The 57215-nt window shown below is 71.5% G+C and carries 50 protein-coding genes and 1 riboswitch (1 of these 51 cut by a window edge); of the genes, 26 read left to right on the top strand and 24 right to left on the bottom strand.

Annotated features, from left to right (window positions below):
• Positions 1-150: 150 nt before the first annotated feature.
• Positions 151-2973 carry an aminomethyl-transferring glycine dehydrogenase gene (gcvP, locus tag OP04_RS05275; RefSeq protein WP_033338316.1) on the bottom strand — a complete coding sequence of 941 codons (2823 nt, stop codon included), beginning with the start codon at positions 2971-2973 and terminating at the stop codon, positions 151-153.
• An 80-nt stretch (positions 2974-3053) separates the two neighbouring features.
• Positions 3054-3145, bottom strand: a riboswitch (glycine riboswitch).
• Positions 3146-3326: 181 nt separating this feature from the next.
• Here gcvP and OP04_RS05270 point away from each other — a divergent pair.
• The 4 genes from OP04_RS05270 to OP04_RS05255 are packed head-to-tail and all read left to right on the top strand — an operon-like array spanning position 3327 to position 6268.
• Positions 3327-4151, top strand: a complete 825-nt coding sequence (locus OP04_RS05270) for an ABC transporter ATP-binding protein (RefSeq protein ID WP_033338315.1) — start codon at positions 3327-3329, stop codon at positions 4149-4151.
• A gap of 13 nt (positions 4152-4164) precedes the next feature.
• Positions 4165-5127 carry an L-glyceraldehyde 3-phosphate reductase gene (gene mgrA / locus OP04_RS05265; protein ID WP_232323489.1) on the top strand — a complete coding sequence of 321 codons (963 nt, stop codon included), beginning with the start codon at positions 4165-4167 and terminating at the stop codon, positions 5125-5127.
• Complete coding sequence (locus OP04_RS05260) at positions 5127-5675, top strand: GNAT family N-acetyltransferase (protein ID WP_033338313.1); 549 nt, start codon at positions 5127-5129, stop codon at positions 5673-5675. Before mgrA ends, OP04_RS05260 begins: the two co-directional genes overlap by 1 nt.
• Complete coding sequence (locus OP04_RS05255; RefSeq protein WP_033338312.1) at positions 5672-6268, top strand: SMI1/KNR4 family protein; 597 nt, start codon at positions 5672-5674, stop codon at positions 6266-6268. Before OP04_RS05260 ends, OP04_RS05255 begins: the two co-directional genes overlap by 4 nt.
• A 311-nt stretch (positions 6269-6579) precedes the next feature.
• Here the strand turns inward: OP04_RS05255 and OP04_RS05250 are convergent, their stop codons facing one another.
• The 3 genes from OP04_RS05250 to OP04_RS05240 form a co-directional block, all read right to left on the bottom strand.
• A complete protein-coding gene (locus OP04_RS05250; protein ID WP_157239308.1) occupies positions 6580-7293 on the bottom strand; it encodes a hypothetical protein in 714 nt (237 codons plus the stop codon).
• 649 nt (positions 7294-7942) lie between these two features.
• Positions 7943-9589: a phosphoglucomutase (alpha-D-glucose-1,6-bisphosphate-dependent) gene (gene pgm, locus OP04_RS05245; protein WP_033338310.1), complete on the bottom strand. Its 1647-nt coding sequence runs from the start codon at positions 9587-9589 to the stop codon at positions 7943-7945.
• Positions 9590-9738: 149 nt separating this feature from the next.
• A complete protein-coding gene (locus tag OP04_RS05240) occupies positions 9739-11166 on the bottom strand; it encodes a family 43 glycosylhydrolase (protein WP_033338309.1) in 1428 nt (475 codons plus the stop codon).
• Positions 11167-11244: 78 nt separating this feature from the next.
• Between OP04_RS05240 and OP04_RS05235 the strand changes: the two genes are divergently transcribed.
• Positions 11245-11778 (top strand): GNAT family N-acetyltransferase, encoded by a 534-nt coding sequence (locus OP04_RS05235; protein WP_198153723.1) that lies wholly within the window; start codon positions 11245-11247, stop codon positions 11776-11778.
• Between the two features lie 44 nt (positions 11779-11822).
• Here OP04_RS05235 and OP04_RS05230 read toward each other — a convergent pair whose 3' ends face one another.
• The 5 genes from OP04_RS05230 to OP04_RS05210 all read right to left on the bottom strand — a co-directional run bounded on the left by OP04_RS05230 (position 11823) and on the right by OP04_RS05210 (position 16118).
• A complete protein-coding gene (locus OP04_RS05230) occupies positions 11823-12083 on the bottom strand; it encodes a hypothetical protein (protein ID WP_033338308.1) in 261 nt (86 codons plus the stop codon).
• A 145-nt stretch (positions 12084-12228) separates the two neighbouring features.
• The gene (locus tag OP04_RS05225) at positions 12229-12789 is read right to left on the bottom strand and encodes a GIY-YIG nuclease family protein (RefSeq protein ID WP_085066250.1); all 561 of its coding nucleotides are present in this window, start codon (positions 12787-12789) and stop codon (positions 12229-12231) included.
• 313 nt (positions 12790-13102) lie between these two features.
• On the bottom strand, positions 13103-14008 hold the full coding sequence (locus tag OP04_RS05220; RefSeq protein ID WP_033338455.1) for a DUF559 domain-containing protein: 906 nt from the start codon (positions 14006-14008) through the stop codon (positions 13103-13105).
• Positions 14009-14389: 381 nt separating this feature from the next.
• Positions 14390-14812, bottom strand: a complete 423-nt coding sequence (locus tag OP04_RS05215) for a hypothetical protein (protein WP_157239304.1) — start codon at positions 14810-14812, stop codon at positions 14390-14392.
• 16 nt (positions 14813-14828) lie between these two features.
• Entirely contained in the window at positions 14829-16118 is a 1290-nt protein-coding gene (locus OP04_RS05210; RefSeq protein ID WP_033338306.1) for a glycosyltransferase, read from the bottom strand.
• Between the two features lie 80 nt (positions 16119-16198).
• Here OP04_RS05210 and OP04_RS05205 point away from each other — a divergent pair, with 80 nt between their 5' ends.
• Positions 16199-16540, top strand: coding sequence for a hypothetical protein (locus OP04_RS05205; protein ID WP_033338305.1), 342 nt, complete (start codon positions 16199-16201; stop codon positions 16538-16540).
• On the opposite strand, the gene OP04_RS05200 is transcribed toward OP04_RS05205, so the two are convergent.
• The 3 genes from OP04_RS05200 to OP04_RS05185 all read right to left on the bottom strand — a co-directional run bounded on the left by OP04_RS05200 (position 16537) and on the right by OP04_RS05185 (position 22039).
• Complete coding sequence (locus OP04_RS05200) at positions 16537-19059, bottom strand: DEAD/DEAH box helicase (protein ID WP_232323485.1); 2523 nt, start codon at positions 19057-19059, stop codon at positions 16537-16539. The two genes, OP04_RS05205 and OP04_RS05200, sit on opposite strands and share 4 nt — an antisense overlap.
• Before the next feature lie 320 nt (positions 19060-19379).
• A complete protein-coding gene (locus tag OP04_RS48345; RefSeq protein WP_035085955.1) occupies positions 19380-20831 on the bottom strand; it encodes an MFS transporter in 1452 nt (483 codons plus the stop codon).
• Positions 20832-21049: 218 nt separating this feature from the next.
• Positions 21050-22039 carry a LacI family DNA-binding transcriptional regulator gene (locus OP04_RS05185; RefSeq protein WP_033338304.1) on the bottom strand — a complete coding sequence of 330 codons (990 nt, stop codon included), beginning with the start codon at positions 22037-22039 and terminating at the stop codon, positions 21050-21052.
• Positions 22040-22199: 160 nt separating this feature from the next.
• Between OP04_RS05185 and OP04_RS05180 the strand changes: the two genes are divergently transcribed.
• The 16 genes from OP04_RS05180 to OP04_RS05100 all read left to right on the top strand — a co-directional run bounded on the left by OP04_RS05180 (position 22200) and on the right by OP04_RS05100 (position 43381).
• A complete protein-coding gene (locus tag OP04_RS05180; RefSeq protein ID WP_033338303.1) occupies positions 22200-23555 on the top strand; it encodes a hypothetical protein in 1356 nt (451 codons plus the stop codon).
• On the top strand, positions 23552-24532 hold the full coding sequence (locus OP04_RS05175) for a glutamate ABC transporter substrate-binding protein (RefSeq protein WP_033338302.1): 981 nt from the start codon (positions 23552-23554) through the stop codon (positions 24530-24532). The genes OP04_RS05180 and OP04_RS05175 overlap by 4 nt, the downstream gene beginning before the upstream one ends.
• A gap of 3 nt (positions 24533-24535) precedes the next feature.
• The gene (locus tag OP04_RS49170) at positions 24536-25789 is read left to right on the top strand and encodes a hypothetical protein (RefSeq protein ID WP_051797113.1); all 1254 of its coding nucleotides are present in this window, start codon (positions 24536-24538) and stop codon (positions 25787-25789) included.
• Entirely contained in the window at positions 25789-28047 is a 2259-nt protein-coding gene (locus OP04_RS05165; protein ID WP_051797112.1) for a serine/threonine-protein kinase, read from the top strand. Before OP04_RS49170 ends, OP04_RS05165 begins: the two co-directional genes overlap by 1 nt.
• On the top strand, positions 28044-29192 hold the full coding sequence (locus OP04_RS05160; protein ID WP_033338301.1) for a PP2C family protein-serine/threonine phosphatase: 1149 nt from the start codon (positions 28044-28046) through the stop codon (positions 29190-29192). Before OP04_RS05165 ends, OP04_RS05160 begins: the two co-directional genes overlap by 4 nt.
• Before the next feature lie 13 nt (positions 29193-29205).
• Positions 29206-30513 (top strand): VWA domain-containing protein, encoded by a 1308-nt coding sequence (locus OP04_RS05155; RefSeq protein WP_033338300.1) that lies wholly within the window; start codon positions 29206-29208, stop codon positions 30511-30513.
• A 2-nt stretch (positions 30514-30515) separates the two neighbouring features.
• Positions 30516-31406 carry an FHA domain-containing protein gene (locus OP04_RS52975; RefSeq protein ID WP_157239302.1) on the top strand — a complete coding sequence of 297 codons (891 nt, stop codon included), beginning with the start codon at positions 30516-30518 and terminating at the stop codon, positions 31404-31406.
• Between the two features lie 752 nt (positions 31407-32158).
• A complete protein-coding gene (locus OP04_RS05140) occupies positions 32159-34303 on the top strand; it encodes an Agd3-related carbohydrate-binding protein (RefSeq protein WP_232323484.1) in 2145 nt (714 codons plus the stop codon).
• 28 nt (positions 34304-34331) lie between these two features.
• Positions 34332-36128, top strand: a complete 1797-nt coding sequence (gene pelF, locus OP04_RS05135) for a GT4 family glycosyltransferase PelF (RefSeq protein ID WP_232323483.1) — start codon at positions 34332-34334, stop codon at positions 36126-36128.
• Entirely contained in the window at positions 36125-37660 is a 1536-nt protein-coding gene (locus tag OP04_RS05130; RefSeq protein WP_033338298.1) for a hypothetical protein, read from the top strand. Before pelF ends, OP04_RS05130 begins: the two co-directional genes overlap by 4 nt.
• 32 nt (positions 37661-37692) lie before the next feature.
• Positions 37693-38430 (top strand): sugar phosphate nucleotidyltransferase, encoded by a 738-nt coding sequence (locus OP04_RS05125; protein ID WP_033338297.1) that lies wholly within the window; start codon positions 37693-37695, stop codon positions 38428-38430.
• On the top strand, positions 38427-39314 hold the full coding sequence (locus OP04_RS05120; RefSeq protein ID WP_033338296.1) for an NAD-dependent epimerase/dehydratase family protein: 888 nt from the start codon (positions 38427-38429) through the stop codon (positions 39312-39314). Before OP04_RS05125 ends, OP04_RS05120 begins: the two co-directional genes overlap by 4 nt.
• Positions 39311-40384: an endo alpha-1,4 polygalactosaminidase gene (locus OP04_RS05115; RefSeq protein WP_232323482.1), complete on the top strand. Its 1074-nt coding sequence runs from the start codon at positions 39311-39313 to the stop codon at positions 40382-40384. Before OP04_RS05120 ends, OP04_RS05115 begins: the two co-directional genes overlap by 4 nt.
• A gap of 29 nt (positions 40385-40413) precedes the next feature.
• On the top strand, positions 40414-41724 hold the full coding sequence (locus OP04_RS05110) for a nucleotide sugar dehydrogenase (protein ID WP_033338295.1): 1311 nt from the start codon (positions 40414-40416) through the stop codon (positions 41722-41724).
• Complete coding sequence (locus OP04_RS05105) at positions 41721-42692, top strand: NAD-dependent epimerase/dehydratase family protein (protein ID WP_033338294.1); 972 nt, start codon at positions 41721-41723, stop codon at positions 42690-42692. Before OP04_RS05110 ends, OP04_RS05105 begins: the two co-directional genes overlap by 4 nt.
• The gene (locus tag OP04_RS05100) at positions 42689-43381 is read left to right on the top strand and encodes a hypothetical protein (protein ID WP_033338445.1); all 693 of its coding nucleotides are present in this window, start codon (positions 42689-42691) and stop codon (positions 43379-43381) included. Before OP04_RS05105 ends, OP04_RS05100 begins: the two co-directional genes overlap by 4 nt.
• On the opposite strand, the gene OP04_RS05095 is transcribed toward OP04_RS05100, so the two are convergent.
• Positions 43353-44201, bottom strand: coding sequence for a hypothetical protein (locus tag OP04_RS05095; protein ID WP_157239300.1), 849 nt, complete (start codon positions 44199-44201; stop codon positions 43353-43355). The genes OP04_RS05100 and OP04_RS05095 overlap by 29 nt on opposite strands.
• Positions 44198-44863 carry a hypothetical protein gene (locus OP04_RS05090; RefSeq protein WP_033338292.1) on the bottom strand — a complete coding sequence of 222 codons (666 nt, stop codon included), beginning with the start codon at positions 44861-44863 and terminating at the stop codon, positions 44198-44200. The genes OP04_RS05095 and OP04_RS05090 overlap by 4 nt, the downstream gene beginning before the upstream one ends.
• A 317-nt stretch (positions 44864-45180) precedes the next feature.
• Between OP04_RS05090 and OP04_RS05085 the strand changes: the two genes are divergently transcribed.
• Positions 45181-45867, top strand: coding sequence for a DUF6082 family protein (locus OP04_RS05085; RefSeq protein WP_033338291.1), 687 nt, complete (start codon positions 45181-45183; stop codon positions 45865-45867).
• On the opposite strand, the gene OP04_RS51405 is transcribed toward OP04_RS05085, so the two are convergent.
• From OP04_RS51405 to OP04_RS05045, 9 genes are all read right to left on the bottom strand, one after another.
• The gene (locus OP04_RS51405) at positions 45824-46027 is read right to left on the bottom strand and encodes a DUF397 domain-containing protein (RefSeq protein WP_085066232.1); all 204 of its coding nucleotides are present in this window, start codon (positions 46025-46027) and stop codon (positions 45824-45826) included. The two genes, OP04_RS05085 and OP04_RS51405, sit on opposite strands and share 44 nt — an antisense overlap.
• 112 nt (positions 46028-46139) lie before the next feature.
• A complete protein-coding gene (locus OP04_RS05080) occupies positions 46140-48257 on the bottom strand; it encodes a chemotaxis protein CheA (protein WP_051797109.1) in 2118 nt (705 codons plus the stop codon).
• On the bottom strand, positions 48254-48526 hold the full coding sequence (locus tag OP04_RS05075; protein WP_033338290.1) for an STAS domain-containing protein: 273 nt from the start codon (positions 48524-48526) through the stop codon (positions 48254-48256). The genes OP04_RS05080 and OP04_RS05075 overlap by 4 nt, the downstream gene beginning before the upstream one ends.
• A complete protein-coding gene (locus OP04_RS05070; RefSeq protein WP_033338289.1) occupies positions 48523-48891 on the bottom strand; it encodes a response regulator in 369 nt (122 codons plus the stop codon). The genes OP04_RS05075 and OP04_RS05070 overlap by 4 nt, the downstream gene beginning before the upstream one ends.
• Positions 48892-48900: 9 nt before the next feature.
• Positions 48901-49947, bottom strand: coding sequence for a methyl-accepting chemotaxis protein (locus tag OP04_RS54510; RefSeq protein WP_051797108.1), 1047 nt, complete (start codon positions 49945-49947; stop codon positions 48901-48903).
• The gene (locus tag OP04_RS05060) at positions 49940-51055 is read right to left on the bottom strand and encodes a protein-glutamate methylesterase/protein-glutamine glutaminase (RefSeq protein WP_033338288.1); all 1116 of its coding nucleotides are present in this window, start codon (positions 51053-51055) and stop codon (positions 49940-49942) included. Before OP04_RS05060 ends, OP04_RS54510 begins: the two co-directional genes overlap by 8 nt.
• Positions 51052-51522 carry a chemotaxis protein CheD gene (locus OP04_RS05055; RefSeq protein WP_198153722.1) on the bottom strand — a complete coding sequence of 157 codons (471 nt, stop codon included), beginning with the start codon at positions 51520-51522 and terminating at the stop codon, positions 51052-51054. The genes OP04_RS05060 and OP04_RS05055 overlap by 4 nt, the downstream gene beginning before the upstream one ends.
• Positions 51523-51532: 10 nt before the next feature.
• Complete coding sequence (locus OP04_RS05050; protein ID WP_033338286.1) at positions 51533-52369, bottom strand: CheR family methyltransferase; 837 nt, start codon at positions 52367-52369, stop codon at positions 51533-51535.
• Complete coding sequence (locus OP04_RS05045; RefSeq protein WP_232323481.1) at positions 52369-52947, bottom strand: chemotaxis protein CheW; 579 nt, start codon at positions 52945-52947, stop codon at positions 52369-52371. The genes OP04_RS05050 and OP04_RS05045 overlap by 1 nt, the downstream gene beginning before the upstream one ends.
• A gap of 154 nt (positions 52948-53101) precedes the next feature.
• On the opposite strand from OP04_RS05045, the gene OP04_RS05040 reads away from it, so the two are divergent.
• From OP04_RS05040 to OP04_RS05030, 3 genes are all read left to right on the top strand, one after another.
• Complete coding sequence (locus tag OP04_RS05040; RefSeq protein ID WP_051797107.1) at positions 53102-54841, top strand: methyl-accepting chemotaxis protein; 1740 nt, start codon at positions 53102-53104, stop codon at positions 54839-54841.
• Positions 54842-54986: 145 nt separating this feature from the next.
• The gene (locus OP04_RS05035; RefSeq protein ID WP_033338284.1) at positions 54987-55442 is read left to right on the top strand and encodes a BP74-related protein; all 456 of its coding nucleotides are present in this window, start codon (positions 54987-54989) and stop codon (positions 55440-55442) included.
• Positions 55443-55559: 117 nt separating this feature from the next.
• Complete coding sequence (locus tag OP04_RS05030; RefSeq protein ID WP_033338283.1) at positions 55560-56408, top strand: DUF4394 domain-containing protein; 849 nt, start codon at positions 55560-55562, stop codon at positions 56406-56408.
• Positions 56409-56481: 73 nt separating this feature from the next.
• Here the strand turns inward: OP04_RS05030 and OP04_RS05025 are convergent, their stop codons facing one another.
• Positions 56482-57215, bottom strand: the 3' portion of a protein-coding gene (locus OP04_RS05025; RefSeq protein WP_033338282.1) for a sigma-70 family RNA polymerase sigma factor. The gene runs 145 nt beyond the window's last position; only the last 734 of its 879 coding nucleotides appear in the window; its start codon lies beyond the right edge, outside the window; its stop codon occupies positions 56482-56484.

The following is a 57215-nucleotide window of genomic DNA, read 5'->3' as shown; positions in this document are numbered from 1 at the left end:
TGCCGGACCGGCGTCGCGCGCCGGAGACCGCCGTGCCAGACGGACACACCCCGGGGCCGGGCTGAATCGCCGCCCGCGCCGGGTGGGAGAGCACAAAAAAGTACGCCGGGCGCATCCAACGACGCCCGGCGTACCCCCGAATGCTCTTCCTCAGTCCTCGAACGCCTCCGGCGACGGGCAGGAGCAGACCAGGTTGCGGTCGCCGAACGCGCCGTCGATGCGGCGGACCGGCGGCCAGTACTTCGCGGTCCGGTCCACGCCCGGCGGGTAGGCGGCGATCGAGCGCGGGTAGGCGTGCTCCCACACGTCCGCGGTCACGGACGACGCCGTGTGCGGCGCGTTGGACAGCGGGCTGTCGGCCAGCGGCCACTCCCCCGCCTCGACGCGCGCGATCTCCTCGCGGATGGCGATCATCGCGTCACAGAACCGGTCCAGCTCGGCCAGGTCCTCGGACTCGGTCGGCTCGACCATCAGCGTGCCCGCCACCGGGAACGACATGGTCGGCGCGTGGAAGCCGTAGTCGATCAGGCGCTTGGCCACGTCGTCCACGGTCACGCCGGTCGCCTTGGTCAGCGGCCGCAGGTCGAGGATGCACTCGTGCGCGACCAGGCCCTTGTTGCCCGCGTAGAGCACCGGGTAGTGGTTGCGTAGCCGCACCGCCACGTAGTTGGCCGCGAGCACGGCCGCGCCGGTCGCCGCGACCAGGCCGTCCGGGCCCATCATCCGCAGGTACGCCCACGGGATCGGCAGGATGCCGGCGGAACCGTGACGGGCGGCGGAGACGGCGTTGGCGCCCGGCTCCAGCGGGTCGCCCGGCAGGTACGGTGCCAGGTGCGCGCGCACCGCGACCGGGCCCACACCCGGGCCGCCACCACCGTGCGGGATGCAGAACGTCTTGTGCAGGTTCAGGTGCGACACGTCCGCGCCGAACCGGCCCGGCTTCGCGAAGCCGACCAGCGCGTTCAGGTTCGCGCCGTCCACGTAGACCTGGCCGCCCGCGTCGTGCACCTTGGCGCAGAGCGACGCGATGCCGGTCTCGTAGACGCCGTGCGTGGACGGGTAGGTCACCATGATCGCGGCGAGCGCGTCCCGGTGCTGCTCGATCTTGCGGTCCAGGTCGGCCATGTCCACGGTGCCGTCGTCCTGGCCGGCGACGACCACGACCTTCATGCCGGCCATCACGGCCGACGCCGCGTTCGTGCCGTGCGCGGACGACGGGATCAGGCAGACCGTGCGGCCGCTGTCGCCGTTCGCCTGGTGGTAGGCGCGGATGGCCAGCAGACCGGCCAGCTCACCCTGCGACCCGGCGTTCGGCTGCACGCTGACCCTGTCGTAGCCGGTGACCTCGGCCAGCCAGCCCTCCAACTGCTCGATGAGCTGGGTGTAGCCGGCCGCCTGCGAATCCGGGGCGAACGGGTGCAGCTGGGAGAACTCGGGCCAGGTGATGGCCTCCATCTCCGCGGTCGCGTTCAGCTTCATGGTGCAGGAGCCGAGCGGGATCATGCCGCGGTCCAGCGCGTAGTCCATGTCGCTCAGGCGGCGCAGGTAGCGCAGCATGGCGGTCTCGGAGTGATGACTGGAGAAGACCGGGTGCGTGAGGTAGGCGGTCTCACGGACCAGCGCGGCCGGGAAAGCCGCGGCCTCGCCGCCGTCGAATGCGGCGCCGAACACCGACAGGACCGTCTCGAGGTGCGCCACCGTCGTCGTCTCGTCACACGAGATGCCGAGGTGGTCCGCATCCACCCGCCGCAGGTTGATGCCCGACTTCTCCGCCTCAAGGGCGATGTCAACGGCCTTCGCGGGTACGCGTACGAGCAGCGTGTCGAAGAAGTCCTCGTGCACGACCGTCACGCCGTCGATCTTCCGCAGCGCGGAGGCCAGCTGCGACGCCCGCAGGTGCACCCGGCGCGCGATCGACTGCAGCCCGGCCGGCCCGTGGTAGACCGCGTACATGCTGGCCATGACCGCGAGCAGCACCTGCGCCGTGCAGATGTTGCTGGTCGCCTTCTCGCGCCGGATGTGCTGCTCACGCGTCTGCAGCGCCAGCCGGTACGCCGGCGCGCCGTCCGCGTCCTTGGACACGCCGACCAGCCGGCCCGGCAGCGACCGCTCCAGCCCGGCCCGGACCGCGAGGTAGCCGGCGTGCGGGCCGCCGAAGCCCATCGGCACGCCGAAGCGCTGCGTGGTGCCGGCCGCGATGTCCGCGCCGATCTCGCCCGGCGCGCGCAGCAGCGTCAGCGCCAGCAGGTCGGCCGCGACCGTGACCAGCGCACCCTTCGCGTGTGCGGCCTCGATCAGTGCCGCGTCGTCGCGGATCACGCCGGACGCGCCCGGGTACTGCAGGTGCAGCCCGAAGAACTCGTCCGGGAGCTGCTCATTCGCAAGATCGACCACGACCACGGAGAGACCCAGCGGCTCGGCCCGGGTGAGGATCACGTTGAGCGACTGCGGCAGCGTCTCGGAGTCCACCACGTACACGCTGCTCTTGCTCTTGGAGGCGCGGCGGGCGAGCGTCATGGCCTCGGCGACCGCGGTGCCCTCGTCGAGCATCGACGCGTTCGCCGTGGTCATGCCGGTGAGGTCGGAGACCACGGTCTGGAAGTTGAGCAGTGCCTCGAGGCGGCCCTGGGAGATCTCCGGCTGGTACGGCGTGTACGCCGTGTACCAGGCGGGATTCTCCAGCACGTTGCGGAGGATCACGCCGGGCGTGTGCGTGCCGTGGTAGCCGAGGCCGATCATCGAGACCGCGACCGTGTTCTGCGAGGCGAGCGCGCGCAGCTCGGCGAGCGCCTCCGCCTCGGTGGACGCGGCGGGCAGGTCGAGCGTGCCGTGCCAGCGGATGACCTCGGGGATGGCGACGTCCATCAGCTCCTCGACGGAGCCGTACCCGATGGCCTGGACCATGCGGCGCTGGTCATCGGCGGACGGGCCGATATGGCGCGCGGAGAAGAGGTCGGGGTCGAACGGGGGCATGGGGCGGCTCCTCGGGCGGAGAGGTCGACAGGTTCCAACCTCCCCCTCTGTCACACGGACTGGTCCCGTGTTTCAGAGTGCCTGCCCGCACGGTCCTTTTGCCTGAGAGGTTCCGGGGAGGATTTGCCCCTTCGGCGCCCGGAGAAGATCGGGTCTCTCCCGTACGGCTACCCCAACGCTACCAGTGATCATGTTTCACGCCGATCACGAGGCGCTCGGCGCTCGCGGACGACAGCTCACCGACGCATCGTTGACGCCGTAACCGGTTCAGTGTTCTTATTTTCTCGCGTTTCACGTTATCGCAGGTGAAACGGGCACGAACCCACCGAAAACAACACTCCCGGGGGCCGCGGTTGACGATCGGGGACGCCCGCAGCGGGCTCGTGCTGAGCGTGCGGCAGGTCACGGCCACGTTCGGCGCCGACCGCCCCGCGCTCTGCGAGGTGGGCTTCGACCTGCCCGGCGGTGCCATCCTGGGCGTGACCGGCGAGCGCGGCAGCGGGCGGACCACGCTCACCCGCGTACTCACCGGTGATCTTCGTGATTTTGACGGCACGCTCACGCTGCGGCCGCGCGACGGCGGTGCCGAGATCACGCTGGACGCGCACACGCCCCGGCCCAGCCGGTGGGAACGGCTCGCGGCCGCCTCCCCGCGGATCCTGGACACGGACGAGCCGGTACTCACCCCCCGCCAGCGGTACGCGGACGTGCTCGTCATCGACGACGTGCCGCCCGCCGCCTCGGCCCGGCTCCGCGCGCTGCGCGACCGGCACGGCTTCGCCATCGTGGTCACCGGCGCGGACCCGGCCGCGCTGCACGGCGTGGCGGACGAGATCGCGGTGCTGCACGGCGGCCGGATCGTCGAGCACGGGCGCGCGGAGGATCTCTGGTCCGGCCCGCACCACCCGCACACGATCGACCTGCTGACCGGCACGGCCGGCGGGCAGCCACCGGCGGACGGGCCCGGCTGCCCGTATCGCGCGCGGTGCGCGTTCCGGATGCCGATCTGCCACGACACGGACCCGGCGCTCGACCTGGTGACGACCGGCGTCACCACGCTCACCGCCTGCCTCCAGTACGACGAGGGCACCCCGGATCCGGCCCTGCTGGCCGCCTCCGCACACGCCGTCACCCAGCGGGGATACGCTTCCCCGCGTGACGTACAACCCCGCAAGTGACCGCTACCAGACCATGACCTACCGGCGCTCCGGGCGCAGCGGGCTGAAGCTGCCCGCGATCTCGCTCGGGCTCTGGCACAACTTCGGCCACACCCGGCCGCTGGAGACCCAGCGCGAGATCGTGCGACGGGCGTTCGACCTCGGCGTCACGCACTTCGACCTGGCGAACAACTACGGGCCGCCGCACGGCTCGGCCGAGACCAACTTCGGCGCCATCCTGCGGTCGGACCTCGCGGCGTACCGCGACGAGATCGTCATCTCGTCCAAGGCCGGCTACCTGATGTGGGACGGGCCGTACGGCGAGTGGGGCTCCCGCAAGCAGCTCGTCTCCTCGCTGGACCAGTCGCTGGGGCGGCTCGGCGTGGACTACGTGGACATCTTCTACCACCACCGGCCGGACCCGGAGACGCCGCTCGAGGAGACGATGTCCGCGCTGGACGCGATCGTCCGCTCCGGCAAGGCGCTCTACGTCGGCGTCTCCAACTACACGGCTTCGCAGACCGCCCGCGCGGCCGAGATCCTGCGCGAGCTCGGCACTCCGCTGCTGATCCACCAGCCGTCCTACTCGATGCTCAACCGCTGGATCGAGCGCGACGGCCTGCTCGACGCGCTGGAGACGGCCGGCGCCGGCTGCATCGCGTTCAGCCCGCTCCAGCAGGGCCTGCTCACCGACCGCTACCTGCAGGGTGTGCCGTCCGACTCGCGCGTCGCGACCAGCCACTTCCTCAACGAGAGCGACCTCTCCGAGGACACCATGGGCAAGGTCCGCGCGCTCAACGAGATCGCCTCCGGCCGCGGCCAGACGCTGGCGCAGCTCGCGCTCGCCTGGGCACTGCGCGACCCGCGGATGACCAGCCTGATCATCGGCGCGTCCAGCGTCACGCAGCTCGAGGGCAACATCGCCGCGCTCGGCAACCTGTCGTTCACCGACGACGAGCTCGCCGAGATCGAGAAGTACGCGGTGGACCGGGACTAGTGTTCTCCCTCCCGCTGGACGGCGACGCCGTCCTCCGCCCCCTCGAGCCGTGGCAGGCCGGCGAACTCCTGGCCAACATCGACCGGGGACGCGAGTCCATCGGCCGTTTCATCGGTCTGGCCGACGCCATCACGTCGCCGTCCACCGCCACGACCTTCCTCACCGGGTACGCGGAGAAGGCCGCCGCCGACACCGGACACATCTGGGGCATCTGGTCCTCCGGTGTGCTCGTCGGCGGCGTCCTGTTCCGCACCATGGACGTGGCGCAGGGCACCGCCGAGGCCGGCTGCTGGCTCGAACCGGCCGCCGCCGGCCGCGGCCTCGCCACCCGCGCGGCCACGCTGATCATCGACTGGGCGATCCGCGAGCGCGGCATCCACCGCGTCGAGTGGCTGGTCGCCTCCGGCAACACGGCCAGCATCGCGGTCGCACGCCGGCTCGGCATGACGCGGGACGGTGTGCTCCGCGCACTGCGCCTGCACCAGGGCGAGCGGCACGACATCGAGGTCTGGTCCGTGCTGGCCCCGGAATGGCTCGCCCGCGCATGACCGACGTCGTGGGCGGGGCCTGGGAGCGCATCGAGCGGTGGATGGCCGTCCACACACCGCCGAGCTTCGCGCTGCTGGCCCCGCCCGCCACCGACCTGTCCGCGCTGACCGCCACGCTCGGCTACGAGGTCCCGCCCGAGCTGGCCGCGTCGCTGCGCCGGCACGACGGCCTGACCGGCTGGGCGAACCTGTTCCCCGAGGCGTCGCCGATCTCCGCCGCGAGGATCGCCGCGCACTACGAGATGTGCCTGGACATCCTGGACGACGTCGAGCCCGGCCCCGGCGAGCCGTGGTGGCATCCGCTGTGGGTCCCGTTCGCCGAGTCCAACGGTGACGCGCTGGTGATCGACCTGCGGCCCGGCCCCGGCCACGGCCGCCTCGGCATGGCCATCCACGACGCCGGCGGCGACTTCTCCGACGGCTACCGTTCCCTGGGCGCCTTCCTGACCGCGATCGCGGACGCCCTGGAGCACGGCGGCCCGGTCGGCTCCTGGCATCCGTACCTGACCGCCGACAACGAGCTGTGGTGGAGCCTCGCAGGCGAGACCACACTGCACGGCCGCCCCCTGACACCGCACTCCGGCCCCCGCTGACCACCGTGTGACGTTCGAGCGGCCCGGGGACGACCGGCCAAGCCCGTCTCCGGCCGCAGGCTCGTCCGCTGCGCCGTCCGCGTTCGCCGCGACCGCGGGCGGCGCGGTCGCGGGCGACGCGGTCACGGTCACGGTCACGGTCGCCGCGGTCACGGTCGCCGCGGTCACGGTCGCCGCGGTCGCGGTCGCGGTCGCCGCGGTCGCGGTCGCGGTCGCCGCGGTCGCGTTGAACCGTCCAGAAGCGGGCGCTGCGCGCCCGAAATTTCGGGAAATAGCAGCCCGTGTGGCCAGCCGCGGCCGCGACCTGATCGTTAGTGCGGGGTCGCGGGTGGTGACGGGGGCGCGGGGGTGCGGCGCATGGCCAGAAGGAGGCCGCCGATGGCGAGGAGCAGGCCGAGGGCGGCGGCCCAGAGCGGGATGACGCCGACGCGGGCCGCGCCGTAGTTCTCGTCCATCTGGGTCAGTGCTACCGCCTCGTCGCCCTTCGCGTAGCCCTTGACCGTCACGGGTGTGGTGCCGGTGGTGGAGCGGACGTCCTCGCCGCCGATCTCCATCGAACCCTGCTGCTCACCACCGTCGACCGTCCAGGTGACGCTGTCGCAGCCCAGCGTGTCCGAGAGCCCGCGGCGTCCCTCGTTGATCCAGTCGCATCGGGCCGGGATCACGGACGCCTCGACCGGCACACCGGCGAACCGTAGGTAGTCGCCCCGCGCGAAGTGCCTGGTGACGAAGCCGCTCGCGGACAGCAGCACCAGCGCGACCCCGAACCCGGCGACGACCGCGGAGATCCGCCCGACCCATCCCGACGACATGCTCCCGAGCAGGCTGCCGATGAAGACGGTCACGCCCAGCCCCACGAAGATCGGCGCGATCACGCTGATCCCGTAGGGACAGCATATGAAGATCACTCCTACCAGCACGGCCACCGCCGCACCGCCCATACCCACGGACGTCGACGTCGACATCTCGTCGCCGCCGCCCTTGTTCCCGTCCCCCGCCACGGCGGGGTTCCCACTGTCGCTCATGGTCGCCTCCGCGCCGGACGGTACCCACCGGCCCCAAACACGACACCGCAGGCGAACGGCCGAAGCGCCACGACCCGCCTCCTTCGCAAAGGATCATTGAGTGTCGCGAAGAGGTCGTCAATCGGCGTCCGCGACGACCTCTTCGCGACACTCAATGATCCTTTCGGTCCCGGCGCTCCCGAGGCGGCTCGCTCTGCGTCCGTGGTAGACACTCGGCGCTGGCGGACGGTCTATCTTTATGGTGAAATTTCGGGCGCGGAGCGCCCGTTGCTGGCCGCGCTCGTTACGCGAGACGCGAGACGCGAGACGCGAGACGCGAGACGCGAGACGCGAGACGCGAGACGCGAGACGCGAGACGCGAGACGCGGTTCCCGCCGGTGGGACGGCGGGAACCGCGTGGGGTTAGGGTGACCAGCGGCGGGACCGGCTCCGATCGGGGGGCGGAAGCGGCGCGCCAGCGGAGTCTTCCGGCCGCCGGAGGTTGGGCCCGCGGGAGCATGCGGACCGCGACCACGCCGGAAGCGGGAAAATGAACTGGATCTTGATCTTCTGGGCTGGTCTTCGGGTTGCGGGGGTGCCTCGGGCCGGCTCACGCGGCGGATAGCAGCGTGCGGGCCGAGCCGTCGGGCGCGCGGGGAGGAGGCTGGGTTCAGGCGGTCTTCAGCGCGGCAGAGACGAGGTCGCGAGCTTCCTGCTGGATGAGGGCGAGGTGGTCGTCGCCCTTGAAGGACTCGGCGTAGATCTTGTAGACGTCCTCGGTGCCGGAGGGGCGGGCGGCGAACCAGCCGTTCTCGGTGGTGACCTTGAGGCCGCCGATCGGGGCGTTGTTGCCGGGGGCGGAGGTCAGGGTGGCGGTGATGGGCTCGCCGGCCAGTGTCGTCGCGGTGACCTGGGACGGGGAGAGCCGGGCCAGGACCGCCTTCTCCTCGCGGGTGGCGGGCGCGTCGATGCGGGCGTAGGAGGGGGCGCCGAAGCGGGAGACCAGCGCGGCGTAGTGCCGGGACGGGGACTCGCCGGTGACGGCCAGGATCTCGGAGGCGAGCAGGCAGAGCAGGATGCCGTCCTTGTCCGTGGTCCAGACGGCACCGTCGCGGCGCAGGAACGACGCGCCGGCGCTCTCCTCGCCGCCGAACGCGACCGAGCCGTCCAGCAGGCCGGGGACGAACCACTTGAAGCCGACCGGTACCTCGACCAGACGTCGGCCCAGCGACGCGGCCACGCGGTCGATCATGGAGGAGGAGACCAGCGTCTTGCCGATCGCGGCGTCCGGGCTCCAGCCGTCGCGGCGGGAGTAGAGGTACTGAACGGCGACGGCGAGGTAGTGGTTCGGGTTCATCAGGCCGCCGTCGGGGGTGACGATGCCGTGGCGGTCCGCGTCCGCGTCGTTGCCGGTCGCGATCTGGTAGGCGTCGCGCTTGCCGATCAGGGACGCCATCGCGTACGGCGAGGAGCAGTCCATCCGGATCTTGCCGTCCCAGTCGAGCGTCATGAACGGCCAGGCCGGGTCGACGGCCGGGTTGACGACGGTCAGGTTCAGGCCGTGGCGCTCCGCGATCTCGCCCCAGTAGGCCACGCCGGCACCGCCGAGGGGGTCGGCGCCGATGCGTACCCCCGCGTTCTTGATCTTCTCGAGGTCCACGACCTGGGGCAGATCGTCCACGTAGGACGCCAGGAAATCGTAGCGGCCGGTGGTGTCCGCGTTGAGGGCCTGGGAGTACGGGATGCGCCTGACGTCCTTGAGACCGTCGGCGATCAGCGCGTTGGCGCGGTCCTGGATCCACTTCGTGGCGTCGGTGTCCGCGGGGCCGCCGTTCGGCGGGTTGTACTTGAAGCCGCCGTCCGCAGGCGGGTTGTGCGACGGGGTGACGACCACGCCGTCGGCGAGACCGTTCCGCTTGCCGCGGTTCGCGGTCAGGATCGCGTGCGAGACCGCGGGGGTCGGCGTGTAGCCGTCGCGCGAGTCGAGCAGCACGGTCACACCGTTGGCGGCGAAGACCTCCACGGCGCTGATCGTGGCCGGCTCGGAGAGCGCGTGCGTGTCCCGGCCGATGAACAGCGGGCCGTCCGTGCCCTGGCCGTCCCGGTACTCGCAGATGGCCTGACTGATCGCGACGATGTGGTCCTCGTTGAACGCGGTCCTCAGGCTGGATCCGCGATGACCCGACGTCCCGAACGCGACCTGCTCCGCCGGGGTGGAGACGTCGGGGTGCCGGTCGGCGTAGGCCCGCAGCAGCTCCGGCACATCGACGAGGTCGGCGGGTTCCGCGGGCTGACCGGCACGGGGATGAACGGACACAGCGGGTCTCCTCGGGGTTCGCACGTGAGGACGTCTCCCCCGACCCTAATCTCCGGGGCGGGGTAGCGCCCGCCACACCCCGGAGATCAACTCGACAGGCGAGGCGCGATACGGGCGACCCGCACGCAACAGGGCCGCCCGTATCCGATCTACTCCGAATAGAAGGTGGCGTCGGCCGGAGCGGTGCCGCCGGAGACCGCCTGGACGTAGATGAGGTTGTTCGCGTGGCGGAGGTAGCGGCCCGCGTAGTTGTAGGACTCGAACGAGACGGCGGCGGGGTCGGCCAGGCCGGCGCGCTGGTGGAAGCTCGCGTCGCCGTTGAAGACGGCGGTGCCGTCGGCCTTCTCGACGTACACCTCGAAGTTCTTGTGGCGCAGGTAGTAGCCGGGGAAGTTCGTCGACTCCAGCGAGACCGTGCCGGAGCCGGCCAGGCCGGTGATCACGCGGAACTGGGAGTCGGCGAGCGGGCTCACGTTCGCCTCGAGGCGGCCGCGGTACTCCCAGTGGCGGAGGTACCGGTCGGGGTAGTTGTAGGAGCGCAGCCGCACCGGGTGCCTGCCGTCCGGGATCGGGATGCCGAAGTCCGGGGTGCCGTCGGCTTTCCAGTAGACCTTCTGGACGCGGGTCCGCCGGTTCGGATCGTTCAGCGGGTCACCGGAAATATCGCGGTAATTCCGGTCGTGGTAGACCATGATGTCGCTCTGGCCGTCCTCGGAGACCGTGAACGAGTTGTGGCCGGGGCCGTACTGGCCGGTGTTCGCGTTGCTGGTGAAGACCGGCGTCTGCGTCTTGACCCAGGACGACGGGCTCAGCAGATTCGCACTCGCCGACGCGGTCAGCAGGCCGAGGCAGTAGTTCGCGTCCGTCGCGCTCGCGGAGTAGGTCAGGAAGATCTTCCCGTTGCGCTGCAGCACGGTCGGGCCCTCGTTGACCTGGTAGCCGATCTTCTCCCAGGCCAGCGTGGGCGCGGAGATGCTGACCGCGGCGGACGAGAGCGTCCACGGGTTCGACATGGTGGCGATGTAGAGGCTGGTGTTGCTGGCCGGCAGGTTGTTGTCGTGCTGCGCCCAGATCAGGTATCGGGTGCCGTTGGTGACGAACGTGGACGCGTCCAGCGCGAAGCTCTGCCAGCCGGTCTGGATCTGCCCCTTCTCGGCCCAGCTCGCGGTGAGCGGGTTCGCGCCGGTGCCTTCCAGCACGTACGGCCGGATCGCCCAGACGTCGTCCCCGCCGGCGGCGAAGTAGACGTACCACTTCCCGCCGATGTAGTGGATCTCCGGCGCCCAGATGTGCGCGCTCATCGCGCCGCTGGCGTGCTTCGTCCAGATCGTCGTCTCCGCCGCGGTCGACAGCCCCTGCAGCGTGGTGGCGCGGCGCAGGACGATCCGGTCGTACGCCGGGACGGTGGCGGTGAAGTAGTAGTAGCCGTCGGTGTGCTTGTAGATGTGCGGGTCGGCACGCTGGGCGGCGATCGGATTCGTGTAGGACACGGCGGGCGCGGCGGCGGCCGGCATCGGGGGTCCGAGCAGGGTCAGACCCGCGGCCACCAGGACGGCGGCGACCACGAAACGTCTCATGACGATCCTTCCTCACAGTGGGGTTCGTCGATGAGTGTTAGCGCTCACATGCGCACCGTCAAGGGCAGGATGGAGCGTGTGACCCAACGCCTCCGCCTTCGCAAGCCTGAGCCGGACGACCTCGACGCGCTGTTCGCGCTCTACAGTGACCCGCAGGTCTGGGCGCCCGACCCGCTCTCCCGCCACTCCGCGCCCGCGCAGACCGCACGCACGCTCGACATCTGGCGCGCCGCCTGGGAGCGGGACGGGCTCGGGATGTGGGTCGCGCACGAACTGGACGGCGCGTTCGCCGGGATCGGGGGGTGTTTCATCCGGTACGGGGCTGCCTGGAACCTCGGGTTCCGGCTGCTGCCCGCGTTCTGGGGGCGTGGCTACGCGCAGGAGATCAGCGCCGCCGCGATCGGTGCGGCCGCCGCGCTCCGGCCGGATCTGGCGATGACCGCCTACCTGCTCGAGGGCAACGACCGATCACAGCACACGGTCGAGCGCGCCGGCCTGCACCGCATCTGGCGCGGGCCGGACGCCGGCAACCCGGACCCGTCCGCGATCCGCCTGCTCTTCGCGGACCGCCCGCTCCCGATCGACGTGATCCGCGCACTGACCGCTTTTTAAGATCAACATCAGGGGGTACGCACGTGGAGCGCCCGCAACTGGAGTCACGGCTGGCGCGCCTCGACGCCGCGCTCGCGCCGATCGCCGCCGAGCCGGTCGACATCGACCGGCTTTTCTCCCGCGACCCGCTCGCGGGAGCCGGCGTCACGGACGAGGCCGCCGCGCTGCTCACCGAGCTGATCGACCGGTACGCGGCCGGTGACGAGGACACTCGGGCGTACATCCGGCGGCTCTTCGTGCTCTTCCCCGCCTTCCGGTGGGCCGCCCGCGCGCCCGGCCACGACCTGCGGCAGCGCCTGCTGCACGTGTCCGCGCTGGACCGTCAGCCCGACGCCCGCGACTGGATGCTGCTGCTCAGGGACGTCTACGACGAGGCGCGCGCCGCCGGGATCGACCCCGCGCCGCTCCTGGCCGAGGTGGCCGCGCTCTCCACCCCGCAGACGCGCGCGTTCATGACGGTTCGCCAGCCGACGCCTCGTAGGCCCGCTTCGCCGCCAGCACCGGCTCCTGCAGGTGCTCCGGATCGACGCCGTGCACGTTCAGCGGCGGGTGGAAGCGCCGGACCAGCGCCGCCTCGATCGGCTCCGGATCCGGGTCCTCAGCCCAGGTCAGGCGCAGGTTCTTGTGCATCCACGCGGTCAGCCGGATCTCGTGCTCCGGCACCAGGACCACCCGATCGGTCCACGTGGTCCGGTAGCCCTCCGGCAGCAGCAGCCCCGCCAGCGTGCGCCGCAGCGTGGAACTGCCGGACCGCCGCAGGTGGTTACGCAGGATCCGCCCCCGCAGGTTGCCGGCCCGCCCCAGGTACAGCAGCCGCAGCGTCGGCACGTTCACGTTCGGCGGCCCGCCCAGCTCCGGGAAGACCTCGGGCGCGGCCCACCACGCGTAGACACCGCCACCCCGGCCCAGCTGCTTGCCGGCGACATCGAGCGCGTACGGCGCACCGGACAGCAGCTCGAGCGCGTCCTCCGTCCGTTCCTCGTCGGTCAGAAGGTCATCGTGAGTAATCATCCCGCCCATGCTAGGCCGCCCCGAGCAGCCCGAACCCGCCGCCGTCCGGCAGCCGCTCCCGAAGATCAAATTCATGTTCCCGCTTCCGGCGTGGTGCGGCAGCGTTGCTCCCGCGGGCACACCTCGCCGTACGCCAAGACTCCGCCGGCGCTCCGCTTGCCTCCCGGCGTCGGAGCCGGTTCCGCGCGGCGCGGGAAAGAACACGCGAGTTCCGCCGTCCTGGGGCTGCCCGAGGCGAGGCCCGCGCACTCCCACGCCGACCCCGGCCGTCGCCCATCGGAGATGAGGCGATCTCATCCGAGTCGGCCCGCCCTCAATGAGCCGTGCGGCGTGCCTCGGCGGCGGCTACGGCGCGGCGTACCCCCTCGATGATCTTTTTGGGCCTTGTGAAGACGTCGTCGGCGGTGTAGCGCAGTGTGGCCCAGCCTGCTGCCTGCAACCGGTTGAATCGCACGATGTCCTTGCGGAACGTTGCCTGGTCACGGTGATGATCGCCCTCGTACTCGATAGCGATCCGCCATGCTGGGTAGGCCAGATCCACCTGGCCGATGAACAGCCGGGCGTCGTCCAGGATTCGATATTGGGCCACCGGTCGTGGCAATCCGCCGTCCGTGATCACCAGCCGTAGCCGGGTCTCCATCGGCGACGCGGCTCCCGGCTCGGCCAGCCGCAGAATGTCCCGAAATTTCATGACACCGCGCCAGCCGGGGTGCGCATCCGCGGCCCGGTGCAGCTCCGCGAGCGACACCGCCCGCCGGTGCAGCATCGCGTCGACCGCGATCGCCGCGTGGACACGATCGGCGCCGCGCCCCAGGTCGAACGCCGTCCGCGCCGGCGTGGTCACCCGCAGCCCGGTGAACATCTCCACATCGCCCCGCGGCAGCTCACCGCGAATGACCCGAAGCATCGACTGGTTCACGATGCCCTGTCGTCCCGGCACGATGATCGAGACAGGCTCGTCGGGGGCGAGGAGGTCGACATTCCAGAGGTACGCCGCGCTCAGCCCGCCGATGGCGGCGCTCGAGGGCATCGCCAGTTGCGCGGCCGCACACCACATGCGGTGGAGGTCCGGGGTGAACGCGGCTCGTGCGATGTAAACGCCCCTGTAGAGGCGCTGCCAGTGTGGCCCTTTGAGCGCGCCGGGCGTAGTCAGCCCCGCGTCGACCGCATCCCGCCGGCGAAAGGGCGCGGACCGTAATTGCCTGATGGCCGGAACCATCCCGCCATCATGGACCATCGCATCAAAGCCTGTGGATCATTGAGTGTCGAGAAGAGGTCGTCAGAACCGCCGTGTGGCGACCTCTTCTCGACACTCAATGATCTACTCGCCCGTGTGGGTGCTCCGCCCGCGCGGTACGCGGTCGCTGTCACCCGCCTTATCACGATATTTCGGGCAGGAAGTGCCCGGTCGATGGTGGACTCCGGCTCGCGCGCCTCACGAGCCGCCGCGCGTGCGTCAGTAGCCGCCCACGGATGCAAGGCGGCCGCCACGCGCGCCGACAGCCGCCCGCAGAGGCGTCAGGGCCGGTGCGGATGGGCAGAGGCCGCCGTGCGGGCGTCAGCAGCCGCCTGCGGATGCCGTCAGGCCGGTGCGGATGCGTCAGGAGCTGTCGCGGATGCGGGTGGCTTCGGTGCGGGCCTCGGCGATGATGCGGGCGGCCTCGGTCTCGGCGGCGGCACGATGCTCGGCGGCCTGCTGTTCGGCCAGGCGCAGGATCCGGTCGGTGGCTTCGCCGAGACCGGCGGCGGCCGGAGCCGCCGCCGTGACCGAGGATGCTGATGCGACCGGAGACGCCGCCGCGGCCGAGCACGCCGCCGCGAACGGCGCCGCCGGTGCGGCCGGGATCGTCGAGGGGATCGACTGCTCCGGATCGCGGGCGCGGCGTTGCAGGATCAGGCCGGCGAAGACCAGGACGATCGCGGCCACGGTCTGCACGCCCTCCGCGGAGACCAGGTCGGACAGCGCCAGCGACAGCAGGAATCCGACGCCGAGGCCGACCAGCAACGTGCCCAGTGAGCGCATGACCGGCAGCATAACGTCAGGCGGAGGCCACCACCTTCTCCAGCAACGTCACCGCCCGCGACTCCGGTGTGGCACCGTCGGAGGAGGGCAGCTCGTCCCGCAGCTCCCGGGCCCGGGAAGCGAACGACGGGTCGGCAAGCACTGTCCGTACCCCGGAAAGGATCTTGGATGGTGCCGGGGTCTGGGTGCGGAGGTTGACGCCGATGCCGGACCAGGCCACGCGCGCGGTCGTCTCCGGCTTGTCCTCGGTGCGGCCGGCGACCACCATCGGCAGGCCGTGGGCGAGCGCCAGCTGGATCGTCCCGTAGCCGCCGTTCGTGACGACCACGGACGCGTGCGGGAACAGCGCGGAGAACGGGATGAACGACGCCACCCGCGCGTTGCCCGGCACGTCGCCCAGCACGGACGGGTCCGCGCCGCCGGTGACGGCCACGACCAGCACGTCCTCCGAGGCGAGCGCGGTCAGCGCCGGGCGCAGCAGCTCGGCCGGGTCGGTGGCGATCGTGCCCTGCGAGACCACCACGACCGGACGCTCGCCGGAGGTCACGTCCGCCCACCAGGACGGCGGCGTGAACGGCGAGGACGGCGGCAGCGGCGCCGGGTGCCCGACGAAGGCGACGTAGCCGGGCAGGTCGGTACGCGGATACTCGAAGCCGGGCGTGGACAGCTGGAGATACAGCTCCGGCTCCCGGGACGTCTCCATCGCGGTCCGGCCGGCGGGCTCAAGGCCCAGCGCGACCCGCTGCGCGTCGACCTGGCCGATGCTGGGTGCGAACACGGTCCGGCGCACGAACGCGGCCAGCGCCCGGTTCCGCAGCCGGCCGAGCGGGCCGCCCATCAGCGGCAGGCCGAGCCCGAACGGCGGCAGGTCCCGGCTGGGCAGCCCGAGCGCGGTGATGCCGTAGTAGACGACCGGCGGCCCGCCCAGCTCGCGCAGTGCCGAGACCGCGCCGAACGGGCTGTCCGCCACGACCACGTCCGCCGCCGAGGTGGCCAGCATCGCCTGGAGGTGGCGCACGTGCGTGGCGACCGGCGCGATGAAGTAGTTCGCGATGTCCCACTGCAGCTTCTTCAGGCCGGTCAGCGCGGCCCGCTCCGGCCAGCGCTCGTCCGGCGTGACACCGCTCCAGTCGACCTCCTCCGGCAGTGGCGTGAAGGCCGCGCCGGCCCGGGTGACGGCTCGCTCGAACTCGCGGCCGGTCGTGAAGCGGACCTCGTGACCGGCGTCGCGCAGCGCCTTGACCAGCGGCAGCGCGGGCGTGACGTGACCGGGCGCGGGCGTGGCCGCGAAGAGGAACCGTGCCATGGTGGCGAATCTCCCTGCAGACGTGAGGTGTCCGCGAGTTTCTACACCCTGATGCTCTACAAGCGATATACGGTGCAGCGGTGGAACCCGTCACCGGCGCGGCCCTGGCCGCCACCCTCGTCCCGCTCGCGACCGGCACGGCCGGCGAACCCGGCGCGGCCGCCTGGTCCGCGCTGACCGCGTTCACCGCCCGCCACGACGAGGCCACGGCCGCGCTGGCCGCGGTCGAGGACACGCCCGGCGACCCGGCCCGGGTGGGTGCGCTCGCGGACGTGCTGGCCGCGCTCGCCGCCCGCAACGAGTCCGCGGCCGCGTGGCTGCACGAGTGGCTGGCAGGCGCGGACCGGGTGGTGGACGTGCCACACATCCCGGAGTCCGCGTCCGGCCCCGTGCACGGCAGCGTGACGCAGCCGCAGGTCTAGCCGTTGCCCACGTCGGTGATCCGCAGGACGGCCACGCCGGCCTCGTCGGAGGCGGCGAGGTCGACGACCGCGGTGATGTGCCAGTCGTGGTCCTCGGCCGGGTCGTCGATGACCTGACGGACGGTCCACTCGGTACGGTCCTGGGTGATCTGCAGCAGCGCCGGGCCACGCGCGTCCGGGCCGGTGCCGATGTCGGCGTGCTCCTCGTAGTACGGCGTGAGCGCGTCGGCCCAGGCGGCCGCGTCCCAGCCGGAGTCGCCGTCCAGCTCGCCGAGCGCGGCCCACTGGTGCAGCGCTGCCAGCTCGACGCGGCGGAACATGGCGTTGCGGACCAGCACCTTGAACGCGCGCAGGTTGCGGGTGACCGCGGGCGGCTTGTCCGAAAGCGGCGCCGGCTTGAGCGGGTCGTCGCCGGGGTTGCGCAGCCGCTCCCACTCGTCGAACAGCGACGAGTCGACCTGGCGGACCAGCTCGCCGAGCCACTCGATCAGGTCGACAAGCTCCTCGGTCTTGGCCTCCTCCGGGACGGTCTGGCGCAGCGCGCGGAACGCGTCCGCGAGGTAGCGCAGCACCAGGCCCTCGGAGCGGGACAGGCCGTAGAACGAGACGAACTCGCCGAACGTCATGGCGCGCTCGTACAGGTCCCGGATGACGGACTTCGGCGCGAGCTCGTAGTCGGCGACCCACGGGTGGCCACGGCGGTACGTCTCGTACGCGGCCTCCAGCATCTCCGCGAGCGGGCGCGGGTGGGTGACCTGTTCGAGCAGTTCCATGCGCTGGTCGTACTCGATGCCCTCGGCCTTCATGGCGTTGACCGCCTCGCCGCGCGCCTTGAACTGCTGCGCGGAGAGGATCTGCCGCGGGTTCTCCAGCGTGGACTCGATCACGGAGACGACGTCGAGCGCGTAGGACGGCTCCTCGCGGCCGAGCAGCTCCAGCGAGGCCACCGCGAACGGGGACAGCGGCTGGTTGAGCGCGAAGTCGAGCTGCAGGTCCATGGTCAGCCGCACGGTGCGGCCGTCCTCGTCCGGCTCGTCGAGGCGCTCGATCACGCCGCCGGCCAGCAGCGCGCGGTAGATGAGAATCCCGCGGTGGACGAGCCGGCGCTGGCCCGCGCGGTCCTCGTCGTTCTCGGTGAGCAGGCGGCGCATGTGGGTGAACAGGTCGCCGCGCCGGGCCAGCACGTTCAGCAGCATCGCGTGCGACACCTGGAACGAGGAGGTCAGCGGCTCCGGCTCGGCCTCGACCAGCCGGTCGAACGTGGGCTTGCCCCAGCCGATCGTGCCCTCCGGCGGCTTCTTCTTGACCACCTTGCGGCGCTTCTTCGGGTCGTCACCGGCCTTGGCCAGCGCCTTCTCGTTGTCGATGACGTGCTCCGGCGCCTGCACGACCACGCGCCCGATCGTGTCGAACCCGGCCCGTCCGGCGCGGCCGGCGATCTGGTGGAACTCGCGGGCGCGCAGCAGGCGGGTGCGGATGCCGTCATACTTGGACAGGCCGGTGAAGAGCACGGTGCGGATCGGCACGTTGATGCCGACGCCGAGCGTGTCCGTGCCGCAGATGACCTTGAGCAGACCGGCCTGGGCCAGCGTCTCGACCAGTCGGCGGTACTTCGGCAGCATTCCCGCGTGGTGCACGCCGATGCCGTGCCGGACCAGCCTGGACAGCGTGCGCCCGAAGCCCGCGGCGAACCGGAAATTTCCGATCATCTCCGCGATGGCGTCCTTTTCCGCCCGGGTGGAGACGTTCACCGACATGAGCGACTGGGCCCGTTCCAGCGCGGCGGCCTGGGTGAAGTGCACGACGTACACCGGGGCCTGGTGGGTGGTCAGCAGCTCCTCGATGGTCTCGTGCATCGGCGTGGTCACGTAGGAGAACAGCAGCGGCACCGGCCGTTCCACCGAGCGGACCACCGCGGTCGAGCGCCCGGTCCGCCGCGTCAGATCCTCCTCGAACCGGGTGACGTCGCCCAGCGTCGCGGACATCAGCACGAACTGCGCGTTCGTCAGCTCCAGCAGCGGGACCTGCCACGCCCAGCCCCGGTCCGGCTCCGCGTAGAAGTGGAACTCGTCCATGACCACCTGGCCGACGTCCGCATCCGCGCCCTCGCGCAGCGCGATGTTCGCCAGGATCTCCGCGGTGCAGCAGATGATCGGCGCGTCCTCGTTGACCGAGGCGTCGCCGGTCAGCATGCCCACGTTCTCCGGCCCGAAGATCTCCACCAGCGAGAAGAACTTCTCCGAGACCAGCGCCTTGATCGGCGCGGTGTAGAACGTGGTCCCGCCGCGCGCCAGCGCCGCGAAGTGCGCCGCGGTCGCGACCAGGCTCTTCCCGGACCCGGTGGGCGTGTTCAGAATGAGATTCGCACCGGAGACGATCTCGATCAACGCCTCCTCCTGGTGCGGATAGAGGCTCAGCCCCCTCTCCTGCGCCCAGAGACTGAAGATCTCGTAGAGGGAGTCGGGGTCCGGTGTACCGGGAATCCGGTCGGTCAGCGTGGTCATGGTGTCACCGATCATGCCTGGTCCGCTCACTCCCCCGCCAACCGGCCTTAAAAGATCAAATTCGTTCAGCGGGTACGCGAAGAACTCCCCCGGCCCGCTCCGTGACCGACACCGCCGGCCGTCGTCCACAGGCGCCCCCGCGCCGCCGTGCCCCACGGGACCGGCGGCGATTCGTGCACCAGAACGACCCGGCCCCGCACGCGTGCCGCGCGCCTGGCGCGAGGCGAGGGCGCCGCGCGTCCGGCGCGAGGCAACGACGCCGCGCGAGGGAACACGCGCCGTGAGCTGGGCGCTCAGTGCGGAATGCGGGCACTACGTGCCCGAAATTTCAGCATTTAGCGGGCCTCGGCCAACGACGGCGATCTCGTTCCGGCTTCGAGATCCTGGCTGTCCACGCGTGGCCCGAGCCCTGCCCCGGCCCTCGGCCTGAGCAGCACTGCGATGCCCGCGCCGGCGGCCGCGACCAGCGCGCCCGCGTAGCCGTTGACCGCGTAGCCCATGCCACCGGCCGCGATCCCGCCGCCGATCGAGGTGCCGATCACGTTCGCCAGGTTGAGCGCGGACTGGTTCAGCGCCGCCCCCACTGCGGGTGCGCCCGGCGCCGCGTCCATCACCCGCAGCTGCAGCGACGGATACATGATCAGCTGCACCAGCCCGATCCCGAACGCGCCGGCGAACGGCGCCCACGGCGCGCTCATCACGGTCGCGAACCCGGCCAGCACCACCGCCGCCGCGACACCGGCCAGCGGCACGGTCCGGCCGATGTCCCAGTCCGCGAGCCGGCCGCCGAGCAGCGCGCCCACGGTCATCCCGGCGCCGTAGAGCATCAGCACCACCGGCGTCACGCCCGCGGGCAGCCCGGCCACCTCCGTGGTGATCGGCGCGATGAAGCTCAGCACGCAGTACAGCCCCGCGAACCCGCTCGCCGCCACCGCGATCCCGGCCCACAGATCCGGCGACCGCAGCACGCCGACGCCACCCGCGACGGGCGCCCGCAGTGCCCCGAGGACGCCGGCCACAGGCGCTCGCAGCCCGCCGACGGTCGCACGCGCCCACCTCTGCCGGGCGCGCCCCTTCTGGTCATCAGGACGTCCCTCATGCCGTTCTGACGACCTGGGGAACGCCCCGATCATCGAGGTGGGGGCGACGGCCGCAGGGCGAGCGCCGGCCAGGTCGGCGGCCGTGGCCCTGAGCACCGGGCACACGTCGGCGGGGGTGACGGCCGCCGGGCGCGCGTCGGGCGGCACGAAGCGGAGCACGGCCGCGAAGGCCGCGACGAAGGCCAGGACCGCGAGCGCCAGCGCGGCCCGCCAGCTGACGGCCTGGCCGACGACGATCGCGACCGGCACGCCCACGATGCTCGCGATGGTCTGGCCGACGCCGACGAACGCGGTCGCCCGCCCGCGACGCTCGCGTGGGACCAGCGACGCCGCGGTGGCGGCCGCGACGGCCAGGTAGGCGCCGTGCGGCACCCCGGCGACGAACCGGGCCGCGTCGAAGAGCAGCAGGCCCGGCGCGAGCAGCGCGGCCGTGTTACCCACGATGAACAGCACCAGCGTGGCCAGCAGCAGCCGATGCCGCGGGACGCGGGCGCCCGCGATCGTGATCAGCGGCGCGCCGAGCACGCAGCCGAGCGCGTAGAGCGAGATCGCGGTGCCGACGCTCGCGGCGCTCACCTCGAGGTCGCCCGCGATGCGCCCGAGCAGCCCGGTCACGGTCATCTCCGCGATGCCGATCCCGAACGCGCCCAGCGCCAGCGCCGTGAGCGCACGTCGCTCAGTGAACATCTCTCCTCCTGACGGTCGGGTCGGGCCGCGAGACGCCGGTCACCGGACCGCGGAAGGCCGAGGCCGATCGCGAGGCACGGAACGGCGGTTCAGGTGCCGGGCCGGCAGATCTGCCGCTTCCGCTCCGGCACGCCCGGTGGGCGGCGCGCCAGGACGCCGCCACCGGCGTCGGCCCGGCGGAGGCGGCTTCCGCAGCCCGCGGCCGCGCACCAGAGGACTCAGTCATCGAGACGCATCACGGAAGCGCCGGCGACCAGGACCGGGTCGACCGTGACGGTCACCGGGGACGCCTGCGGGGACGCGAGGCGGGACAGCAGCAGCTCGGCCGCGCGGGCCGCGATCTCGTGGGTGGGCTGCTCGACGATGGTGAGGCGGGGCAGCGTGGCCATGGCCAGCTCGCGGTTGTCGAAGCCGACCAGCGACACGTCGCGGCCGAGCCGCAGGCCGGAGTCGTTGAGCGCGATCAGCGCGCCGAGCGTGAGGTGGTGGCTGGCGCAGAAGACCGCGGTGGGCCGGTCGCGGGCCGCCAGGATGCGCTGCATGGTGGCCTGGCCGCCGGCGACCGTGGGTGGCCCGGTGCGCAGCAACGCGTCCGCCGGTGTGATCCCGGCGCGGTCCAGCTCCGCACGGAAGCCGGCGGACCGGTCCCGCGCGGTGGAGATCTCGTCGGGGCCGCCGACCAGGCCGATCCGCCGGTGGCCGTGGTCGAGGAGCAGCCGGGCGGCCATGGCGCCGGCGCCGAGGTTGTCCAGGAAGACCCGGTCGGTGTCCAGGCCGGGCGCCTCCCAGTCGAGCTGGACGACCGGGATCTCGGTCGCGGCACGGGCCAGCGCCGCCGCGTCGTGCGCGGGCGGGACCGTGATGATGCCCTCGACCATGCGGCTGCGCAGCAGGTCGACCGCGCCGGCGCCGGGCGCCGGGCTGGTCGCGACCAGCACGCTGAGGCCGGCCCGGTGCAGCGCGCTCTCCGCCCCGGCGATGATCGTCAGGTGGAAGTCGTCGGTGAGCGCGGGCAGCAGCACGCCGACCGTGCGGGAGCGGCCGGAGCGCAGGTTGCGGGCGATGCCGTTGGGGCGGAAGTCCAGCTGCGCGGCCGCGTCCTCGATGGCGCGGCGGTTCGCCTCCAGCACCGTACCCCCGTTGTAGTGCTTGGAGATCGTCGCCAGCGACAGGCCGGTCAGCCGTTGGATGTCCTTGTACGTCGTCACGCCACACCATCCGGGTCGAAACGTTCCTACACAAATTTAGCTCGCCTTTCGCCGAATCGAAAGACGATAGGGCGAAACGTTTCGCCCACCCCGTGACAACCAGTGGTTGACCGGTCCGTCTACCGTGAGACCCACAAGATCCGAGGTCGGAGGGGTGCCGATGGTGACCACCGAGAGCCCGGTGCGCACGGCGTCACCGGTGCCCGCGCCGGAGCGCTCCGCGGCCGTGGTCCACGCGCCGGCCGGCCGGGCGCCGACCGTCCGGGGGCGGCTCACCGCGAGCCTGCGCCACACGCCGGGCCGCCTCGCGCTGTGGATGACCGTGCTCGTCGCGCTCGCGCTGCTGGCCGGCGTCGCCGCGGTCACCGGCGTCCGGCAGCGGGCCGCACATCTCGACGCGCTCGCGGACCGCAACGGCCCGCTGACCGTCGCGTCGCTCGACCTGTACCGCGCGCTCTCCGACGCGGACGCGACCGCCGCGTCCGCGTTCCTGTCCGGCGGCCTCGAGCCGGCCGCGCTGCGCGACCGCTACCAGGCGGACATCGCGGAGTCCGGCCGCGCGCTGACCGTGCTCGGCGCCGGGCTCGACGGCGACGGCGCCCAGCACCTGGCCGTGCTCAACTCCCGGCTGCCGGTCTACACCGGGCTGATCGAGACCGCGCGCAGCCTGAACCGGCAGGGCCTGCCGGTCGGCGCCGCCTACCTGCGCGAGGCGAACGGCCTGATGCGCGCGGAGCTGCTGCCGGCCGCGCAGGGCGTCTACGACGCCGCTGCGGCGGACCTGCGGGACTCCCGCTCCGGCGGCGGCGCGGCCCCGTGGCTGGCCGTGCTGCTCTGCCTCGGCGTGATCGCGGCGCTGGTCGTGGTGCAGCGACGGCTGGCCGCGCTGACGAACCGGGTGTTCAACGCCGGCCTGCTGGTCGCGACCGGCGCGGCCGTGCTGCTCACGCTCTGGCTCGGCGTCTCCGCGGTCGCGGCCGGCGTCAGCCTGAACGCCGGTCGTGAGCAGGGCTCGGACCAGGTGGACCGGATGGCGCAGGTGCGCATCGACGCGCTGCAGGCCCGCACGGACGAGGCGCTGACGCTGGTGGCCCGCGGTGGCGGCGCCGCGTTCGAGACGCACTACGCGGAGACGCTGGACGGCATCACCCGGGACGGCGGCGCGCTGGACGAGATCCGCGCGCACGCGACCGGCGTGGACGACCCGCACCTCGCGGTCGTGGACCGGGCGGCCGACGCGTGGCTGGCCGCGCACCGGGACGTGCGCACCCGGGACGGCGGCGGCGACTACACCGGCGCGGTCGAGGTCACGCTGGGCGGCGCGGCCTCGGAGTTCGCCGCGTTCGACAGCGCGCTCGGCGCCGCGATCACGGCGGACAGCGACGTGTTCGCCGCCAGGGCCGACGACGCCGGTGGCGCGCTCCGCTTCGGCGACCTGGGCGCGGGCGCGCTCACCGCGGCCATGATCGCCGGCATCGTGATCGGTGTGCAGCGACGAAGGGCGGAGTACCGATGAACAAGCGCCTCGTGCTGGGCACGCTGCTGCTCACGGCCGTGCTGGCCGGCTGCGCCACCGGCGACGGCGGGCTGCCGGACGTGCGGGTCGGCGCCGGCGCACCGCTGCCGGTCGGCGCGCAGGACCCGGCGCCCAGCGCGTCCGCCGCGCCGGGCGCGGCGCAGAACTGCGACCCGCGTGCCAGCCTCCGCCCGCCCGCGTCGCTGCCGGCCGCGAACGGCATGCCGTCCGGTGGCACGCTGGCCGCGATCCAGGCGCGCGGCAAGCTGATCGCGGGCGTGGACCAGAACAGCTACCGCTTCGGGTTCCGCGATCCGCTCACCGGCGAGCTGTCCGGCTTCGACATCGACATCGCGAAGCAGGTCGCGAAGGCCATCTTCGGCGACGAGAACAAGATCCAGTACAAGACGGTCACGTCGGCGACCCGGATCGACGCGGTCCGCAACGGCGAGGTCGACCTGGTCGTCGAGACCATGACGATGAACTGTGAGCGCTGGCAGCAGGTCAGCTTCTCCAGTGAGTACTTCACGGCCGGCCAACGCGTGCTGGTGCACCGCGGGTCCGGCATCACCGGCATGGACGGCCTGGCCGGGAAGAAGGTGTGCGCGGCCGCGGGCAGCACGTCGATCCGGAACATCGCGGCGCACGCGGCCCGGCCGGTCCCGGTCGCGGTGGCCGGCTGGACCGACTGCCTGGTCATGCTGCAGCAGGGCCAGGTCGAGGCCGTCTCCACGGACGACAGCATCCTGGCCGGGCTGGCCGCGCAGGACCCGAACACCGAGGTGGTGGGCGACGCGTTCACGGTCGAGCCGTACGGCATCGCGATCCGGAAGGAGAACGCGGACCTGGTCCGGTTCGTCAACGGCGTGCTGGAGAACGTGCGCACGGACGGCACCTGGACGCGGCTGTACCGCACGTGGCTGACCGCGCTGAGCACGGACACGCCCACGCCGCCGCCCGCGAAGTACCAGGACTGACGCATGACCATGCCGCCGATGGGCCGGGACGAGGCCGACGCCGCGCTGGTCGGGCTCACGGCCGCGCACGACCGCATCTCCGCGGCCATGTACTGGCTGGACAACCACAAGGGCCTGGCCGCGCTGCGCCGTTCCGGGCTGACCGGCCGGACCGCGGCGACCGCGACCGAGACGCTGCACCGGGTCGGTGTGCTGTGGTCCCGGTTCGCCGCGCTCGGCACCGGCCTGGACCGGGCCCGCGAGGCGCGCGCGGCGGCCGGGAGCCGGCCGAACGCGGCCGAGCTGCGCACGCTCACCGCGATGCTGCGCGAGCCGTCCGTGCCGGTCGGCCCGGACGGCATGGTGCTCGACGGCGGCCCGCCCGTGCTGACGCTGCCCGCGCTCGCGAACGGCCTGGAGGAGCAGACCGCGCAGGTCCAGACCGTGTGCACGCAGGTCGAGGCCGCGCGCACCGCGATCTCCGAGCGCCTGGCGCCGCTGACCACCGCGCTGGACCGGGCGCGGGCCACCGCGTCCGGGCTGGGTGACAGCGGTGGCGCGGACTCCGGCCTGGCGGACGTGGAGGCGCGGCTGGCCGAGGAGCACCTGACCGCGCTCGCGGACCCGCTCGGCGGCGCCGGCAACGACTGGACGGCCGCGGCGAGGTTGCGCGAGCTGGCCGAGGAGGTCAACCGGATCGTCACCGGGCTGGCCGGGCTGGCGCGGCTGCGCGACGGCTTCCCGGAGCGGCTGGCCACGCTGGGGCGGGACGTGGACGGCGTCGCGGCCGCGGAGGAGCGTACCGCCGCCGTGTTCGCCACCGTGCACGAGAAGATCCTCAACCCGGGCCTGCCGGAGCCGCCGCACGCGGCCGGATCGCTGCGCGCGCACCTGCGCCAGATCGCGGAGATCCAGCGGGAGGGCCGCTGGCCCCGGCTCGGCACGGAGCTGGACGCGGCGGAGCGGGGCGCGGCCGCGGCGCTGGAGCGGGCCGGGCACCTGTACGAGGCCGCGGACGGGCTGCTGCGCCGGCGCACCGAGCTGCGCGGGCGGCTGGACGCGTACCGGGCGAAGGCGGCGCGGCTCGGGCTGATAGAGGACGGGCACGCGGCCACGCTGCACGAACAGGCGGAGACGCTGCTCTACACGTCGCCGTGCGATCTTCCGGCCGCGACCAGGGCCGTGATGGCGTACCAGCGGGCACTGTCCGGCGGCGGCCCCGAGCCGACCGCCATCCCGGCCTGGAACAACGAACCTCCTCGAGGGGAGCACCACTGATGAGCGCGTCCTGCCTGCGTCCGGGCTGTCCCGGCCACTACCTCCCGGACGGCTACTGCGACGAGTGCGGTCGCAAGGCGCCGGCCGGCGCGGTCCCGGAACCCGCCACGGGCGCACAACCATCACACACAGCCGCCGGGGGTACGAGAGGGTCCGCGCGGACCGGCAGCGGACGCACGCGCGGCTCGCGGTCCGGGCGGTCCGGGACCGGGCGGGGGCGGCTCGGCGCCGGCCTGGTCGAGATCCCGCGCGTGCCGCTGCGCGATCCGGCGACCGCGGTGATGACCGACCCGGTGGTCTCCGAGCCGAAGCGGTACTGCACCAGCTGCGACAAGCCGGTGGGCCGCGGGCGGGACGGGCGGCCGGGCCGCACCGAGGGCTTCTGCCCGCACTGCGGCACCGCGTTCTCGTTCCTGCCCCGGCTCGCGGCCGGGGACGTGGTGCACGACCGGTACGAGGTGCTGGGCGCGCTCGCGTACGGCGGCCTGGGCTGGATCTACCTGGCCCGGGACCGGAACGTCTCCGACTCGGTGTCCGACCGCTGGGTGGTGCTGAAGGGCCTGATCAACACGGCCGACCCGGACGCCGCGGCCGCGGCCGTGACGGAGCGCCGCTACCTGGTGGAGATCGACCACCCGAACATCGTCAAGATCCACGACTTCGTGCAGCACCCGGACGCGAAGACCGGCGAGCAGGTCGGCTACATCGTGATGGAGTACGTCGGCGGGCGCTCGCTGCGCGACCTGCTGGTGGACCGCCGCGAACGCACCGGTGAGGCCGGGATGCCGCTGGCCGAGGTGATCGCGTACGGCGTGGAGATCCTGCCCGCGCTGGACTACCTGCACGGCCGCGACCTGCTGTTCTGCGACTTCAAGCCGGACAACGTGATCCAGGCCGAGGAGCAGCTGAAACTCATCGACCTGGGCGCGGTGCGGCACCTGTCCGACGAGGAGTCCGCGATCTACGGCACGCCCGGCTACCAGGCGCCGGAGATCGCGGACGAGGGCCCGTCCGTCGCCTCCGACCTCTACACCGTGGGCCGCACGCTGGCCGTGATGGCGCTCGGCTCCAAGGGCTTCACCAGCACGTACGCGGACCGCCTGCCGACCCCGGACGAGGCGCCGCTGCTGGCGCTGCACGACTCGTTCCTGCGCGTGCTGCAGCGCGCCACCCACCGCGAGGCGGACCGGCGGTTCGCGTCCGCCGGCGAGTTCAGCGAGCAGCTGCTCGGCGTGCTGCGCGAGGTGCTGTCCGCCGCGGACGGGACGCCGCGGCCGAGCACGTCGCTACGGTTCACGCCGGAGCGGCGCACGTTCGGCACCGCGGCCGGCGAGGTGGTGGCCGGCGAGGGCGGCGTCGACCCGCGTGAGGTCGCGGCCGCGCTGCCCACACCGCTGGTCGACGTGCTGGACCCGGGCGCGGGCTTCCTCGCCTCGCTCGGCTCCGGCTCGCCGGCCGAGGTGGTCCGCGCGCTGACGGCGGCGCCGGTGACCAGCCCGGAGGTCGCGTTCCGGCTGGTCCGCGCGCACATCGACGCGGGCGACCTGGACACGGCCGCGGCGGACCTGGACGTGCTGGCCGAGGAGGACCCGCTGGACTGGCGGGTGGACTGGCACCGCGGGCTGGCCGCGCTGGCCGGCGGCGACACGGACGCGGCCCGGACCTCGTTCGAGTCGGTCTACCGGGAGCTGCCCGGCGAGCGCGCGGCCCGGCTGGCACTGGCGGCCGCGTGCGAGTGCGCGGGCGACACCGAGGCCGCGGCCGCGCACTACGCGCGCGTGTGGGCGGTCGACCGCGGGTTCCTCAGCGCCGCGTTCGGCCTGGCCCGGCTGCGGCTCGCGGGCGGTGACCGGGCCGGCGCGCTGACCGTGCTGGACCAGGTGCCGGAGAGCTCCGCGCAGTACCTGACCGCGCAGGTCGCGGCCACCCGGGCCGGGATCGCGGGCACGGCCGCGGGCGGCGGGCCGGTCGACGACCTGATCGGCGCGGCGCGACGGCTGGAGCGGCTGACGCTGGACACGGAACGGCAGTCCCGGCTCGCGGCCGAGCTGCTGGAGACCGCGCTCGCGTGGCTGGGCAGCGGGACGCCACCGGCGCGGGGCACGGATCAGATCCTGGGCAACGACCTGACCGAGCGCGGCGTGCGGTTCGGGCTGGAACGGACGTACCGGATGCTGGCCCAGCACGCGCACACGCGCGAGGAGCGGTGGGCGCTGGTCGACCGGGCCAACGCGGTGCGTCCCAGGACGCTGGTGTGAGCGCGGCCCTGGTCTGCCCCGAGCACGGCGAGGCCTTCGACGACGCGGTCTTCTGCGAGGTCTGCGGCCGCGACCTGCGCACCGGCGCGATGCCCGCCGCCCGCCCCGCCACCCCTCCCGTGATCGGGGCGTCCCCGAGGTCGTCAGAACCACGTGGGGGACGCCCCGATCACGCGAACGTGGACGCGCATGCGGGTGCGGGCGGACGTGCGGGCGGATCGCCTCGCACGGCCGTGTCGGGCGGGGACGGCGTACCCGTGAAGGATTGGGTTTCGGCTCGTGACGACCGTGGCGTGTGCGCCTCCTGCGGGGCCGTGGCAGACGCGGCCTCCGGGTGGTGCGGGGAGTGCGGGCGGCGGGTGACGGCCGCGAAGGACCGGGCGGAGCTGGAGCTGGACGGCGTCGCGGCCGTGACCGACCGGGCGAGACGGCGGCAGAACGAGGACGCGGTCGCGATCGGGCGCGCGCGGGACGCCGTGGTGGCCGTGGTCTGCGACGGGATCTCCTCGGCCCGGCGCGCGGACGCGGCCTCGACGGACGCGGCCGAGGCCGGTGTGACCGCGCTGCTGGAGGCGCTCCGGAGCGGCACCACGCCGTTCTCCGCGACCGCGCACGCGGCGTCGGTGGCGGCGAAGGCGGCCGCGGGCACCGGGCGGGCCGAGGACGGGGACGCGCCGCCGGGCTGCACCTACGTGTCCGCGGTCGTGGACGACGAGGGCGTGACCGTGGGCTGGATCGGCGACAGCCGCGCCTACTGGGTCGGCGCGGACGGCGACGCGCGGCAGCTGACCGTGGACGACTCGCTCGCGGCGATCCTGACGGCCGGGCTGCCGGCACCGGCCGGGCTGGAGGACGCGGACCCGGAGTCGCGCGCGCTGGTCCGCTGGCTCGGCGCGGACGCGGGCGAGGTGGAAGCGCAGATCACCCGGTTCCGGGCGGCGCGGCCCGGCCTGGTGGTCGTCTGCACGGACGGGCTCTCGCACTACCTGCCCACGGCCGCCGACCTGGCGTCCGCGGTGGGCAGGCACGACGGCGCCACGCCGCTGGCGCTGGCCCGCGCGCTGACCACGCTGGCGATCGACGCCGGCGGCCACGACAACATCGCGGTGGCGGTCCTGCCCGTCGCCGCACCCACCAACGCCTGAGAAGGAGCGTGTGATGGCCGACAGCAACACCGCCCAGCCGTCGTTCGAGGCGGAGGTGGACCAGAACGAGTACCTGCCCGAGGGCGGGCGGACGGTGGACGCGATCCTCACCGTGACCGCGACCGGCGGGCCGGTGGGCGGCGCGCTCACCGGCGTGAAGACCGCGCAGATCATCATCGTGGACATCTCCGGTTCGATGGCCGCGCCCGCGACCAAGATGACCGAGGCGAAGAAGGCCACGCAGACCGCGATCGACGCGCTGCCGGACGGCACGCCGTTCGCCGTGATCGCGGGCAACGGCGTGGCCACCATGGTGTACCCGCCGAAGCCGGGCACGGTCGTCGCGGACCGGCGCAACCGGGAGCAGGCCAAGCAGGCCGTGCACCTGCTGTGGGCCAACGGCGGCACCGCGATCGGCCGCTGGCTGGACCTGGCGAACTTCGTGTTCGCCGGTACGAAGGCGGACATCAAGCACGCGATCCTGCTCACCGACGGCGAGAACCAGCACGAGACGCGCGAGCAGCTGGAGAAGGTGCTGGACGCGTGCGAGGGCAAGTTCATCTGCGACGCGCGCGGCGTCGGGCACGGCTGGGTCGCGGAGGAGCTGCGGCTCATCTCGTCGAAGCTGCTCGGCACCGCGGACGGCCTGGAGAGCCCGTCGGAGCTGGCCGCCGCGTTCACCGCGATGGCCCAGGCCGCACAGGGCAAGACGGTCGCGGACGTGTCGCTGCGGCTGTGGACGCCGGCCAACTCCGTCATCCGGTCCGTGAAGCAGGTGTTCCCGCAGGTGGAGGATCTGACGGCGCGGCGGACCGAGGTCAGCGCGCGGATCGGCGAGTACCCGACCGGCGCGTGGGGCGCCGAGGGCCGCGACTACCACATCACGGTCGACGTGGAGCCGGACGCGGTCGGTGAGGAGGTGCTCGCGGGCCGGGTCAGCCTGGTCAGCAACGGGCAGGTGCTCACCGAGAAGCTGATCCTGGCGAAGTGGACGGACGACGAGGCACGCTCCACGAAGATCAACAAGCGGGTGGCGGCCTACACCGGGCAGGCGGAGCTGGCGTCCGTGATCCAGGAGGGCCTGAAGGCACGCGACGCCGGCGACGAGGAGACCGCGACCGCGAAGCTCGGGCGCGCGGTGCAGCTGGCCGAGGAGACCGGCCACACGGACACCGCGAAGCTGCTGGCCCGGGTGGTCGAGGTCGAGGACGCGAAGACCGGCACGGTACGGCTGAAGCGGCGCACGGCGGAAGAGAACACCGAGATCATCAACGTCCGGTCGACGAAGACGGTCCGGGTGCAGCGGCAGAAGGAGAGCTGACGATGGCGAGCTGCCCGAAGGGGCACGAGTCCGCGACGCTGGACTACTGCGACACGTGCGGGGCGCCGATGGGCGGGGCGGCCGGGTCGCGGGCATCGGCGTCCGGGGCGTCCGGGGCGCAGATGCCCGGTGCTCCCGCCTCCGGGGCGTCGATGGAGGTGACGCAGCCGGCTCCGTCCGCGGAGGCGGCGGTGCTGTGCCCGGTGTGCGCGACGCCGAAGACGGGGCGGTTCTGCGAGGAGGACGGGTACGACTTCCTGCTCGCGCCGCCGGTCGCGCCGGCTTCCACGCCAGCCGCGGCGGGTTCCGGGCCGGGCCCGGCGGGTTCCGGGCCCGGCCCGGCGGGTTCCGGGCCCGGCCCGGCGGGTTCCGGGCCCGGCCCGGCGGGTTCCGGGCCCGGCCCGGCGGGTGCGGATCCGGCCGTGGCGGCCGGACTGCCGACCTACGGCCCGCCGGCCGGGGACGTCACCGGGAGCGCCGGCGAGACCCGCCTCGAGGTCGTGGTCGGCCCGGACCGCGCCTACTTCGACGGCGTCATCGCGCAGGGCGGTGAGGACGCCGGTGGCATGGTCTTCCCGCGGTTCGCCGCGCAGCGCCGTTTCCCGCTGGCCGGCGAGCGCCTGCTGATCGGCCGGCGCAGCCGCTCGCGCGGCGTCCACCCGGACATCGACCTCGGGGACTCCCCGGAGGATCCGGGCGTCTCGCACACGCATGCACTGCTGATGAACGAGGGCGGGAAATGGTCCATCGTGGACCTCGGTTCCGCCAACGGGACCTATGTCAACGATCCGGCGAGTGCGGCGATCCCGGCGGAAACACCGGTGCCGGTGCGGCCCGGTGACCGTGTCTACCTTGGAGCGTGGACGTCGCTGACCGTGAGGGAAGCACAATAGCGCTCCCCCGGCCGCCCGGCAGCAATTGCCGGATATCTGACGACAGCTTTCTCCGCAATTGAACCCGCAATCCAAGATCGCTCTCCATTGGGCGTCTGTACGGCGAATTCCCGACAGTAGCCCTGATTCAACTTTGACAACCAACACCCGCCCGTTTTCCGCGGTTCCCGAGGTCAGGCCGGGTATCGCGGGAAACGGGCGTCCTGTTTGACGAATCAGCCCGATCCGCTCCACATGCGACGATCAGGACCGGTAGCGCCCGATTCGCGGACACCCCGCCGCCCCTGACCGAACGGTTGATGAGCACCTCCCCCATTGGGTTGAGCTTGCCGACCCGGACGGCCGGTTTCGTTACTCCTTGCGGCCGACGCGAACGCTCTGCGTAGCGATCTTTCATCGTTCGGCCGATACGGCCCCCTCGACGTTGTTGCACAACGCCCATGTCCGAGGTGTTAGGCCCCCGTTAAGCGCGGCGGCGGAAAACCCCACGTCAAGGCCGTGAACAGCCCTCACGTCCACCATGGAGCTGGATTGATCTCGATGGCTGCAAACGATTCCACAACGCGATTCTGCTAGCACTCCGGCCGTTCCGCGTCAATGTGCAAAACGCATTCTGACAGCGATCAAGGGGTGCTTGCGATCATTGCTAGCGTTCTCCATTGTTCTCGCCGGGCACCGCCGTCCCGGGCCCGGCCAGGCCGGACAGTCCTGGATGGACTCAACCACTCGGCTCCTCATCGGAGGTTCACCAGATGGTCCTCACCGGACCCGCGCGCCGCCACGCCGCGGCGCGAATCGCACTCGCCGGGGTGACCGCGCTCGCGGTCGTTCTCGGCGCACAGACAGCGGGCAGCGCGCAGCTCCCGGCAGCGCCGTCCCACCCCGGCGCCCAGCCGCCGTCCGTCGCCGGTTACGGCCAGGTCGACACGCCGGCCTTCCAGGTCCCCGGCCCGCTGCCGGTGCGGACCGGCAGCGTCCCCGTGGTCACGCCGAAGACGGCGAACAAGGCGTTCGCCGCGGACGCGGTCAACGACCAGGTCGCGGTGCGGGCGCTGATCATCGCCACGGACAGCGCGGACTTCGGCGTCGAGACGTGGAAGGCCACGCTCGACCGGGTCGGCGCCACCTATGACGTGCTGTACGCCGCGAGCACCCCGATCACCACGAACACGCTGGTCAACGGCGGCATCGGCAAGTACAACGCGATCCTGCTGACGAACAGCATGCTGCTGGTCCCGCAGGGCGCCAACTTCGTCTCCGCGCTGGACTCCACCGAGTGGAACATCCTCTGGTCGTACGAGCTGAACTTCGGCGTCCGCCAGGCCGCGCTCTACACCAGCTACGGCACCTGGCCGGAGAACTACTGCCTGAACGGCGTCAGCGAGACCAGCGTCGGCGACACGATCCTGCCCGCCACGCTGACCACCGCGGGCGCGGGCGTGTTCGACTACCTGAACCCGGCCGCCAGCGTCCCGATCCAGCAGTCCTACGTCTACAAGACCTCGGTCACGGCGAACTGCGGCGCGGAGAAGCTGCTGCAGGACGCGAGCGGCAACGCGCTCGCGGTGAAGGTGGTCGCCGGCGGCCGGGAGAAGATCGCGCTGACGTTCACGTCGAACGTCAACCTGATCCAGTCCGACCTGCTGGTCTACGGCCTGTTCGAGTGGACCACCAAGGGCCTGTTCTTCGGTGAGCGCAAGCACCACCTGAACGTGGACATCGACGACTGGTTCAACAGCGCCGACCACTACCACGACGACGGGACGATCGAGTACACGCCGGGCTTCTTCGTCAGCGGCCACGACACGATCAACCTGGCCGCGAAGCAGACCGCGCTGCGCAACGAGCACCCGAAGGCGTCGAACTTCACGTTCAACCTGGCCTACAACGGCGGTGACATCGACCCGTTCGCCGGCAGCGCCTGCGTGGACGGCGACGCCACCACGCTGACCTCGACCACGAAGTGCCTGAAGGACAGCTTCCGCTGGATCAACCACACGGTGAACCACCCGGAGCTCAACTTCACGAACTACAACGACTCGCTGGCCGAGATCCAGGGCAACCTGACCGCGGGCGCGGGCATCGGGCTGAGCGTGCCGGTGTCGATCCTGAAGACGCCGGAGTACTCCGGTCTCGGCGTCTACAACGACGACCCGGACAACGACACCGGGCCGCCCACGGACCACGGCCTGGCCGGCTCGAACCAGGCGTTCCTGGACGCGGCCGCGGCCGTCGGGGTCACGCACGTGCACGGCAACATGTCGTTCACCAGCCACAAGCCGACGAGCTTCAACACCAGCATCGTGCACCCGATGAAGAACTCGATCTCGATCGTGCCGGACTGGCCGACGAACATCGCGTACCACACCACCACGCCGTCCGAGGAGACACACTTCTACAACGCGTTCTACGGACCGGGCGGGCTGTTCCCGTACTGGCCGACGAACCGGACGTACCAGCAGATCCTCGACTACGAGGGCGGCGTGATCGGCTTCCAGCACGTGGCCACCGGCTCGATCTACTCGCACACGTTCCACATCGCGAACGTGCGGGAGTACGGCAACGGCAACACGCTGGTCACCGACTGGGTGGACGCGGTCGCGGACCGGTTCGACGCCACGTTCAACGTGCCGCTGATCAACTCGTCGTGGACCCAGATCGCGTCCTACACCGACGCCCGGAACAGCCACTTCAAGGCGCTGGCCGGCGCGACCGCGATCTACGACCGCGTCGCCGGGACCATCTCGGTCAGCTCCACCACGGCCGGCACGCTGCAGGTCGGCGGCGCGGCGGCCACGGTCACCGGCGCCACCACCTACGGCAGCGCGGTCACCGCGCCGGTCACGGTGGCGGCCAACGGCACGCCGGTCGTCATCGCCGCCGCGGCGCGGCTGTAAAGCACGGAACGGTAAAAGGGGGCCGCGGATGAGAGTCGCGCTGGTATCGGAAGGCACGTACCCGTACGCCATGGGTGGCGTCAGCGTCTGGTGCGAGCAGCTCATCCGCGGCATCCCCGACTACCGGTGGGAGGTCGTCGCGCTCACCGTCGACGGCACCGAGAAGCCGGCGTTCGCCTACCCGGAGAACCTGGACCGGGTGCACAGCATCCCGCTGTGGGGAGCGCGGCCCGAACGGCGGCGCTCCCTCGGCAAGGCCCTCGCGCCGGTACGCAGGCCCGGCGCCGGGTTCGTCGAGTCGTACGAGGTGTTCCTGCGCGCGCTGGTCACCCCGCTGGAGTCGACGCGCTCCGAGGAGGGCGCGGTCAACCGCAGCATGTTCCTGCTGGCGCTGCGCGGCATGTTCGAGTACGCCAGCGACGGCGGCGACCTGAGCGCGGCGCTGCTGTCCAACGACGCGCTGGACATGATGCTCGAGGCCTGGCACGTGCTGCGCGTGGACGACACCGCACCCGCGCCCACGGTCGCGGACGCGCTGGAGGCGGCCTGGCTCATCTCGCACATGATGCGCCCGCTGTCCGCGCCCCCGGTCAAGGCCGACATCGTGCACTCCTCGATGAACGGCCTGGCCACGCTGGTCGGCATGGCGTCGAAGTGGGCGTACGGCACGCCGATCGTCATGTCCGAGCACGGCATCTACCTGCGCGAGCGCTACATCGCCTACCTGCACGACGGCGCGCCGCACGCGGTCCGGGTGCTGGTGCTCAGCTTCTTCCGCTCGCTCGCGGGCGCGGCCTACCTGATCTCCGACGTGCTGGCGCCGCACTCGGCCTACAACCGGCGCTGGCAGCTGCACAACGGCGCGGACCCGGACCGCATGTGGACGATGTACAACGGCGTCGAGCCGGACGAGTTCCCGGCCGCGACCGGTGAGCCGGACGTGCCGACCATCTCGTTCATGGGCCGGGTCGACCCGCTCAAGGACCTGCACACGCTGATCCGCGCGTTCGCGCTGGTCCGCAAGGAGATACCGAACGCGCGGCTGCGGATCTTCGGCGGCACCCCGGTCGCGAACCGGATCTACCACCAGAGCTGCCAGGCGCTGATCGACGAGCTCGGGCTCAGTGACTGCGCCACGCTGGAGGGCCGGGTCGGCAACGCGGTCGAGGCGTACCACGCGGGCAACATCGTGGCGCTGACCAGCATCTCCGAGGGCTTCCCGTACACCGTGGTGGAGGCCATGGCCTGCGGGCGGCCCACGGTCTGCACGAACGTGGGCGGCGTCTCCGAGGCGGTCGACGAGACCGGCATCGTGGTCGCGCCGCGTGACTTCGCCGCGGTCGCGGAGGCCTGCGTGACGCTGCTGCAGGACAAGGAGCGGCGGCTGCGCCTCGGCGCGGCGGCCCGCGCGCGGGTGCTGGAGCACTTCACGCTGCGCCGCTCGCTGGAGGCGTACCGCAACGTCTACGAGGGCCTGGCCAAGCCGGCCGAGGACAGCGCGCCGCCGCGGCACCTGCGCGGGCAGGCCCAGGGCCGGGTCACGGTGCCGGAGAAGCGCACCCGTCCCGGCGTGGCGCCGATCCCGAGGCAACGGCCCCGCAAGGGGATGGCGGCAATTCCCAGACGCGATCCGGGGGTACGCCCGGCGTGGCCCCCGCTGCCGGCCGTGCCGGTCGCGTCCGTGGTCGACGAGGCCGTGGAGACGACCGGCAGCACCGACGCCACGATGGTGATCCGGCCGCTGCCGCTGCCCGCCTCCGACGAGACCACGGTGCTGCCGCGGATCACGGACGAGCCCACCGCCCAGGACGGTGAGGCGCGATGACGCTCGCCAGCGGCGTCGGGGACGCGGTCCCGAAGCGCAAGCGCAGACAGCAGGGCGGCGGCATCATGGCCGCGGCGCGCGCGGCCAGCGAGGATGCGGTCCCGGCCAGTGACATCACGGTCCTGCTACCCAAGATCTCCACCGACCCGATCGACGACCTGGTCGAGAAGGTACGCCCGAAGCTCGGCAAGGCGATCGACGCGCTGCAGGTCGCCGCGCTGCTGGAGTCCGACGGGCACACCGACCGCGCCGCCCGCGTGGAGTACGGCTACACCGACGTGTTCGCGCTGGCCATCGAGGTCTACCGGCGGATGGGCCCGCCCTCGCCGGTCACGCCGGACGAGCCGGTCAACCGCGCCGTGCTCACCCAGGGCCGTAAGGACGCGCTGCGGATCCTGTCGCACGGGCCGCTCTACGTGCTGCCGTCCGCCGCGTTCCCGGCCGTGCTGGCCATGGTCGGGCTGCGTGCGCTGGTCATCGGCCTGGTCGCGGCCGGCACGCTCGGCTGGGTGCTGTCCGGGACGGCGGCGCACGCGGCGTACCGCATGCTGGGTCTGGGTCGTGATCGTTCCGCGGCCCGGCTGCTGTTCTGGTCGTCGATCGCCGGGCTGCCGCTCGGCCTGCTCCTCGGCGTGATCGTGGTCCTCGGCCGGGGCGGCGGACCGGCGCTGGCCGCGATGATGGCCGGTCAGCTCGCCTATCAGATGGCCTCCACGCTGCTGGTCTTCTACAAGCGCGAGCTGTGGCTGGGGCTGTCCATGGTCCCGGCGTTCGTGGTCGGCGCGCTCTACCTGGTCGTCGGCGGCCCCGGGCTGCGGCTCGCGTCGGTCGCGGTGACCGTGCTCGGGGTGGCGGCCGCGTTCGCGTTCGGGCTGATGGCGACCACCCGTCGCGAGGACGAGGAAGCGAAACCGGAGCCGCCGCTGACGGCCTCGCTGCGGCCGGAACGGTCCGCGCTGATCGGCGTCACCGGCTACGGCCTGGCCTCGGCCGCGCTGCTGTTCCACGCGGAGGCGCCCTACCTGCTCGGACGTCTGGACATCGCGATCGCGGCCGTGCCGCTGGTGCTGTCCATGGGCTTCGTGGAGTGGCGGGCCAACGCGTTCTGGGGTGAGACCGTGGCGCTCACCCGCCGCGTGCGCCGCCCCGCGGACTTCGTCGCCGGCGTGTGGCGGTCGATCGGGCGCGAGGTGCTGTCCTGCCTCGCCGCGCCGACCGTGCTCGCGCTGGTGCTGCTGATCGGTCTCCAACTGGCCGGGCTGCTCACCGTGGCCGGGGCCGTGATGACGGCCGCGCACGTGACGCTGGCCGGCGCCTACTACCTGGCATTCCTGCTGGCCGGACGCGGACGTTTCGGCTGGCTCTGCGTGACCATGACCGTCGCCGTCGCGCTGCACCTGGCGCCCGCGGCGCTGCTCTCGGCCGGCCCGGTCCTGGACACCTCGCTCTACCTGGGCAGCGTCCTCACGCTGCTCGGACTGTTCGCCGCAGGCCTGGTCCCGGTCATCGGGCAGGCCCGGCACTACCGGTAAGTCGTAGCTCAACCGACCGTGGGGAGGTACGGATGCACGCGGTGATCCTCGCCGGGGGCAAGGGTGTGCGGCTTCGGCCGTACACGACGGCCCTGCCGAAGCCCCTGATGCCCATCGGGGACAGCCACTCGATCCTGCAGATCGTGCTGGATCAGCTCTCGTCGTGCGGGTTCACCTCGGTGACCCTCGCGATCAACCATCTCGGCCCGCTCATCCGGGCCTTCGTCGGCGACGGCAGCGCGTGGGGGTTGTCGATCGACTACGTGGAGGAGGACAAGCCGCTCAGCACGGTCGGACCGCTGTTCGGGCTGAAGGACAGCCTGCCGGACGAGTTCCTGGTGATGAACGGCGACATCCTCACCGACCTGCACTACGGGGACCTGCTGCGCACGCACGCGGTCTCCGGCGCGAAGCTGACCGTGGCCACGTCCGAGCGGGTGCACCGGATCGACTTCGGCGTGCTCGACGTGGCGGACGGGCGGATCACCGGGTTCCGGGAGAAGCCGTCGCTGACGTACGCGGTGAGCATGGGCGTCTACGGCATGTCCCGCAAGGCGCTCGCACCGTACCCGCCGGGGCTGCCGTTCGGCTTCGACCAGCTCGTGCTGGACCTGCTGGACAAGGGCGAGCACGCGGCCACCTATCCGTTCGAGGGCTTCTGGCTCGACATCGGGCGGCCGGAGGACTACGACGAGGCCAACCGCAACTTCGCGGAGCTGAAGCCGATCCTGCTGCGCGAGTCCGTGCCGGTCGTCGGGGAGCCGGTGTGACCAGAGTGCTCCTGTTCGGGGCGTCCGGATTCATCGGTACCTATGTGCGGTCCGCGCTCGCGGCCGATCCGCGCGTCGGCGAGGTGCTCGCACCCGGTCGTGCCCAGCACGACCTGGTCGCGGGCGACGTCGACGCGCTGACCGCGTTGCTGCGCCGGACCGCGCCGGATGCGATCGTCGCCTGCGTGGGCGCGCTCGGCGGCACCGCCACCGAGCTGCTCGAGGCGAACGCGCTGGTCGCGTCCAAACTCCTGGAGGCGACCGCGGCGGCGGCGCCCCGGGCACGGCTGGTGCGGATGGGCTCGGCCGGCGAGTACGGCGTGACCGAGCCCGGCCGGTCCGTGCACGAGGACGACCCGCTGATGCCGGTCGGCGCCTACGGCGTCAGCCACGTGGCCGGGACCAGGCTGTTCGCGATCGCGGACGGGCTGGACGCGGTGTCGCTGCGCGTGTTCAACCCGATCGGGCCCGGCATGAGCGAGGAGACGCTGCTCGGCCGCGCCGCCGCGCGCATCCGGGCCGCGCTCGCCGCCGGGGAGGACGAGGTCCAGCTCGGGCCGCTCGGCGCACACCGGGACTTCGTGGACGTGCGGGACCTGGCCGCGCTGATCGGCACCGTGGTCCTGGCCCCGGACGTACCGAGCCGGGTCTACAACGCGGGCAGCGGGCGGGCGGTGGCCGCACGGGACGCGGTCGCGCTGCTGGCGGCGCAGGCCGGGTGGACCGGCACGATCCGGGAGGCGGGCTCCGGCCCGTCCCGGTCGGCGGCGGTGAGCTGGATCCGCGCGGATGTGACGCGCGCACGTGACGAGCTGGGATGGACACCGGTGCGGGAGCTGGAAACGACGATCAAGGACGTCTGGAACGCCGGGGAGCGCCGGTGAACCAGGCATGGTGGCGCCGGCGCTGGTGGATCCCGGTCACGGCCGTGGTCCTGGTGCTGATCGTGGCCGGGGTGTGGGGACTCTTTGCCGGGGGTTCCCGCACGTCCCCGGTGGATCCGGGAGAGGAGCCGCCGCTTGCGGGCGGGCCGTCGGCGTCCGCGGACGCCTCGCCGGGAGCGTCGCCGTCCGGCTCGGCCTCGGCGTCGCCCTCGGCCTCCGGTTCTGCCGCACCGTCGCCCGCTGCGCCCCCTGAACCCGGACAAATCACGACATGGGCGTACCAGCTGCAGGACTACCCGGCCGACGGGCTGAAGGAACTGGCCGCCGGGCCGTACCAACTCGTGGTTGTTGATCTTGCTCGTGACGCGCACAGCGACTTCTTCCGGGCGGACGAGATCGGGGCGGTGCGGCAGACCGGGAAACGGGTGCTGTCCTACTTCGAGATCGGCAGCCTGGAGGACTTCCGGCCGGAGTACCCCGGCCTGCGCAAGGACGCCCCCGAGATCTTCGCGAACGAGTGGGGCGACTGGCCGGGTGAATATTTCGTCCGATACTGGGATCCGCGCTGGTGGGAGCGCGTGATCCAGGGCCGGGTGGACCAGGCCATCGCGGCCGGGTTCGACGGCGTCTACCTGGACACCCCGCTCGCCTACGAGGAGATCGACCTCGGCGCGGCGCAGGGGAAGGACCGGGACGCGCTCGGCCTGGAGATGACGAACCTGATCGTCAAGATCAGCCAGTACGCGAAGGCGAGGAAGCCCGGCTTCCTGATCGTCCCGCAGAACTCACCGGAGCTGCGCGAGCACCCCGGATACACGGCCGCCATCGACGGGATCGCGATGGAGGAGCTGTTCTACCTGGCCACCGACGAAGCCTGCACCGAGGACTGGTGCACGGAGAACCTGGACAACACCCGGGCACTGCGCGACGCGGGCAAGTTCGTGCTCGCCGTCGACTACGCGGTCCGCAAGGACGCGGTGAACACCGCGTGCCGCCGGTACCGGGACGAGCGCTTCGCCGGCACGGTCACCGTCCGCGATCTCGACCGGCCCGCCGCGATCTGCGGCTGACCGTTCACATCCGAGAGGAGCACAGCGCAATGCCAAGCAAGATCGGGGTCGTGGGCCTCGGCTACGTCGGCCTCACCCTCACCGCCGCCCTGGCCGAGAAGGGCTTCACCGTGTACGGCGCGGACGTGTCGCCGGCGATCCTGGACTCGCTGTCCCGCGGCCGCCCGCACATCTTCGAGCCGGGCATCGAGGAGATCTTCGCCAACCGGATCGGGACGGACATCCACGTCGCCACGGAACTGCCGTCCGACGTCGAGGTGGCCGTGATCAGCGTGTCCACGCCGGTAGACGACATCACCCGCCGGCCGAACCTGGCGAACCTGGCCTCGGCCGCCCGCGCGGTGGCCGCCACCTGCGCGCCGGGCACGCTGGTCGTGGTGCGCAGCACCGTGCCGGTCGGCACGTCGCGCAACGTGGTGCTGCCGGAGCTGCGGGCCGCGTGGGGCGACGACGTCAAGCTGGTGATGGCGCCGGAGCGGACCATCCAGGGCCAGGCGCTGCGCGAGCTGGTGGAGTTGCCGCAGGTGATCGGTGGTCTGGACGCTATCAGTCTGGAGGCCGGCGTGGAGTTCTTCTCCGGGCTGGCGCACACGATCCAGACGGTCAGCTCGCTGGAGACGGCGGAGCTGGTCAAGCTGACCAACAACTGCCACACCGACCTGATCTACTCGTTCGGCAACGAGGTCGCGCTAATCGCGGAACGGCACGGGCTGGACCCGCTGGAGGTCATCCGCGCGACGAACGTGGACTACCCACGGCCGGACATCGCCAAGCCGGGCTACGTCGGCGGCGGATGCCTGTCGAAGGACCCGTACATCCTGATCGACTCCGCGGGCGACCGGCCGCCGTTCCTGGTGGGCAAGGCACGCGAACTCAACGAGTACCTGCCGATCCACGTGGGCGAGACGATCGTCAAGATGCTCAAGGAGGCGCGGGGGCGCAGCCTGGGGGCGAGACTGGCGGTGCTGGGCTGGGCGTACAAGGGCTGGCCGGCCACGGACGACATGCGCGGCACGCCGATCGCGACCATGATGCGGGTGTTCTCGGCCGCGGGGATCACCGTGATCGGGCACGACCCGCTGGTCAGCGACGACGTGATCCGGCAGTACGGCGGTGAGCCGGTGTCGCTGGACAAGGCGTTCTCGGACGCGGACGCGGTGCTGATCATCAACGACCACCCGGACTACCGGGCGATTCAGATTCCCTCGATCCTCGGGGGCGCCAAGCCGGCGTTCATCTACGACTCGTGGCGGGTGCTGGACGAGGCCGCGGTGCACGAGGCGGGCATCCGGTACGCGGGCCTCGGCTACCTGCCTACTTCTGAGACGGTGCCGGCATGAGGGCGCTTCTGCTCGGCGGTGCCGGGTTCATCGGACTGCACCTGGCACGGCGGCTGGTGCGTGACGGCCACTCCGTGACGATCGTGGACGACTTCTCGCGGGGACGGGACGATGCGTTCCTCTCCGACGTGCGGTCGTCTCCGCAGGTCGACGTCGTTTCGGGTGATTTGACCGACCCCGCCGTCTGGGCCGCGCTGCCCGCCTCTGGGTGGGACCAGATCTACCTGCTCGCGGCCGTGGTCGGCGTGCGCAACGTGGAGAACGACCCGGCCAGAGTCGTGCGGGTCAACACGCTCTCCGCGATGCACCTGCTCGACTGGGTGGCGCCGGGGTCGCGGGTGTTCTTCGCGTCGACCAGCGAGGTCTACGCCGGCGGCGTCGACGCGGGGATCGTGCCGGTGCCGACGCCGGAGAACATTCCCGCGCAGATCTCGGACGTGACGGCGCCGCGCTTCGCGTACGCGGTGAGCAAGCTGCTGGGCGAGGCGGCGTTCATCCACACGTCGCGCGCGCGGGGTTTCGATGCCGTGGTCGGCCGTTTCCACAACGTCTACGGCCCCCGGATGGGCGCCGATCACGTCATTCCGGAAATGTCGCTCAGGGCGCTGTCCGGCACCGAGCCGTTCGCGGTGCCGGGCGCGGACCAGTTCCGCGCCTTCTGCCACGTGGACGACGCGGTGTCCGCGATCCTGCTCCTGATGTCCTCCCCCGAGGCCTCCGGACAGATCGTGCACATCGGCAACGACCGCGAGGAGACCAACATCGGCGACCTCGCCAAACTCGTCCTCCGCGTCGCCGGCGTCTCCGCCACACTCGCCCCGTCCGACGCTCCCCCCGGCTCCGTCGCCCGCCGCTGCCCCGATCTGACACTGCTCAGATCATTGACGGGGTACGAGCCGACCGTGCCCCTGGAGGAGGGCGTCCGCACCACGTTCGCGTGGTACAAGGAGCACGGGTGGCCCAGATGAGCAAGGGCCCGATCTGCTTCTACTACGGCAACGGCAAACTGATCGAACTCGCCGAATATCCGCGCGTGGTGCTGCAGCCCGACTTCTACAAGCCCGCCGAGCTCACGTACCTGGCCGACCAGGGCGTCCAGACCCTCGGCTACCTGTCACTGTCCGAGGACACCGGCCCGCCCGCCCCGTGGCAGCGTCAGGAACGCAACCCCGACTGGGGCGGCGCGTTCGTCCACGTCGGCCATCCGCTGTGGGTCGAGCACGTCGTCGGACAGGCGAAGGCCGCGATCGCCCAGGGCTTCCACGGCCTGTTCCTCGACACCCTCAACGTCGAGCTGACCTACCCGGAGGACGTCCCTCACCTCCTGACCCTGGTCGGCGCGATCCGCGAGGAGGCCGCCCCCGCCTACCTCCTGGCCAACCGCGGCTTCGGCATGCTCCCCCGCCTCGCCGAAATCGTCGACGGCGTCGTCTTCGAGTCGTTCTCGGCCCGCTGGACCGAGGAGGGTTACGCGCCGTGGCCGGCGGACACGCTGGAGTTCCACGCCCAGATCGCGGAGCAACTGCTCCAGCTGGAGTTGGATCTGATCGCGCTGGATTACGCGGACACGCCCGGCCTGACGGACTTCGCCATCCGGCGGGCGCGCCAGTTCGGCATGCAGTGCGTGGTCAGCGATCGGGCTCTGGGTCGCGTCTGACCGGGGCCGCCGGGGCCGGGTCTTCCAGACCTGGTCCCGGCGCTTCCGGCGCTTCCGGCGCTCCGGGTGACGGTGCAGCTCCGGGTGACGGTGCACCAGTCGCGACCAGGACGGCCGCGACCGTCAGATGCACGGCCCACCCCACTGCCAGCGCCCAGACGGTCCCCAGCGGCGCGGCCAGACGGAAGGCGGCGAGGAACGCCACCAGCGCTAGTGCCGCGCGGGCGAACTGCCGGGTGAACGCGGGCAGCGTCCGGCGGGTCTCCACCGCCACCAGCACGCCCGAGTACGGAAACGTGACCACGAACGCCTGCAGCACCCCGGCCAGCGGCGCGATGAGCAACGCCGCGCCAACGACCAGCGCCGCGTTCGCGAGACTCGGCCGCCGCGGCGCCTCCTTCGCCTCCGGCGACGCCCGGCGCGGTCCCACGACCAGCGGCTGGCGCGGTGCCATGAACGGCGGCCGGCGAAGTCCCACGACCGCCCACAGTGCGCACACCGCGGCCAGCACCGGCAGGAACGGCAGCCGACCGAGCCCGGTCAACGGCCAGGCGATCAGCAGGTACGCACCGATCGCGCCGACGTCGGCCAGCAGGATGTACGCGCCGCACCGATGATGCAGCAGCGTCACCACCGCGAAGAACCCGACCAGCAGCACCACCCCGAGCAGGTGCCGGGCGTCGACCGGCGCCCCGGACGCCAGCAACGCCAACGTCATCGGGATCGGCAGACTGTAGACCGCCGCCTTCAACCGCACCGACGGAATCAGCCGCACCACCAGGACCACGGCCGCGATCAGCAGCGCCGACACGAACGTCACCGGGCTGCGCGCCCGCGCCGCACACACTGATCGGCGAGCTCATGCAAGCGGATCACCTCCTTGGGGCGGTGATGAAAGATGTCCCGCCGGATCCGGCCGAACGGTCCCATCTCCCCCTCCCACGCATAGCTTTCGTCCCATACCACCAGGTTGACGTGCAACTCCTCCGGAACGGCAGCCCGGTCCAGGACCAGGACGTCGACGCCGGCGGTCCGTTGTTCCGCCAGAATCGTCAGCAGGCCGGGATCGGTCCGGTCCGTGGCGATGAAGACCCTGATGATCTCCACGCCTCTGGCGAGTGCCTGGAGGTTCGCCTCCCAGTAGGCACCACCCACCGGCGATTCCCACCACTCCGGGCCGAACTCGGCGATGTTCGTGACCGCACGCATCCGCCGCCTGCAGTGGACGGTCCGCACCACGAACGGGCGGCTGTCGCCGGCGGTGAAGCACACCCGGCCGTGCAGAATGTCTTCCAGGTCGTCGTTCAGGTGCCGGTACACCGCGGCGATATCGGACCGCACGATCGGGTCCGGGTCCCGCTTCACGATCTCAGCGGTCAGCGCCATGGCACGCAGCCACTCGGACGTCATGTCGTCCTCCGGCCCCGCTTCAGCCATGAATGCCAGGAGCACGCGGAACAGATCGGTGGGCTTGTCGGTCACGCCGCAAGCTTAGGCAACCCGAGGCGACGAACTCACTACCCCGGGTGACACCCTCTGGGTCTATTGACACCGTGAAAACATCCCGCCGGAATTCAACATCCCGAAACTTCCATCGGCGCCTATTCCGCGACTCGACCGATCAGGCGTGCGTGAATAGCGGAACAGGGTCACCCGTTCGTACACGCTTTCGGAATGAATACATCTTTCATGTTCCGGACGATTTCCGAGTTGCACCGACGTGCTCTTATGCCATCATGCGAATCGTCCACGCGGCAGCCCACGCAATCATTGCGCCGGCCGATCTCGTCCTGAGCGGAATGGAGATCGACTGGGAGACCGTGAGCGAGATCGGTCAGGGCATCGGCGCGCTCGGCACCGTGATCTCCGCGCTCGCGCTGCTCGGCGTGATCCGCTCCCTGCGGTTACAGCTCCGGCAGACACAGGCCTCCGAGGAGGAGGTCGTCCGGGCGATGCGGAACGACCTCATGATAGTCGCGCTGGAGAACGACAAATATCTGCCGCTGTGGGGATATCCGGCCTCGCTGCCTCCCAAGGACATGGCGCTCCACGCCTACCTGGGGATGGAATTCAGCTACTTCGAGACCGCGTTGCGGAACGGCCGGCTCACCGAGCTCGAGCTGGAGCAGGTGATCTCCAACATCTTCCAGCTCGAGGTCGGACGAGACTTCTGGCGGAACAGCCGCGTGGTCTATCTCGAATCGGGCGATGCCGCCGCGCTCAGACTCGCCCGGATCGCGGAACGTCACTTCCGTAACCAGACCGAGCTCGCCGCGATCGAGGCCTCACCGGCCGGGCCGGCAAGGCCTCCGATCAGCGCGGACCTGGACTTCGACACCGTCGACGTGGCCGGCCTCCTTCCCCGGAGGGGCCGGCGGGCCGTGCTGTCGACGTGCCTTCACCTGCTCCGCGTCGCGATCTGGCTCAGAGTCGGCTACGGCCTCACCGGCGGACGAATTCGCCCGCCGGGCTCCGCAGGCTCCTGACGAACGCCCCCCATGCCTCGCCCGCGAAGCTGAGGTTCACTCCTTCGCCGCGTTCCTTGGTGTCCCGGACGAGCACGCCCGCCCCCACCTCCGCCACTTCCACGCAGTTGGCGTCCCGGCACCGGGAGGAGCGAACCCACGTCACGCCAGCACTGTTCATCTAGAGCCCTTTAATCAGGAAATATCAGGATAAGACTCGCGCAGTCTAGGGCTCTGCGTCGGGCAAACCGGCGATTTGCTCCTGAGCGTGTCGCCTCCCGCAAGCGGACAATCTAGCCAACCGGGATCGGGGCCTGGCGGGCACGTTCGTGGTCCGTGTGCTCGCTGACCAGCGGGCCCACATCCAGGATCAGCGCAACATCGCCGTTGCCCAGGATGGTGGAGCCGCTGACGCACTTCAGGTTGGAGAAGAGTGGGCCCAGCGGCTTGATGACGGTCTGGAACTCGCCCAGCAGGGCATCGACCACCAGGCCCGTCCGCTGCCCCGACTGTTCCACGACCACCACGTTCTGCCGCCGCGCCGACTCGCCCGGGATGCCGAAGAGCTGGCGCAACCGGATGAACGGCAGCACCTCGCCCCGCAGGTTCATGCAGTCGCGGCCGCGCGGGCCCGGCGGCAGTTCCACGCACTCGGTCACCCGGTCCAGCGGCACGATGAACGAGGACGGGCCCACGCCCACCAGGAAACCGTCGATGATGGCCAGTGTCAGCGGCAACCGGATGCGGATCACGGCCCCGTGTCCGCGCACGGACTCGACCTCGATACTCCCCCGCAGCGCCGCCACATTGCGCCGCACCACGTCCATGCCCACGCCGCGACCGGACAGGTTCGACACCGCGTCCGCGGTCGAGAAGCCGGGCTCGAAGATCAGGTCGTAGATCTCCGCGTCCGACAGGGAGGCGCTGCCCGAGATCAGGCCACGGTCCACCGCCTTCGCGAGGATCTTGTCGCGATCCAGGCCGCGGCCGTCGTCCGCCACCTCAATCACGATATTTCCGGCATCGTGGTAGGCGTTCAGGCGCAGTGAGCCCTGCGCCGGTTTTCCGCACCGCACCCGCTCCGCAGGCGGCTCGATGCCGTGGTCCAGCGAGTTCCTGACCAGGTGGAGCAGCGGGTCGCTGATCCGCTCGACCAGCGCCTTGTCCATCTCCGCGTCGCCGCCGGTAATGGTCAGCTGGACCTCCTTGCCGAGGTCCACGCATACGTCCCGGACCACGCGCTCGAAGCGGCGCAGCGTCATGCCGATCGGGACCATGCGCAGCGAGAGCGCGCTGTGCCGTACCTCGTCGATCAGCCGGGTCACCTCGCTCTGCGCCTCGAGGCCGTCCCCGGCCATCGTCGTGCTGGCCTGCGCGATGACCAGCTCGCCGACCAGGTCGATGAGGCGGTCGAGGCGGGACGCGTCGATGCGGATGGTCTGCGTGTCGGCGGAGCGGCTGTCCGCGACCTTGCGCTGGCGGGTGAGCGCGGCCTCGACCACGGCCGGGTCCGCCAGGCCCTCCTCGATCAGGACCTGGCCGATGGGTACGGTGAGCGACCGTTCCCGCTGGATGCGCAGCGCCTGGTCGATCTCCGACGGGGTGACCGCGCCGCTTTCGAGCAACACGTCGCCGATCCGGTCCCGCTGCGGCATCGCCTCGATGTAGTCCACGTAGGACGAGGCGGCCAGCGGCGTGATCCGGATGTCGCTCTCGTCGCGGACGAACTCGAAGACGGACTCGACCTCGGGCTTGGGCGCGTCCGTGAGCAGGTCCACCTCGAACGCGAGGTAGCTGGTCTCCGGGTCCATGTCCGCGCCCTCGGGCAGCGCGGAGTCGTCGACGTGCACCCGGTCCACCGTGCCGAGCGTGCCCAGGTAGCGCAGGAACGACATCGGGTCCATGCCGTTGCGCAGGCAGTCCGGCCCGAACCGCAGCTGCAGCCGCCAGCCCCGGGCATCGACCACGGCCTCGGGAAGAACGGGGGCCGCGGCCGCGTGGAAAGCGCCGGGCAGGAACGGCGCCAGCCGGTCGAGCAGCGCGGCGCCCGCGGCCTCCTCCGCAGCCGAGGCCGAGAGACGCCCGTCGGCCACCCCGGCCACCACCTGCGCGATGTGGTCCGCGCACGGCAGCAGCGCGGAGATCAGCTCCGGTGTGGCCCGCACCTCGCCCTCGCGTACGTGCCCGAGCAGCGTCTCCACCACGTGCGTGAAGCTGACCAGGTGGTTGAGGCCGAACAGGCCGGCCGAGCCCTTGAGCGTGTGCGCGGACCGGAACACCGCGTTGACCGTCTCCGTGTCGGACGGGTCGGACTCCAGCGAGAGCAGGCCCTCCTCCAGCGCTTCGAGCAGCTCGCGGGCCTCGGTGATGAAGATGTCGAGCGCCTCCGCGGCGTCGTCGGAGAAGCTCACGACAGCGCCTCCAGCGCACCGTCCAGGTGGACGACCGCGAGCGCGGCCCGGACCTCCGCGCTCGCGTCCCGGAACTCGACCGTGGACCCGAGGCGCTGCCCCTCGCGCCGGGCCAGGAGCAGCAGCTGGAGTCCGGCGGTGTCCAGTTCGGTGACGCCCGCGAGTCGTACCCGCAGCGTGCTCTTCTCTTCCAGCGCGCCGAGCAGGTGCGGGCCCTGCGTCGCGGCGGTGTGGATGGTCAGCTCCCCCTCGAGCTCGACGGTGCTCATGGCGCGATCAACTTCGAGACGGCCGCGAGCATCTGCTCGGGCTGGAACGGTTTGGTCACCCACGCCTTCGCGCCGGCGGCCTGGGCCTGGCGTTTCTTGTCCTCCTGGGACTCCGTGGTGAGCATGATGATCGGCGTGAACTTGTACGCGGCCAGCTTCTTCGCCTCGGTCACGAACTGGATGCCGTCCATGTTGGGCATGTTCACGTCCGAGATGATCAGGTGGACGCGGCGGCCGTCCAGCTTCGCGAGCGCGTCCTTGCCGTCCGTGCCGACCAGCACGTCGTATCCGGCGCCCTTGAGCGCGATGCTGACCACCTGCCGCACGGACGCGGAGTCGTCGACGACGAGAATCGTCTTCCCCATGAGAACCCCCTAAAAGAACGTGATCTCCGATTCGCGGACGGTGGCGCCCGACTTCGATCGGTGCGAGTCGACCTCCTCGGCCATCGTGTAGCTGGCCTCCATCTCGCCGAGCACCGCGTCCGGGTCGATCGGCGGCGCGTCCGTGCGTGCGCGTTCGGCCGCGTCGGACACCACGACCGGCAGCCGGTCGATGCTGGCCTGCAGGTGTTCGAGCACCTGGCAGACCCGGTCCTGGAACTGCAGGTTGACCAGGGAGTCGCTGATGTCGCCGCGGATGCCGACGGCCGCGCGTTCCAGGTCCGCGGACGAGTTCCGGAAGCCGCTGACCACGGTCTGCAGGTCGTCGAGCACGGCCTGGACCTCCGCGTTCGCGCCGGCGACCGCCTCGTTCTCGTGCTCGGCGGTCTGTTCCGCGTGGCTGAGCAGCGCGCTGATCGTGGACTCGACGCGGCCGACCTTCTCCGCCATCCGCTCGCTGGTGCCGAGCGCGCGGTCCGCGAGCTGGCGTACCTCGTCCGCGACCACGCCGAACGCGGCGCCGGCCCGGCCGATCCTGGCCGCCTCGATGGACGCGTTGAGCGCGAGCAGGTTCGTCTGGGCCGCGATCGCGGTGACCTCGCCGGACATGTGGGCCAGCTCGTCGTTGAACGCGAGCAGCGTGCGCAGCTCCGCGACGGTCTGGCGTTTGGTGGCGAGCGCGTCGTCGAGCGTGCCGACCACGCCGCCGAGCCGTTCGCGGCTGCGGTCGAACGTGCCGGCGCCGCCCTCGTCGAGCGCGCCGGCGGACGAGGCGAGCACGGTGTCCAGGTTCTCGACGATCTCGCCGAACCGTTCGGTGAGCGTGCCGACCGCGGTCTCCATCTGGGTCCGCGACGAGACGATCTGCGCGGACCAGACCGGCGCCAGCGAGCCGGTGAGCCGGCTGACGCTGTGCAGGTGCGGGTCACCGGCGGCCGGTCCGGGCGCGGGGCCACCGGCGGTCCGTCGTCGGCCCAGGCTGAACCCGGCGCCGCCGCCCACGGCCAGCCCGAGCAGAATCCAGAGCAGCTCAGCCATACCGGTGGATCACCTCCGCGATGGATCCCAGCGGCGCCTCCCGGTCGACGGCGCCGAGCTGGACGGCCTCGTGCGGCATGCCGTGCACGACGCAGGTCGCCTCGTCCTGGGCGACCGTGAACGCGCCGGCCGTCCGCATCTCCAGCAGGCCGCGCGCGCCGTCGTCGCCCATGCCCGTCATGATCACGCCGAGCGCGGCCGCGCCGGCCGCCTTCGCGACGGACCGGAACAGCACGTCGACCGAGGGCCGGTGCCGGTTGACCGGCGGTGCGTCGAAGACGCGCACCCGGTAACCGTTACCCATCCTGATCAACTCCATGTGCCGTCCACCCGGCGCGACCAGCACGTTCCCGGGCAGCACCTCGTCGCCGTCCGCGGCCTCGCGCACCCTGACCCGGCACATGGTGTCCAGCCGCTGCGCGAACGCGGCCGTGAACCGCTCCGGCATGTGCTGCACGATCACCACGCCGGGCGTGGACCGCGGCAGCGCCGGCAGCACCACCTCCAGCGCGCGCGTCCCGCCGGTCGACGTCCCGATCGCGACGACGCGCTCCGCACTCACCACGGCACGATTCGGCTTATGAGGTGAAATATCGGACAGCGGGGAGGGAGCAGCCGGTCCGGAAGCAGCCAGCACCATGGGCGCAGAAGCAAGATCAAAATCAAGGGCACGCGAGGGTACGGGCACCCGTGCCACCCTGCTCGCCGAGGCAGCGGCCCGGACGGCTGCCACGATGTCCGACGACCGGGAATCGACGAACTCCTTCAGCCCGGTCAACGGCCTCGGAATCACCGTCACCGCGCCGGCCGCGAGCGCCTCCAGGCCCGTCTCCGCCCCGCGCGCGGACAGCGCCGAGCACACGACAACGGGCGTCGGCCGTACCGCCATGATCTTCTTGAGGAACGTCAGCCCGTCCATCCGGGGCATCTCCAGGTCCAGCACCACCACGTCCGGCCAGACCTTGTTCATGTGCTGCATCGCGAAGATCGGGTCGGCGACCGCGCCGATCACCTCGATCCCCGCGCTCTGTCCGAGCCGCGCGGTCAGCACCTGCCGCACCACCGCGGAGTCGTCCACGATGAGCACCCCGATCGCCCGGCCGGTCATGACGCCTGCCGGGCCGCGCTGGTCAGCGCCACCTCGCCGGTGGCGATGTCGAACGTGAGCCGCCGCGCGCCGCGCCCGCCCAGGTCCGTCTCGGTGAGGTGGAAGCCGTGCCGGTCGAGCAGCGCCAGCCCGGCCGCGATGTTGTCGCGCGCGATGTCCGGCGCGCGGCCGCGGCGCTGCGCGGGCGGGAACTGGTTGCCGCCGCCGAACATCCGGGCCACGTACTCCGAGGGCCGCGTGCCCTGCCGCCCGATGTGGTGCAGGAACATCCGGATCGCGTGGTCGGCGTAGCGCCCGTCGAGCCCGTGCATCGGGCCGGGCAGGCGGCGGGCCGGGAGCATGTAGTGGCACATACCGCCGACCTGCCGGCGCGGGTGCCAGAGCGTGATCGACACGCACGACCCCAGCAGCGTGTGAATGCGGGTGTCGGCGCCGCCGAAGCAGAACTCGCCCGGATTCAGCACCACCTCCACGAGGCTAGCCACGCTGCTGGCCCGGGATCCGGTAAATCGACGGTTCGACCATGGCCAGCTTCGACGGGATCGAGTTCAGCGACTCGGACCGGCCGACGATCAGGTAGCCACCCGGGTGCAGCATCTCCTGCAACCGCCCGACCAGCTGCCGCTTCGTCTCCGGATCGAAATAGATCATGACGTTGCGCAGCATGATCACGTCGAACTTCCCGAGGTGACCCAGGTTCTCCATCAGGTTGTGCCGCAGGAAGTTCACCCGCTGCCGCAGCGGACGGCCCACCGCCATGCTGCCGTCGAACTCGTCCCGGCCGCGCAGGCAGTACTTCCGCAGCAGCTGGCGCGGGATCTTCTCGGCCGCGGTCAGCGGGTAGATGCCCAGCTGCGCGCCCTCGACCACCCGGGTGGAGATGTCCGTGCCGACGATCTCCCACCGGTTGTCCGGCAGCGCCTCGGACAGCACCATCGCCGCCGTGTACGCCTCCTCGCCGGTCGACGACGCCGCGCTCCACAGCCGCAACGGCCGGCCGCGCTCCCGCGCCGGCACCACCGTGTCCCGCAGGAAGTCGAAGTGCTGCTGCTCCCGGAAGAAGAACGTCTCGTTCGTGGTCAGCAGGTTGATCAGCTGCCGCCACTCCGGCGCACCCTCGGGCTGGCCCTTCAGGAACCGCACGTACTCGGGATATCCGGACATGCCCAGCGCGCGCAGCCGCTTGTCCAGGCGGCCGGAGACCAGCGCCTCCTTGCCCGGCACCATCCTGATGCCGGTCTCCCGGTAGAGCACGCCGGTGAGGTAGGCGAACTCGCCGGGACCGAGGGGCCGGCTGGTGAGGGACTGCTGCATCAGGATCCTTCGGCGTCGGGGTCAACGTCGTCTTCGGCACGGCCACGCGCCTGGGCGGCCTCGCCCAGGCTGACCATGTCACTGATCGACAGCACGTTGCCGACATCCAGCAGAATCAGGAAGTCTCCGTCGCGGCGGGCCATCCCGCTGATGTAGTCGGCCCGGATCCCGGACCCGAAGCTCGGCGCCGGCTCGATGTCCTGCGCACCCAGCGCCACCACCTTGTTCACGGAGTCGACCAGGATCCCGATGTCCTGCCCGCCGTCGCCGTCCGTGCCGCCGGGGCCGGGCTCGAGGCCGGACTCCGCGATGTGCACGATGATGATGCTGGTCCGACGCCGCACCGTGGTCGCGCCGCGGTCGAACCGGATGGCCAGGTCGATCACCGGCACGGCCCGGCCACGCAGGTTGATCACCCCGCGGATGAACGGCGGCATCATCGGTACCACGGTCAGGTTCCGGTACTCCAGGATCTCCAGCACGTGGAAGATGTCCAGCGCGTACGCCTCGTCGTTCAGCGTGAACGTCAGGTACCGGCCGGAGCCGGTGCGGGCCGTGGAGGTCATCACGTCACTCACTGCCGACCACTCCCCTCGCGTTACTGCCGTCGCCCCCATCCGATCATGATTAGAAGCGACAAAAGACGAGATATGAGTTTTTGTCGCTTGCGCCCCGGATGCGAGTCCTAGGCTGGCCGGTGAGCCAGATGATCGATCGAGAGGTCTCGCAACCATGGCGGACAAGACGCACGCCCGGCCCCCGTCGACGGGGTTCTCGTTCAAGAACCTCTCGGTCGCCTGGAAACTGCGATGGCTGGCCGTGATCACCTGCGCCATGCTGGCCGTGCTCGGCGTGGTCGGCGTGGTCCAGCTCGGCAGCGCCCAGCAGCGCCTGGAGGACATGTACAACACGCACCTGCACAACACGAAGTCGCTGGACAGCGTGGCGATCGCCTACCGCGACCTGCGACTCGGCTCCCGCGGCCTGGCCCTGGCCCAGACACCGGCCGAGAACGACGCCGCCACCACCAAGGTGCAGAACGCGCAGACCGCGCTGAACGCCTCCTGGGCGAAGGTGACGGAGCTGGACATCGCGGGCACCGACGAGGATCGCAACGCGGTCGGTAACGGTTTCGCCGCCTACGAGAAGATCCTCACCGACAAGCTCATCCCGGCCGCGGACGTGAGCGACTACGCGCTGTTCAACCAGGTCACCGCCACCGAGGTCACGCCGGTCTCGGATGCGATCGACGACTCGCTGGGCCGGCTGCTCAACGACGAGGACTCGGCCGCGAAGGGCTCCATCGACGAGTCCGCCAGCGCCTACGACACGGCCAGGTACACCATGATCGGGCTGATCGCGTTCGCGCTGGTGTTCACGTTCATCATGGTGCAGCTGATCAGCAGGGCCATCTCCCAGCCGCTGGAGCGCACGGTCGCGGTGCTCTCCGGCCTCGCCGCCGGCCGTCTGGACCAGCGCCTCGAGGTCTCCAGCCGCGACGAGGTCGGCCGGATGGGCGTGGCGCTCAACAGCGCGCTGGACCGCCTCTCCGAGACCGTCAGCACCGTGATCGACTCCTCCGCGCAGATCAACAACGCGGCCGGCCAGATCAGCGGCGCGTCGCAGAGCCTCTCCCAGGCCGCCACCGAACAGGCCTCCAGCATCGAGGAGACCACGTCCAGCCTCGAGGAGATGACCGCCGGCATCGCCCAGAACAGCGAGAACGCCACCGCGACCGAGGAGATGGCCGCCCAGGCCCGCGCGGAGGCGCTCGAAGGCGGCGAGGCGGTGCAGAAGACCGTGAACGCGATGAAGGAGATCACCAGCAAGATCGGGATCATCGACGACATCGCGTTCCAGACCAACATGCTCGCGCTCAACGCCACCATCGAGGCCGCCCGCGCCGGCGAGCACGGCAAGGGCTTCGCGGTCGTCGCCACCGAGGTCGGCAAGCTCGCCGAACGCAGCCAGATCGCGGCCCAGGAGATCAGCGAACTGGCCTCCGGCAGCGTGGAGACCGCGGAACGCGCCGGCAACCTGCTCAACACGATCATCCCGAGCATCATCCGCACCTCCGACCTCGTGCAGGAGATCGCGGCCGCCAGCGGCGAGCAGTCCACCGGCGTCCGGCAGATCAACATCGCGATGAACCAGATCGGCAAGGTCACCGAGCAGACCGCGTCGTCCAGCGAGGAGCTGGCCGCGACCGCGGAGGAGATGTCCGCGCAGACCACGCAGCTGCAGCAGATGATGGACTTCTTCGTGGTCGGCGCGCCCGGCGGCCGTCGCCCGGCCCGCCCCGACTACGCCACCGCGGACTACTCCGGCCGCGAGCACGGGGGCCGGATGAGCCCGAACGGCACCGGCTACTACTCCGCCGCCGGCGCGTCCGCCGCCTCCGGCACGTCCTACTCGCGCCGCGACCAGGACGCCTTCGCCCCGGAGATCGAGGCCAAGTTCGACCGCTTCTGAGGACCGGACATTCCCCGGGGGTACGGCTTCATGCCGTACCCCCGAATGTTCTTGATCTTCACCACGCCCGCTCCGGACCGTGGCTAGGTTCGGAGGTGACCCGCCAAGATCACGGCGGGAGACACCTGCGACATGGGGGAAAGACATGCGCAAGGCACGGATCGGCGGCCTCATGACGGCCGCCGTCATGGCGGCCACCGGCGGCACCCTCGCGGCGCCCGCGGCAGCCCAGGCGGACGACGGCACGGCATACTTCGCGTTCACCACGGTCGGCAGCCAGAACGGTAGGTCACCCGAGTTCGTCTTCAAGCTCACCGACAAGGAGCGGATCGCGCAGGCCCGGGACATCATCAGCGGGAAGGAGTCGCAACGCGTCCACGTCCACGGCCGGATCCTGAAGCGGACGACGATCTACAACCCCCGCTTCAGCTACCACCTCGACCCTGACACGATCAACTTCTTCGACATGGCGATCGAGGTCTGCGATGCGAGCGTCGAGTACACCGAGGATCATCTGGACGAAGCCGGCGGCGCGTTCCTGCCCGGCGGCCACTTCTGCCCGTGGAGCTCGAAGGTGACACGGGAGATCCAGTCCGACTGAGCACCGCACGCCACTCGACTGGACGCCGCCCTCGGGTGGCGTCCAGTCGGCGTCCAGCGCGCATCCCGTACCCCCTCATAGCTTTTTGCTCGTCACTCACCACCGAGGGGGAAAACCATGAACGGGCGTATCAAGAAGATCATCGCGGCGGCGGCGCTGACCGCGGCCGCCACCGTCACGGTCGTGGCGAGCGGGCCGTCCGCGAGCCAGGCGGCGGTGCCGAACATCCAGGGCTTCGGCATCACCGCGGACGGCCTGACCATGGGGGCGTTCTGGGCGCAGACGCCGGGCACCAGCAACTGGGTCATGGACATCGTCGGGTTCACCGGCCACGACACCTACGCGGTGGGCCTCGACACCCGTCCGGCCAACGGCCTGATCTACGTGGTCGCCAACGCGGGCGGCATCTACACGGCCGACCAGTGGCGCCTGACGAAGGTCGGGCAGCTGGGCGTGACGCTCAGCGGCCAGTCGTTCGGCGTGGACTTCAACCCGGTCGCCGACCGGCTGCGGATCATCAGCAACACCGGGCAGAACCTCGCCCACGACGTCGACGGCAACGTCACCACGGCACAGACCGCGCTGACCGACGCCGCCACCGGCAAGGCCGCGAGCGGGGTGACCGCGGCCGCGTACACGAACAACGACAACAACGCGGCCACCAACACGCTGCTGTTCGACGTCGACACCATCGCGAACCAGATCTCGCTGCAGAACCCGCCGGCGGCCGGCACGCTCTTCCCGCAGGGCCTGCTCGGCGTCGACCCGGCACTGAACGCGAGCCTGGACGTCTACAGCACGCTCAGCAACGGCCGGGCCGTGACGAACACCGCGTTCGCCGCGATCATCAACCCGACCACGAACCGCAGCACGCTCTACACCGTGGATCTGCTCTCCGGCTTCGCCACGACGGTCGGCAACTTCCCGTCGGTGCTGCCGTTCGGCTCGATCACCTTCTCGCTGTAGCGCTGCAGAGCCCCCGCACGACGCAAGGCCCGCCACCCAACGGGAGGGTGGCGGGCCTTGTCCTGTCAGAAGATCACGCGGCCAGGTTCGTGGGCAGGCCGTGGTGGTTGGTGTGGGCGAGGCGGCTGTTCAGGTTTCCCTTGCTGGCGATCTGCGCGAAGTAGGTGGCACGGCGACGGTTCACGCAGCCGTCCGGGCGCCCGGCCGCCTGGACCTGCTCCGGGTCGAGGTGCGTGTTCAGACCGTCCTTGAGCAGCGTCAGCGCCTCCGCGCGCAGCTGCGAGATGCGCGACTCGGTCACGCCCAGCTCGGCCGCGATCACGGACATCGGCTCCTCCTTGAGGAAGTACCGGGTGATCACGATGCGCAGCCGCTCCGGCAGCGCCTCGATCGCGTTGTGCAGGTAGCCGATGCGCTCGCGGTGCAGCAGCATCTCCTCCGGGCCCATGGTCGACTCGGTGACCATGTCGTCCGCGCTGCCGGTCGTGAAGCCCTGCAGCGACAGCACCACGGCGCGCTGCACGTCGTCCGCGGTCGAGTTGATCTCCGACACCGGGACGCCGAGGTACTCGGCCAGCTCCTGCGGCGTGGGCGTACGGCCGAGCGTGGCGGTCAGGTGCTGGCGCGCGGTGTCCGCCTGACGCGCGCGGGACCGCACCGAGCGGGACGCCCAGTCCAGGCCGCGCAGCTCGTCCAGCAGCGCGCCGCGGATCCTGGTCGCCGCGAACCGGTGGAACGGGATGCCGCGCTCCGGGTCGAAGCCGCGCGCCGCGGTCACCAGCGCGGCCAGGCCTGCCGAGGTGAGGT

This window comes from Catenuloplanes japonicus (genome assembly GCF_000717135.1).
In the GTDB taxonomy this organism is placed as follows: Bacteria; Actinomycetota; Actinomycetes; order Mycobacteriales; family Micromonosporaceae; genus Catenuloplanes; species Catenuloplanes japonicus.
This window is presented reverse-complemented; position numbering and strand designations above follow the sequence as displayed.

Excerpts from the sequence above, each read along its gene's own strand:
- gcvP (WP_033338316.1), bottom strand. The coding sequence starts at position 2,973 with ATGCCCCCGTTCGACCCCGACCTCTTCTCCGCGCGCCATATCGGCCCG.
- mgrA (WP_232323489.1), top strand. The coding sequence starts at position 4,165 with ATGACCTACCGGCGCTCCGGGCGCAGCGGGCTGAAGCTGCCCGCGATC.
- OP04_RS05255 (WP_033338312.1), top strand. The coding sequence starts at position 5,672 with ATGACCGACGTCGTGGGCGGGGCCTGGGAGCGCATCGAGCGGTGGATG.
- OP04_RS05250 (WP_157239308.1), bottom strand. The coding sequence starts at position 7,293 with ATGAGCGACAGTGGGAACCCCGCCGTGGCGGGGGACGGGAACAAGGGC.
- OP04_RS05240 (WP_033338309.1), bottom strand. The coding sequence starts at position 11,166 with ATGAGACGTTTCGTGGTCGCCGCCGTCCTGGTGGCCGCGGGTCTGACC.
- OP04_RS05225 (WP_085066250.1), bottom strand. The coding sequence starts at position 12,789 with ATGATTACTCACGATGACCTTCTGACCGACGAGGAACGGACGGAGGAC.
- OP04_RS05220 (WP_033338455.1), bottom strand. The coding sequence starts at position 14,008 with ATGGTTCCGGCCATCAGGCAATTACGGTCCGCGCCCTTTCGCCGGCGG.
- OP04_RS05215 (WP_157239304.1), bottom strand. The coding sequence starts at position 14,812 with ATGCGCTCACTGGGCACGTTGCTGGTCGGCCTCGGCGTCGGATTCCTG.
- OP04_RS05210 (WP_033338306.1), bottom strand. The coding sequence starts at position 16,118 with ATGGCACGGTTCCTCTTCGCGGCCACGCCCGCGCCCGGTCACGTCACG.
- OP04_RS05200 (WP_232323485.1), bottom strand. The coding sequence starts at position 19,059 with ATGATCGGTGACACCATGACCACGCTGACCGACCGGATTCCCGGTACA.
- OP04_RS48345 (WP_035085955.1), bottom strand. The coding sequence starts at position 20,831 with ATGTTCACTGAGCGACGTGCGCTCACGGCGCTGGCGCTGGGCGCGTTC.
- OP04_RS05180 (WP_033338303.1), top strand. The coding sequence starts at position 22,200 with ATGGTGACCACCGAGAGCCCGGTGCGCACGGCGTCACCGGTGCCCGCG.
- OP04_RS05175 (WP_033338302.1), top strand. The coding sequence starts at position 23,552 with ATGAACAAGCGCCTCGTGCTGGGCACGCTGCTGCTCACGGCCGTGCTG.
- OP04_RS49170 (WP_051797113.1), top strand. The coding sequence starts at position 24,536 with ATGACCATGCCGCCGATGGGCCGGGACGAGGCCGACGCCGCGCTGGTC.
- OP04_RS05165 (WP_051797112.1), top strand. The coding sequence starts at position 25,789 with ATGAGCGCGTCCTGCCTGCGTCCGGGCTGTCCCGGCCACTACCTCCCG.
- OP04_RS05155 (WP_033338300.1), top strand. The coding sequence starts at position 29,206 with ATGGCCGACAGCAACACCGCCCAGCCGTCGTTCGAGGCGGAGGTGGAC.
- OP04_RS52975 (WP_157239302.1), top strand. The coding sequence starts at position 30,516 with ATGGCGAGCTGCCCGAAGGGGCACGAGTCCGCGACGCTGGACTACTGC.
- OP04_RS05140 (WP_232323484.1), top strand. The coding sequence starts at position 32,159 with ATGGTCCTCACCGGACCCGCGCGCCGCCACGCCGCGGCGCGAATCGCA.
- pelF (WP_232323483.1), top strand. The coding sequence starts at position 34,332 with ATGAGAGTCGCGCTGGTATCGGAAGGCACGTACCCGTACGCCATGGGT.
- OP04_RS05130 (WP_033338298.1), top strand. The coding sequence starts at position 36,125 with ATGACGCTCGCCAGCGGCGTCGGGGACGCGGTCCCGAAGCGCAAGCGC.
- OP04_RS05125 (WP_033338297.1), top strand. The coding sequence starts at position 37,693 with ATGCACGCGGTGATCCTCGCCGGGGGCAAGGGTGTGCGGCTTCGGCCG.
- OP04_RS05110 (WP_033338295.1), top strand. The coding sequence starts at position 40,414 with ATGCCAAGCAAGATCGGGGTCGTGGGCCTCGGCTACGTCGGCCTCACC.
- OP04_RS05105 (WP_033338294.1), top strand. The coding sequence starts at position 41,721 with ATGAGGGCGCTTCTGCTCGGCGGTGCCGGGTTCATCGGACTGCACCTG.
- OP04_RS05100 (WP_033338445.1), top strand. The coding sequence starts at position 42,689 with ATGAGCAAGGGCCCGATCTGCTTCTACTACGGCAACGGCAAACTGATC.
- OP04_RS05085 (WP_033338291.1), top strand. The coding sequence starts at position 45,181 with ATGGAGATCGACTGGGAGACCGTGAGCGAGATCGGTCAGGGCATCGGC.
- OP04_RS51405 (WP_085066232.1), bottom strand. The coding sequence starts at position 46,027 with ATGAACAGTGCTGGCGTGACGTGGGTTCGCTCCTCCCGGTGCCGGGAC.
- OP04_RS05075 (WP_033338290.1), bottom strand. The coding sequence starts at position 48,526 with ATGAGCACCGTCGAGCTCGAGGGGGAGCTGACCATCCACACCGCCGCG.
- OP04_RS05070 (WP_033338289.1), bottom strand. The coding sequence starts at position 48,891 with ATGGGGAAGACGATTCTCGTCGTCGACGACTCCGCGTCCGTGCGGCAG.
- OP04_RS54510 (WP_051797108.1), bottom strand. The coding sequence starts at position 49,947 with ATGGCTGAGCTGCTCTGGATTCTGCTCGGGCTGGCCGTGGGCGGCGGC.
- OP04_RS05060 (WP_033338288.1), bottom strand. The coding sequence starts at position 51,055 with ATGACCGGCCGGGCGATCGGGGTGCTCATCGTGGACGACTCCGCGGTG.
- OP04_RS05050 (WP_033338286.1), bottom strand. The coding sequence starts at position 52,369 with ATGCAGCAGTCCCTCACCAGCCGGCCCCTCGGTCCCGGCGAGTTCGCC.
- OP04_RS05040 (WP_051797107.1), top strand. The coding sequence starts at position 53,102 with ATGGCGGACAAGACGCACGCCCGGCCCCCGTCGACGGGGTTCTCGTTC.
- OP04_RS05035 (WP_033338284.1), top strand. The coding sequence starts at position 54,987 with ATGCGCAAGGCACGGATCGGCGGCCTCATGACGGCCGCCGTCATGGCG.
- OP04_RS05030 (WP_033338283.1), top strand. The coding sequence starts at position 55,560 with ATGAACGGGCGTATCAAGAAGATCATCGCGGCGGCGGCGCTGACCGCG.